The following is a 55699-nucleotide window of genomic DNA, read 5'->3' as shown; positions in this document are numbered from 1 at the left end:
GTTTGATGCCTTCGCCCACGGCGTCGACATCAACATGCAAGCACTGACCAAATACGTTGGCGGTCACAGTGATCTGCTACTGGGTACGGTTTCTGTCAATACGGAAGCGTTGAAAGAACAAGTCGGCGGTACCTTCAAGCAGCTGGGCCTTGCCGTTTCTCCGGACGATTGCAACTTGGCGCTACGCGGCCTGCAAACTCTGGCAATTCGTCTTGCACACCTAGAGAAATCAACGCTGGAAGTGGCGGAGTGGCTATCCACCCACCCTGCCGTGTCGCAAGTCTTCCACCCTGCATTCCCGTCTTGCCCGGGCCATGAGATCTGGAAACGTGATTTCACCGGTTCAAGCAGCGTGTTCTCTTTCTTGTTCAGCGACGACTACACCGCCGAGCAAGTGGAAGCCTTCATCGACACCCTTGAGATGTTCAAGATCGGCATGAGCTGGGGCGGCGTCACCAGTTTGGCGCTGGTGTACCCAAACATTGAACGTCCGGGCAAAGATTACGCGGGTCGCTTGGTGCGCCTGAACATCGGCCTTGAGCACACGCCAGAGCTGATTGCAGATTTGGATCGTGCGATGACGGCCATCCTGCGTTAATTCGCCGACGCGACAAATAAAAAACCAAAACCAGCAACACCAAGCGTCAAGCAAACAGATTAGCAAGGGGGATGCCGCCCCTCATTCGGCATCCCACTTGTGCAACGCACAACCTAATAAAAACAACATCATACAATGTGATACAAGGTAAAAGACAATGACAACACCAATGCGTGGTTTTACCCAACAAGAATTTGAACACCGTACCGAGCGTGCACAGAAAGTGATGCATGAGATGAAACTCGATGCGATGATTTTCACCACTGAACCGAACGTACGTTACTTCACCGGCTTCCTTTCACAGTTTTGGCACAGCCCAACTCGCCCTTGGTTCGTGATTGTACCCGCTGAAGGCAAACCGATTGCGGTCGTGCCTGAAATTGGCGCCAAGGGCATGGGTAACACCTGGCTGGATGACGTCATCACATGGCCAGCCCCTCGCCCAGAAGACGACGGTATCAGCTTGGTGGCTAACGTACTGAATACCCTGCCAAGCCGCCATGGCCGTGTCGGTGCCACACTGGGCATTGAATCGCACCTGCGTATGCCAGTGAACAACTACCTGAAACTCACCACCATGGTGAACAAAGAATTCGTTGATGTTGCCCTTGCGATGCACGGTCTGCGTCAAATCAAATCCCAAGCGGAAATCGCGAAAACCCGCGAAGTCTGCCGCATCACTAATATCGGTTTCAAGCGCATTCCTGAGTATGCCCGTGTCGGCATGACAGAGCGTGAAATTTGTAAGCAATTCGGCATGGACATGCTGCAAGCCGGTGCAGATGCCTGTCCATTCATCATCGCAGGGTCAGGTCCAGACGCGTACGACGACATCTTGATGGGGCCAACGGATCGTGTGATTGAACACGGTGACGTGCTACTGATTGATACCGGCGCCGTATGGGATGGGTACTTCTCTGATTTTGACCGCAACTGGGCCTTTGGCACCGCAAGCGAGCAAACCAAAGCCGCGTACCGCGCGACCTACGAAGCGACCACCAAAGGTTTTGAAGCAGCCCGTCCGGGTGCCACCACCACCGACATCTATAACGCGATGTGGAAAGTACTGGAAGCCAATGGCGCACTGGGTAATGACATCGGCCGTGTCGGCCACGGTCTAGGCATGGAACTGACTGAGCGTCCTTCTAACACCGCGACCGACAACACCGTATTGAAGCCGGGCATGGTCATGACGCTTGAGCCGGGCATGGTGTACGCACAAGGCAAAACCATGCTGCACGAAGAGAACATTGTGATCACCGAAGACGGTGCGGAATGGCTGTCTGAGCGTGCTGAACCTGAACTGATCATCATTAAATAACGTGAAAAAATGCCACCGCGTCTTCCCTCGCGCGGTGGCAAAAAAAGAATAACAACAAGGAAAGAAAGATGAACTTTGAACAATTTGATGCTTTTGAAGTAAAACTGGATTTTGAACCTGCCCCACGCCCTGAACGTACCCACATTGGTTTGGTGCAACTGGCGAACGACCACACCCTTGAAACTGATTGGTCTCACCTATTGCGTGAACAAGCCGCCCTATTCAGTACCCGTATTTTTAAAGAAAACGGCATGACACCGGAAGCATTAGATGCGGTTGCGGCCAGCATCAGCGACGGTGCGGTACTGGTCGGTGATGGCCTGCCAATGGATGTGATGGCGTTTGCCTGCACATCGGCATCGATTGTAATCGGTGAAGAGAAAGTGGCGACGCTGATGACCAAAGGCCGTGGTGACATTCCATCCACCAACCCATGGACAGCCGCCCAAGCCGCATTTAAGCACCTTGGTGCGAAACGCATCGCGGTCTTATCACCGTACCCAACGGATGTGAACTTCCCACTGCGCGCGCAACTGATTGATGCCGGTTTTGATGTGGTCGCCCTTGCCGCTTTCGGCATTCTTGATGACAACATCATCCACAAAGTTCCGCTGCAATCGTTCGAAGAAGGCATTGAGATCCTCCTGAAAGACAACGATGTCGACGTTATTTTCATGTCGTGCACCAGCTTGCGTGCCGTCGAGAAAATCCAGCATCTGGAAGACAAGTTCGGCGTGCCAATTGTATCAAGCAACTCGGCGTTATTCTGGCACTCCATGCACTTGTGCGGCAAAACAGCGGTTTGCCCAGGTTACGGAAAACTGCTTTCAGGCACTGACATCTAATTTCATTTAAAGGACGGATTCATCATGTTAGAAAAACAAAAAGGCTGGATAGCCGCCATCTTCATCGGTTTCTTATGGGGTACACCGTGGGTTGTGGGTACACCACTGATGGAAGTCATGGACTCCAAAATGCTGGTTTGGCTGCGCTATGTCGTGGCGTCAATTACCCTGTTCGTGATTTTGCAGGTTATGCGCAAGTCGATTGCCGCTGAAGGCTACAAAAAATTCAGCTACTCGTGGGATAACCGCGTCGATGTCGTCAAAACGTTCGCGTGTGGTTTTATCGGGCAAGCGTTGTTCAGTTACTTTGCTTTCTTGTCACTGGACTACATCACCGCGTCTGAAAACGGCGTGATCATGGGCCTGATCCCGATTCAAATTCTGGCCGTGGGTTTTGTGACCCGTGGTGAGCGTTTCACCCTTATGCAAGTGGGCGCAGCCTGTTTGGCGTTCGCCGGCGTGACCATGCTGGTTTACGATCCAGCGTTGAACTCTGATGGCTTTAGCATCGGTCATTTGATTGCCTTCATGAGTGCGTTTGCCTTTGCTTCAACGGCCTACACCCGTGCGGATTTGGCGAAGAAATACGGTTCTATTTCTACCATGTACCACCAGTTCATCTTTGCGGCAGTGGGCTTCACTTTCGTCGTGATGTTCTATGGTCTTGATTTCACCACAGCACTGGGCGCATTTACTGCACCATCACGTATCCTGAGCATCTTCATTCTGGGTGTGTTCATCTCGGGTATCAGCTACTTGATCTACATCTACGGCATCACCAAAGTCGGTGTAGACGGTACGGGTATGGCTCTGAACTTGATGCCACTTGCATCGTTCGTATTGGCCGCCGTTGTATTGTCTGAACCTGTGACGCTGTGGAAGTGTGCAGCTATCGCAATCGTTGTAGCAGCGTTAATGGTCTTCGTGAAAGCGACGGCAAACCGCAACAAAGCTGCAGCGGCGCAACAAGCGGTCAATGCCACTGTCGCGACTGACATGGCGAACTAATTTCTCCCTCTTCTATTAACAGAGCAAGGTCATCCCGTGATCTTGCTCTTTTTTTGCCTAAGTGAATGTGATGACGATGAATACGCAAACTATTAGCACCAAAGATATGATCGAATGGCGTCAATTCCTGCATACCACCCCAGAAATTGGCTTTGAAGAAACCGTCACCTCGGATTTTATTGCCGACAAATTGAACAGCTTTGGCATTGAGGTCCACCGTAATATCGGTAAAACCGGCATGGTCGGCATCTTAAAACGTGGCACGTCCGATCGCTCAATTGCCTTGCGTGCCGACTTTGATGCGATTCCCGTGCAAGAACAGAACACCTTTGGTTATGCCTCTCAACATGCAGGCATGATGCACGGCTGTGGTCACGATGGGCACGTCGCCATGCTGCTGGGTGCGGCATACCAACTGTCACAAGATACCGCGTTTGACGGCACGGTGTACTTTGTATTCCAACCCGCAGAAGAGCAAGGCACTGGCGCCAAAGCCATGATTGAAGATGGCCTGTTTACCCGCTGGAAGATGGATGCCATTTACGCCATGCACAACCTGCCGGGGCTGGACGTGGGCAGTTTCCTGATCAGCCCTAATTCGGTCATGGCCAGTGAAAATCATTTCAGCATTGAGATCCACGCAGCCGGTGGCCACGCCGCCATGCCACATTTGGGCAGCGACCCGGTACTGGTGGCCTGTAATGTGGTATCCACCCTGCAAGGCATCATCACCCGCAACTTGGATGCCATCCATGAACCCGCTGTGTTGTCGGTCACCGACATTAAAACCAATGGCGGTGCCAACGTGATCCCGACCGTGGTGACGTTGTCTGGCGATACCCGCTGTTTCTCTGATGACACCCAAGCCTACATCAAGCAAGCGATGGAACGCGTGGTCGCGGGGGTCACGGCAGCGGCTGGGCTGGACTACCGTTTTACGTTTGAAAACTGCGTGCTATCTACCGTCAACGACAGTGAAAAGTCAGACATCGCCGTGCGTGTGGCGAAGAAAGTCGTCGGCGACGCTAAGGTAAACGACAAGTGCAAACCCTTCTGTATCTCGGAAGATTTCTCGTTCATGCAACGTGAAATCCCAAGCAGCTACATTCTGGTCGGCAATGGCGCCACGGGCGAAAAAGGCGGTGTGCCTTTACACCTGCCGCATTACGACTTTAACGACGATCTCTTGATGATCGGCGTCGATTTCTGGGTGGAATTGGTGCGCGATCAGCTCGCGGGCTAACCCAAACGCAACATCTCATTGGTGGGACTTTTACTATCAGGCAGACGCTTCTCGTGGTCTGCCTCTCTGTGTACTGAGGGACGTAATATGATGTTATCCGGTAATGGCCTGGCGGTGGTTGCCTTCTTAGTGTGGGGCTTACTGCCGCTGTATTTTCAATACATTCCCAATGCGAATGTGCTCGAAATTCTCTCTATTCGTGTCCTGTTTTCGATCCCCTGTGTGTACTTTCTACTGAAAGCCTTACACATCCCAATGGGGAAAATATGGGCCGCCATGCGCAGCAAAAAAACCGTCTTACTGTGTTTTCTCGCTGGCATGTTTAACTTCCTGTCGCTGTACAGTTTCACGTGGGCGGTCACTCACGAGCAGGTGCTTGCCGCCAGCTTGGGGTATTTCATTAACCCGATTTTCTCCATTATTTTGGGCGTTCTGTTCCTCAAAGATAAGCTCTCCACTTATCAATCCATTGCCGTGGTCTTGTCAATTGCAGGCATTGGTTGCCAAGTGTATTACTACGGGGAATTGCCGTGGCTGTCGCTGATCATGGGCGGAGCGTTTGCGCTTTACGGCTTAATGAAGAAATTTGTCCACCTCGATGCGCTCAGTATCATGATGATCGAACTCATTACGATTCTGCCGATTGCGCTGTGCTTTTTGTTCGGCGATTTGTGGCAGCAAACATCGGTCTTCCAATCTGGCGACAGCAGCAAAATCATGCTGTATTTGCTTTCGGCACCGGTCACGTTAATTCCCTTGGTGCTCTTCTCGATGGCCGTGGAACGCACGAACTTAGTGATGATTGGTTTTATTCAATACATTGAACCGAGCATCCAGTTCTTGCTGGCGGTCATGGTGTTTGGCGAGGTGCTGCTACAAATCAAAGTGATGAGCTTTGGTTTGATCTGGCTTGGCTTGCTGTTGTGCATCATCGAAATGACCTTCAGGAAAAAACAGCCACCGATGGAAAAAGCATTGGGCTAAACCCTACTTTTCACTCACTGCCATCAGCCCGCTCTGCACAACATGGGCTGATGGCACCGTGTTATTACTCGGAATCCTGAGTAAATGGCACGACGAGATATTCATGGATCAGCACATCACCGGCGTCATTCACGGTCACACGCCACGTTTCATTCAGTAAAAAATCCACCGGCTCGCCACCCATCGGGGACGTTGAATGGGTTTGCGCTTGCAAGCGAATACGCATGGTCACGTCATACGTTGCGCGACGGTCAGCGAGAGAAATGGCTGCTGGCTGAACTTCCACTTGCTCAAGCTGATGCTGGCAATCCGATTTAAATAGGCTCAGCGCGATGGCATACCAATCACGGAAACCGTCATGCCCCTGAAACGTCCCTTCCGACATGCTGATCACCACATCGTCGGCTAAGAACGGCGTAAAAAAGCCACTCTCTTCACTCAAGCGGTCAAACGAACCAAACCAATGCGACACAAACTGACGGATATGACTTTCTGAACCGTCATTCACACTCTCTAGCACATGATTCATAATGTTTCCTTTGCTAACATGCTGTTTCTATTAATAGCGCTAGCATACATTGCCCGACTCGTTACGTTTAGCTGCTGTTCACTTAAATCATTATTAGGCAGAGCTTAACAATATACCTATACTGCCTCCCAGATACTGGGCGTTATCACGTCCCCGCTTTAACGGAGACCGTCTCATGAACGGCACCACCTATAACCAATTAACGATATTTCACGCCATTGTGCAGGCCGGTAGCCTCGCGCAAGCCGCTCGCCAATTAGAAATCACCCCCGCTTCGGTCAGTCAGGCACTGAAAGCGCTTGAAAAGCAACTCGGTTTACCGCTGTTTACCCGTTCCACCCGCCACATCGAACTGACGGAAGCGGGGCAACTCTTGCACGAACGAACGCTATCGTCTTTGTCGGCATTAAGCCTTGCCGTCGAGAGCATCAGCGATCTCAGCCACCAGCCGTCAGGTAAAGTACGCATCACCATGCCGCACTTTGTTTATCACTTGCTGATCAAGCCGGTCTATGTTGAATTTTGTCAGCGCTATCCGGCCATTGAACTGGAAATTTCCTTGTCGGATGCCACAGTCGACATCATGCGCGAAGGCTTTGATATGGGGATCCGATTTGGTGAGAAAGTGGAAGCTGGCATGGTGGCACATCCACTGACGCCTCCTATGGACAGAGCGCTGGCGGCCTCTCCGGCGTATGTGGCCCAGTTTGGTCAGCCACAAACGCCCGATGAGCTGAAACACCATCGCTTGGTTCAATATCGCTATATCACCTCAAACCAATTGGCACCGGTCGAAGTGATCCAAGACGGCACCACAATCACAGTGGAGATGGCACGCGCCTTGGTGGTCAACGACACCTACCTCGTGGTGGACGGCACATTAAATGGATTGGGGATAGGGCAATTAATGGGGCCGGTGTTTGAGCCTTACTTTGCATCAGGCGCATTGATCCCAGTGTTACCCGACTACTGGTCTTCCATCTCCGGCGTGCATGTGTATTTCCACCAGCACAGCCAAAAGGCCAAACGTGTGCGTGCATTTATTGATTTCTTACTGGAAAAGCGGGATGAAAAAAAGAGCCAGACCGCATGATCTGACTCTAAATGACTTGAGAGAATGTTATTTGTTTTTTGAGGTGTTGAGATACTAAATATTTACGCCGTACGGCCAGAGAACACCGCACGGCTTTTTAACTACGAATGATGGAATGATGATGAAAGATTACGCCTTAACCGGTGTACCCTGCCCGTTTTCGCTACGCTCTGCGGCCGCTTTATCAAAGCCATCATGCAAGTGATAGTAACGACGGTATACCAAGCCACTCACTGTCATCAAAATCGCTGGCAGGCCAACCATCATGAACTGTAGACCCATAATGGTACTGTCAGATTGCTCTACGTTTGGCACATAACCCACCACTGACAGACCCACACCCACGATGAAGCCACCGGCTGCGCCAGCAAATTTCACTAGCATGGTTTGCACAGAGAAAATCACACTTTCACTGCGACGACCGGTTTTATATTCCCCGTAGTCAACGACGTCTGCCAACATGACGGTTTGCAATGCGTTCGCAATACCCACACCGAACTTGATGGCCGCACCCGCTGCACCAATCAGCAACGCATTACCTGGGGCGATAACCCCCATCACCAACAGAATCACACAAGACAGCACCGGGAAACCGCTCGCCATCAGCCACAAGTATTTACGCGGCATTAAGGTCGCGATACGAGGGAACAAGAACACACCCGCCACTTCCGCAATACCCGCCACCATCATATACACCGGGAACAAATCGGCATTGCCCAATGCGTAAGAGAAGTAGTAAATCGCAAAGCCACCGACCAACAGGTTCGCAATCTGGAATGACAGCACAGTACCGATCAGTGCTTTTAGCTGGTCGTTCTGACCGATAATCACCAATACATCTTTAAAGCTGAATTTTTCCGCCGGTTTCGCATCGGCTGGCGCGGCTTTTTCTTTCACGTTACGGGCGATAAGGAACGCACTCATCACAAACAATACCGCAATCAGCATGGCGACATTGAAGAAGCCTTCACCTTGATCACCGTTCCCCAGTTTGCCGACAATGTGCAGGCCGTACGTACCGGTAATGAACCAAGCCAGACTGGCGAACAGACGCGGCCACACCACCAATTTTTCACGCTCCTGACGTGAGCTCGACAGCGCTGGGATCATTGACCAATAAGGGATATCCATAATGGTGTAGGTTAAGCCCCACAGGATGTACGCCGCCGCCGCGTAAATGTACAGCGCGGTGCCTTCAAACATGTGCGTACTGAACAAGCCCACCAACACGATGGCGTTAAGCAGCGTACCGATCACAATCCAAGGGCGGAACTTACCAAATTTTGTGCGGGTGTTATCCACCACCACACCCATCATCGGGTCAGTAATGGCATCAATAATACGAGCAGCAAGGAAGATGGTACCAACGAACGCGGCTGACAAACCCGCCACATCCGTGAAATAGAACATTAAGAAAATGTAGATAGGCGCACAGGCAAAGTCTTTGCCCAGCGCACCTAACCCGTACGATAACTTGGTTTGTAGCGTAATTTGATCAGACATATTCTATCCTTCCGGTCCGTTCCTGCTTTTCCCTCGCACGGGTTTGCAACACTGACCTTGTGTTTTTAATGGTTATGTCCAGTGTTGCTGCGTTCACCTAACGATCGCGCATTGCTGTCACTGCACCTTCAGTCCGATGACAAATGTACCCACTCTGCCACTTGGAATCTGTGATCCACTGCCTCTTTATGGAAACGTTTACAACCAGATCGATAAAGTGAGATCCAAAGCGCCATTTTTATACATCTGACGCATTAAATACGCGTATTTTCTGATTTTGACGACTATTAAGACGTAAAACAAGTTGAAAACGATTTCATAACTCACATTCCATTGCCGCGTATCACGTCGCCCTCTCCTTTCCTCATAGAACGTTATCCCCATAGAAGCACATAAAAAAAACCGCATGGGCTTAACACCAATGCGGCTGCAAAATGCAAACTTAGGATGAAAGAGAAAAATGGGCGTGTTTATCGCAATAAGCACGTAAATAATGAGGGGGCTATCAGTCAATCTTTTCGCATTTGATCAACATCGCGGTTTCCGCATCCAGAATCGGCATGGTTAAGCCGACAGATTCACACCAGTCACCGGTCAACTCACAGCCGGATTCTGTCCACGGCGGCTGATAATTCACGATATCATCGTAATTGCTTGGCTTATCCAGCACCGTAATGCGGTAAGTTGCTTGTGGATCTAACCCCGGGATACGCAAGTGACCGCTTAATGCATGGGTTGGCATGGCTAATTGCGCCACCAATACCACGGCTTCACTGAGGTCATTGGCAACCACAGCATGCACCTGATGGGCCTGATCATCGGTCGGCACTCGCCAGGTACGGCCACCGTGCAGCAGTGGACGCAGCATTTTGTGCAGCTTGATGTAATGCTCAAACCCTTGTTTTTCTTCCGCCGATTCTTTAACCGGATCCAGTTCAATGCCCATGTGCCCGCACAGTGCCGTTAAACCACGGAAGGCAATGCTGTGACGACGACGCGTGCTGTGACAATGGCTCGCCCCAATGTGGCTGCCCATCACTTCCGGCGGGAAAAAGTAGCTCATGCCGCGTTGAATAGTCTGGCGTTCCAACGCATCATTGTTGTCTGACGCCCAGAAACGATGAGTCCGTTTCAGCACTTCAAAATCAATACGACCACCGCCTGCCGCGCACGATTCAATCTCCACCTTCGGGTGCTTGGCGCGCACTTTATCGACCAATTGATAATAGCGTTGGGTTTGCTGATGCGCAGCCGCTTGGCCGAGGTGTCCTGGCTGCACCACTTCGCGGTTCATGTCCCACTTGATATAGGCAATGTTATACTGGCTCAGGAAATGATCCAGGCGTTCAAACAGAAAATTAAACGCTGCGTTATTTTGCAGATCAATCACATACTGATTTCGGCCCGTCGGCTGATCATAACCGTCAACGGCCAATAACCAATCGGGATGGGTACGGAATAAATCCGAATCTTTATTGATCATCTCGGGCTCAAACCACAAGCCAAACTCCATTCCCAGCGCATTCACGTGTGCCACCACAGGTGCTAAACCTTGTGGGTATTTTTCACGGTCCAAGAACCAATCACCCAGCCCGGCTTTGTCCCCGTTACGGCCTTTGAACCAGCCGTCATCAATGATGAAACGCTCGACACCCATGTCAGCCGCTTGGGTCGCCATCGCCATGATGTAGTCAGGATCATGGTCAAAGTAGATCCCTTCCCACGTATTCAGATGAATAGGACGCGGCTTCTGAGCAAATTCACGCGGCAAAATAGAACGACGCACGTGTGAGTGGAATTGGTGGCTCATGCCATTAAGGCCCTGATGGCTGTAACTGGCGTACAACCACGGCGTGGTCAGGCTTTCCCCCTGCTGCAGGCTCACTTCGCCCGGCAGGTAGATCACTTCCGCCTGCATCACACGACGACCGTCGGCTTTAACGTCTACGCGCAAACGGTGGTTACCACTCCACGCAAAATGGAAGCCCCACACATCACCCTGCATTTCATTGAAATGTGCCGTGCCGGCCACTAAAGCGGGGTAATGTTCATGCGAGGTACGGCCACGGCGGTTTTCCTGCTGGTAACCCCCTTGCGGCAGCGCTTGACGCTCGGTTTGAAATTCTTTGACCCAACGACCGTAAAAGGTCATCAACTCGTTCGCACGGGCAGGCAATGGCAAGGTATTCGCCAAACGGTTCACCTGATAAGCTCCGGCTTTCAGGTTAGTCAGCGTGTGGCGGGTTTTCACCACATCAAACGCATCCAAAAACAGTTCGGTGGTTAAACGCAGACCCGCTTTCGTATCTTCGCTGACAATCACGGTGCCTTCTTCCTGTGGGGTGATCTGGGTGATCACAAACACCGGCGCCCAGTCTTGTCCGTTTCGGTGCCCTTCCAGACCCGGACTGCTGAATACGCCACGCCCCAGTTCAGGGCTTAACGTCATCGCCACGTCGTTATCTAAACGGCCATACGGTACCGGACGTTGCAACGCTAAACGGCTGTTGTCTCTGTTGCCTTTTACGGGTAGCCCCCAATGCAAAATCTCGGCGAAATCCCCCATTTCAACCATCAATTGGGTGTGCGTTCCCACTAATTCAATCAGAGATTTTACCGTCATTTTGCTTTTCCTTGCATAACAGAGGGCCACGCGATGGGCCGTTAATTGATGCGTATCATAATTTAAAAAACGGCAATTACTGTGATTCACACCACACAAATGGGAACGTTTTCACCCAAGATGACCTAAATGCGCATTTTAAATACAACATTGGCGTAAAAACCGACAGCAACACCACTAAAACGCACATCAAGCACCCTACACATACCCATGAAGAATAAATAACGCTTTATAGAGGCCAGGAACATCAGAATAACGCGTTAAATTTCTCATCAAATCAGTAAAAATGCCACTCTCGTCATGAAAACGTTTCCATATTTATTTTACACTGCTGAAAAATGGCAGGGATATCTGGCGCTGTAAAGGCATGCCATGCATGTGCACCACATCCCCCTCTCACCGTATTCACACTGCAAATGAACAGAAGTAGACAACCATGACGGCATTTCTAAGCATTATTCAGCGACGCGACTGGGAAAACCCACAATCAGTGAATATTCACTGCTTAAAAGCACACAGCCCACTGGCGAGTTACCGCCAACCTGAACACGCCCGCGATGGCCGTCATGCCCAACGCCGCTCTCTTAACGGGCAATGGGCGTTCAAATTGTTTGATGCGCCAGAGCAGGTCAACGGTGCATTCATCGACCCGCACTTTGATGACAGCGCGTGGAATCGCATTACTGTACCGGCTAACTGGCAGTTACAGGGGTACGACAAACCGATTTACGCCAACGTGAAATACCCGTTTGACGTAAATCCGCCATTCGTGCCAGCAGACAACCCAACCGGTTGTTACCGCACGGAAATCACGCTAACCGACGCCGATCTGACTCAGACACAGCGCATCATTTTTGATGGCGTGAACTCAGCGTTTCACTTGTGGTGTAACGGCCAGTGGATCGGTTACAGCCAAGACAGCCGCTTACCGGCAGAGTTTGACCTGACGCCACACCTGAGCGTAGGCACCAACCGCTTGACCGTGATGGTGATCCGCTGGTGTGACGGCAGTTACTTGGAAGATCAGGACATGTGGTGGATGAGCGGCATTTTCCGCGATGTCACCCTGTTGAGCAAACCGCAGCATTGCATTGAAGATGTGTTCATCACACCAGATTTAGACGCCTGTTATCGTGACGGCTCCCTGTCGATTGTGACGCACCTGAATGCGCCAGATTCGTACCAAGTACAAGTGCAATTGTTTGACGGAGAAAACGCGGTCAGCGAGCCACGTATCGACCGCCCACACAACCGCCGCATTGACGAGCGTGGCACGTATGACGACGTGGTGTTCCAGACGCTACACATTCGTGAGCCGAACCAGTGGAGCGCCGAAACCCCGAACCTGTACCGCTTGGTCGTATCGCTGCTGGATACTGACGGCAACCACATCGAAAGCGAAGCCTACCCCGTCGGTTTCCGTAAAGTGGAAATCAAAGACGGTCAGCTGACGCTGAACGGCAAGCCGCTGTTGATCCGTGGGGTGAACCGTCACGAGCATCACCCAGAATTGGGTCATGTGATGACAGATGCCGATATGATCCGCGATATCTGCCTGATGAAGCAGTACAACTTCAATGCCGTGCGCACCGCCCACTACCCGAACCACCCACGTTGGTATGAACTGTGTGACCAATACGGCTTGTATGTATGCGATGAAGCCAATATTGAAACCCACGGCATGCAGCCAATGAACCGTCTGTCAGCCGATCCGCAGTGGGCACACGCTTACATGAGCCGCTACACCCAAATGGTGCTGCGTGATAAGAACCACCCGTCGATCATCATTTGGTCACTGGGTAATGAATCCGGCCACGGCAGCAACCACAATGCGATGTATGCGTGGTCAAAACAATTCGACCCATCCCGTCCGGTCCAGTACGAAGGCGGCGGCGCCAACAGCACAGCGACCGACATCATTGCGCCCATGTACGCCCGCGTAGACACTACGATTGACGATGAGGCCGTGCCAAAATGGCCAATCAAAAAATGGATTTCACTTCCTAACGAACACCGTCCGCTAATTTTGTGTGAATACGCCCACGCCATGGGTAACAGTCTGGGCAGTTTTGATCAGTACTGGAACGCATTCCGTGAGTTCCCACGTCTGCAAGGCGGCTTTATTTGGGACTGGGTTGACCAAGGCTTGAGCCAGAAGGATGCCAACGGCACGCATTACTGGGCCTACGGTGGTGACTTCGGCGATGAAATCAATGACCGCCAGTTCTGTATTAACGGCCTGGTCTTCCCGGATCGCACCCCGCACCCGACACTGGAAGAGGCCAAGTTCTGCCAGCGTATGATCACGGTCGCACTTGCTGAACACATTCAGGTATCGCCATCACAGGCCACCTGCGAGTTAACCGTGCGTAACGAGTATCTGTTCCGCGCGACCGATAACGAAATGCTGCATTGGTCGCTATTGGAAGATGGCGTGGTTATCCAAACCGGTCAGTGCCCGCTGGATATTGCCGCTGACAGTGTACAAACCCTGACTCTCAGCTTGGACTTCACATCGAAAGCCGATGCGCAGTACCACCTGAACACTGACATTCGCCTGATCACGGCAACTGCATGGGCAAACGCCGAACACTGCTGTGCCAGCGAACAGTTTGCGCTGCGTAACCACTCTGGCTTGGTGTTACCGACACTGAACACGCAAGCAGCACCGCAATTGCAGGTTGAGAACGACACCCTGACCGTCACCAGTGACGATGCCCGTCACCACTGGCAGTGGAACACCACCACAGGCCTGCTGACGCAATGGACAGTGGACGGCAACGCACAATGTGTCCGTGCCCCAGAAGATAACTTCTTCCGTGCGCCGCTGGATAACGACATCGGTGTGAGCGAAGTGGATAACGTCGATCCGAATGCTTGGGTGTGCCGTTGGGACATGGCCGGTATAGGCCGCTGGGAACGTCAATGCGTGCAGTGTGACAGCCAAACTCAACGTCAGGCCGTATTGGTCACCGCCATGTTTGCTTACCATTTTGGTGGCGAGATCCAAGCCATCACCACATGGAGCTACACCCTGCATAATGACGGCAAGATGGATATCGATGTGGATGTGAAACTGGCCGGTCACCTGCCGCCAATGCCACGCATCGGGATGGAAATGGTGCTGCCGCTAACAGCGAATGCGCATACACCATCAGATACACAGCAGCCGGAACATGAAGACTGCCTGATCACCTGGCAAGGTCTAGGCCCGTTTGAGAACTATCCTGACCGTCTGGCTGCAGCGCGCGTTGGCCGTTACACCCAACCGCTGAGCGCCATGCATACGCCATACATTTTCCCGACCGACAGTGGGCTACGTTGTGGTACGCAATGGCTGCAACTGGGCAACCTTGAAGCCTTCGGCCAGTTTATGTTTAACGTGAGTCGCTACAACCAGCAGCAACTGGCCGATGCCAAGCACACCAATGAACTGACAGCGGAAGACGTGGTGTATCTGCGCCTTGACCACCAGCACATGGGTGTAGGCGGCGATGACTCTTGGAGCCCAAGCGTGCATGCTGAATACCAATTGACGGACAAAGCCTATCAATACCGCGTCACCTTGGCACCCGCAGCCCGCTAATTCGCTAGGCGCTAGACATACAGTTATCTGACCGATAAACATCCCCAAGCTTCCTTCGCGGAGACTTGGGGATTTTTTCATCGCTTGCGCTTCACGCCTTTATCAAATGAATTAAAAACCATCAAAAATCACTTAAAACCTTGAAACCGTACACTTAACGCCCGTTTTCCGTTTGAGTTATCACGCTAACTATTGTTAGATGCAGGCTGTTACCAAAAACACATCAACCACGAGGGCCCTATGGCTACCATTAAAGACGTTGCGAAAGAAGCAGGGGTCTCCATCGCCACGACTTCCCGGGTGATCAACAATGCCCCGAACACCAGCCAGACAGCCATTGCCGCCGTACAAGCCGCGATGAAAAAGCTGGGCTATCGTCCGAATGCCAACGCCCGTGCGCTGGTGAGCAAGTCCTCCAACACCATTGGTGTGCTGGTCAATGATGTGTCCGCCCCTTTCTTCGGTACCATGGTCAAAGCCATTGATACCATCGCCAGTGAGCAGGAAAAGCAACTGCTGATCGGCAGCGGCTACCACGATGCCAACAAAGAACGTAATGCGATTAACTTGCTGATCAACAGCCGCTGTGAATCCTTGGTGGTACACAGTAAAGGCTTGAGTGATGACGAGTTGGCCGCGTTAGCCGAAGAAATTCCTGGTATGGTTATCATCAATCGCACTGTACCGGCCATTGCTGATCGCTGTATTGCCCTCGACAACCATCGCGGCGCATATCTGGCGACTGATTATTTGATCCGAAACGGCCACCGTGACATTGGCTATATCTGCTCTAGTCATGACATTGAAGATGCGCACGACCGCCTTGCCGGTTACCTTGACGCGCTGCGCGATAACGGCATTGAACCCAAAGATCACTACATTGAATACGGGGAGCCGGATGAGTACGGCGGCGAACAAGCCATGGTGAACCTGATTGCCAAAAACACTCCCATCACCGCAGTCGCCACCTATAACGATGACATGGCCGCTGGCTGTTTGGCCTTGCTACAAGAAAATGGCATTCGCATACCAGAAGAGATGTCGGTGATCGGATTTGATGATAGCCACATTGCCCGCTACATCTACCCGCGTCTCACCACCATTCGCTACCCCATCCAAGTGATGGCCAGTGAAGCGGTGAAGCTCTCGTTGATGCTGGCGAACAATGTGCCAGTTGAACGCGGCGAGCAAAAGCTGTTTATGCCAACACTGGTGCGCCGTGCCTCGGTTTGCCAACGGCAATAAGTGCGAATCGCGATATCAACGCATAAAAAAGAAAGCGCCGAATTCACGGCGCTTTCTTTTTGAAAACACATCACAGAGAAAAGACACGCCCGTCTATGAACATATTTTACATGGCAATATACGATGCATATCTCTGGTATTACCTTTCTATTCCCAACTAACCTTTACATTTAGTGCACCGCTTTCCCATTAGTAAAGTGATCCAACAATCCCTGCCTGACCGTGATCACCGGATCCGTATCCGAAAACACCCTTGTCATGCGTTTTCCGTCATGCATAAAGGTTGCCTCACAGTCCTGCCTGTATTTCACCTCTCCCCTGAAATGGTATTTTTCGGACTGACACGGACTAAACGTGACCTCCCTAATCTCTGTTTTAGGGTAAGGAGATGTCGCCTCTACCAAAGCTAACATAAACAAGCCGGCGACCCACTTGCTGCATCGTGGCAAACAGCGAGACAGCCACGCATCGATAGTGGGCGGTGAAGCCACCACCACGTAGCACACACTCACGAAATACAGGCCGTAAAACACCTTCATTGCCAACATGTACGCATCTGAATAGACGGTATGTAACATCGCAAACATCAAGGCTATTGGGAGCGGAAGTATCATGAACATCAAGGTACAGAAAACCCTGTCTTCCCGTATCGCACCAAACAACATCACCAGAAAACCACCGACACCAAACCAAAGCAGCACTAACAAAAACGGAGAAAACAGTATTGCCATGCCCCACCACACTGCCGTGTCCATGACTTGAATACCCAACCACATCAAGCACACACTCAGAACGCCATAACCCCATGGGAATACCCGCCGAATAGCCCGGTTTACAGCACGCGTGAGTTGCCCCAATCGCCCACGAATCGGCATTTTCATCAACAGACGTTGTTTCACATTACCTTGTACTTCGGGGTTGTCGGTTTCCAGTTCGTGTTTGCCTTGTTTGACTAAAGACGGCTGTTTTGTGCGATTCAATTGCGTTTGGCGAGATTTAGACTTCTTGCGACCTCGTGTCATGCCTTATCCTTGGTATGTGCTTCGTGCTTTCTGGATGCTTAATGTGAGCTTTGGGATTGAACAAATAGCGTATTAAAGACACCGCTGAGAAAAAAGGCACGAGAGCCGGATTAGTTTGCAGTGCATCGCATGTTATGCTTAAAAATCTGACACATAGAAATAAAGAGCCATGTCTGAGTATCATGGACTGGCCTGTTAGCCACTGTATTGTGGTAAAGGGGCTAGGATTCAAAAAGGGGAAAGCCTCACATTAAAAGTCTACCGCCATTTTGGGGAGGTTCTGTGGTTACAATGGAAAAAGAAAACGAACACCATTAACCTAAACAGCCCCCAACGAGGCCGTGATGAATGACAGCGCGGAACACCTTTTTCATTACCTCTGCTCGCAATATGACAAGATTTCAGAGGATTTTGAGTTGCGCCCTTTTCCTGAATTTTCTGAAACCATCCACCACCCGTTGGGGAACTGTTTCGTGCGTTGCCCGGTAGGAAGTCAGCGTTTCTCCATTGTGTCTGTTCACTTTGATCCATCAGTGAGAGGACAAGGTGTCTTCACCCAGTTTCTTGATTACGTCAGAAGTCATCCGCACCACTACCAAGGACTCGAAGTGGCGATCATTGAAAATAAGCACCTCGCCCATCGCCTGTTACATCGCGGATGGCAATACAAATCGCTGTTCAGCAAAGTCTTCTTTTCAAACAAACCCACCCTCATCAATGATTTTCGGTATGCCTAACATTCGCAATATTCACTATGACGAGAAGATATAACGACGGATAAATAGAAACACAGAAAAATGACCTATCCTTGCCAGTGACCCGATCTTGTCATCATCACCATCGAGGTAATCACAACAAAGAAAAACACGCAAAATGCAGAGACAAAAAAGCCCCCATCATTGAGAGCTTTTCTATGCCACCCTTTACACTACATCCTCATTTTAATGAAGATTGCGTGTGTAATGTCTTCGGCAAAATATACTGATTAACCCATTCAACAAACCACTTTGGGTACGCATCTGGCGTATAAAAGAAGGCAGAGGCCCATAAAACGACCATCACGGAACCCGATGGGATAGCCCACGCAATGCCGTCTGAGTACGAAGGAAGATGACTGGTGATTGCACCGCCCAACAACGCAATTCCCATCAGCAGGCCCAGCTTGTAGGTACGTGGAAAAATGATTAACAGCCCGGTAAAAATCTCCGTGCAACCGGTAAATGTAAACATGTGAATCATGCCGAACTGCGTGAACTTGGCGACCATGGGCGCGAGACCAATCACTTTACCCAAACCGCTCAACATCAAAGTCAACCCCGCAAGAATGGCAAGTATGCGTCCCACACGTTGCATTTTGGTCGGTAGGCCATGAATGTCACGAAACAGGCCGCACTTATACAGCGCGCCCCCTATCGCCATCGCCACGACATAGAAAGCCAAAATAGCCGCCGTTGCAGAGAGCGCTTCATTACCTTGAAACAGGTTAAATAAGTCCACGTTATCACTCCAGTATGTTTTTAGAATCAATGATGCAGAATGAAAAAATTAACCGCCGGGGATAAATGACCGATGGATAATTATTTTTTAATAGAACTCATTTTTATGCATTCAATGCACATTAACAACAACAGACTTTGGGACTTTTCGTTCCACATTTTGGAACCATAGATTTACATCAAAGAAAATATCGGTATAAATATACACAACAAATGTATTTTTATTATTCTAATAATGGCGAGAAAGATATCTCGCCGAGTTTTTCAGCACGAAGAATGTTTGCACAGCGCATTATGAAAATGTTCAGATATATAATCAATCATCAACCGCAGTCGATAAGGAATATATTGACGGTCTTGATACAACAGATAAATCGGCAAACTATATCGATGTGCCTGAGCAAATAATGGAACCAAATGCCCTTGTTGTACTGCTTGTGCTGCTTGTAAATCGGGTAACAACGCGATGCCCAAACCTTGAAGAGCAAAGGTAAGTGCCATATCCGGAGAATCAACCACCGTTGTATGTGCCGCAGACAGATCAACATAGCGTGACGGATTCTGAAAAGGCCAGCGTATCGCCCCTGCCTCTTTCAAACCACGAAAAATAATTCGATGATGGATAAGTGCCTCAGGACTGTCAGGATAACCAAACTCAGCAAGATAATCAGGACTCGCATAATAGTCAGCGGTGATCGTAGAGACTTGTTTGCCAATCAATGTACTGTCTTCTGGTTGATCCAATTGGAGAACTAAATCAAATCGACGTTTGGGAATAGTGCGTTCCACCACATCTTGCGCATAGATTTCCAGCTCAATGTGAGGGTATTTATCATAAAATTGTTTAATATGTTGAGTGAAACACTGCATTAATGGCGATAGACTTAATATGGTGATTTTTCCTTCTGCCATATTCTGATTTTCGGTAATGTCTTTTTCTAACGACTCAACATCTTTCAATATATCTTTACTTCGCGAATAAAACATCTCGCCAGTAGCCGTTAACTGAAAGCGGCGACTGCTGCGATTCAATAATTTGGCCCCCAGTACATCCTCCAGATCTTTTATATGGCGGCTCACGGTTGATTTCGGACAGCCCGTAAAATTAGCCGCTGCAGTTATACCACCTTTCTCAACAACCTGATGGAAAAGCTTCATATCTTCGTATTTCATCAGCCTCCGTTCATCCCTTTTTCACTGTTATGAGAGTCATAGTAAAATGAAAATGACGGCACATATGACCCCGTTGCTCAACCGCTATAAAGTATACCCAGCCAATAATACCTCATTCCTTTAGGTTCACATTAGATAATTGATGCTAAATAGCGGCAGGGTCTGCCTTGTGCTCATCGTCACCGACATCACACCAAGACAATTGCCCCGCCGTGATCCACCAGCCCGTGGGTAACATGCACTTCTTTTTGTTTCGACACGGCCACCGCCTCGATGCCCGGTTGCTGATTGATGTACTCAATCGCTTGTGTGATGGAAGGTAAGAAGCCTGCCGTACTCCAAATTTCCCCGTCCACGGAGTGCTGAGAGATGATCGTCAAACTCGCCATGTCGGTCTCAATCGGCATGCCGGTTTGCGCATCCAGCAAATGATGATAGCGCTGTCCGTTAGCGTGGAAAAAACGCTCATTAATGCCCGAGGTCACCATCGATATACCAGTTAATGGCACCACGCGCAGGATTTCACCGCGCGTCCCGAAAGGATCCTGAATGCCGACATTCCATGCCTGATTGTCGTTCTTCGGAGAATGGCCAATGGTTAATACGTTACCGCCTAGACTGATGAAGCCGTTTTCGACACCGGCAGCTATCAGGCGCTGTATCACCTGATCTGCAAAATAGCCTTTGGCAATCGCCCCCAAATCAATCTCCATCCCCGCTTGAGTGAGATAGACCGTGTGATGCTGCGCATCAAGAATGATGTTTTGCGGATCAACCAATGTGAGCTTTTCCGTGATCGTCGCGGCACTTGGCACGTGAGCGTCTTTAAAGCCAATGCGCCACGCTTTCACCAACGGGCCAATGGCGATATTGAACGGATTGCGCTGATCGGCGCTGTGCTGTTTAGCAAGGTGGATCAGGTTAAACAGATCCGGCGGAACCTTTACCGGGGCGATCCCCGCTTGCTGATTCACCCGCATCAATTCCGAGTCCGGCTGATTGACGGTAAAGCGCTGTGCATACTGGGCCAATTGCTGATAAGCCTGTTTGATCAACTGCTCACCATCCGGGTGATACACCACCAGATCAATGAAAGTGCCCATCATTTCAAACCGCGCGCGATAGTTGGTCATGTTCATGCTGTTGATTGTCCGGTTTTCAATACGAAAAAAGAGGGAAGCATGGCTCCCCTCTCTCACCTTTTCCTATTCAGAACGTTAGTTCATGACTCTTGTTCAAAACAGGAGCTATCACCGACATTAATGACACTCAGCGGCACTGTTACCAGCGATACGGCCGTAAGTGAAGATATCAATCAAGGCATTACCGCCCAGACGGTTACCGGCGTGGATACCGCCCGTTACTTCACCCGCTGCGTACAGACCTTGAATGATGTTGCCATCTTTGCCGATCACGCGCGCTTGGGTATCAATCTTCAAGCCGCCCATAGTGTGGTGAACCGAAGGCTGACGCGGTGTCGCGTAGAACGGTGCTTGATCCACTTTCAAACCAAATGCGCTCTTACGGAATTCCGGATCGTGGCCTTGGTCAACATAACCGTTGTACTGCTCGATAGTGTGCGTCAGTACATCTGCCGGCACGCCGATTTTCTCTGCTAAGGCTTCCAGCGTGTCTGCCTGAATGATGATGCCTTCTTTGATTTCTCGCTCAATGGTTTCATCGGAAGTATTCGCCGCTGTTTGACGGATCTTCTCATCGGCAATCATGTGGATCAGGCCGCCGTTATCAAAGAACGCGTCAGACAATACATCACGGCTACCGCATTCATCCACAAAGCGTTTGCCTTGCTGGTTCACGAACACAAAGTTCTCTGGCGGCACAATCAAGCCGGTCAGCAATGCGCCCGATTTCGGATCACCCACTGGCATTAGCTGCACAAAGCCCATCCCCACCAGTTCCGCACCGGCTTTTTCACCGATTTCGATACCGTCACCCACCAAGGCTGGCGAATTCGTGGTTTTGATGTCGTCCGCGATTTCTTTCCAGTACGTGTTGTACTTTTTGATCATCTGCGTATTGGCACCGAAGCCACCCGAGGCCATCACTACACCGTAATTCGCGCGCAACACCAGCTTGGTGCCGTTCGCTTGTACCGCGTTGATGCCGACCACTTTGCCATCTTCCACGATCAGGTCGGTCGCACGGGTATCGGTAATGATACGGCCATTCTGCTCTTTAATGCGCTGTTGCAGTTTGTCGACAAACTCAACGCCTTTCGGACGTTTTGGTTTGTGGGCACGACGCCACAGCGCACCGACCGGAATTTCCACCACGCTGCGATCAAAGTCGATGCCTTTTTCGCTCAACCAGTCGACCGATTCCATCGCACGGGATGTCAGTGTTTCCACCAAATCATACTGACCGTAAATTGACTCGCCATTCAGATCGGTACGCTTACCGCCCAAGTAGGTTTGAATGCGGTGCAGCTCGACAGAATCAAACAGGTACTGTTTGCCTGCCGCCATATCGGTGAAGTAATTGTCTAACTGAGATTTCAGTACATTGAAATCAGTGAGGTATTCACCCACAAACTCAGATACCGGCGTTTTCGCCAATTGCATCAGGGTTTCTTTTTCGCCCGCCAGTGCAGGGAAATCGTTTTGCCATTCCGGCTCCGCCGCGTTCACCCAGCCGCCAGTACGCACGGTATTACCGCCAATGGCAGGGAATTTTTCAAGCAGGATAACTGACTTGCCGTTGTCCAGCGCAGTCAGTGCCGCACTCAAACCGGCACCGCCGCCGCCCACCACGACAATGTCTACGGTCTCCTCAATGGTTTTCGATGACCATTCCACCGCTTCTTTGGCTTTGCAGCGCAAGGCTTCAGCGTTACCGCCCGCGAGATCCACCGCGTTCGACACGCCGTCAATCACCGCTTGACTGCTCACGGTCGCGCCCGAGATAACGTCAATGTTCAGGGTTTGCCCTTCAAGGATCTGCTGTGGAATACGCTCAAACGCAGGGTTGGCAATGCCGTCAGACTCTTTCGACGAATCGACAAAGATCTCCAGAATTTGATCGTCAGAGAACGTCACCGTCACCGGTAAATCCCCATTGTGACCACGACCATAAGCCGTGTACTCGCCAGCATTGAACTTGATTGGCACGTTTTGCAGTTCTTTAATGCGCTGGTGCTTCAAGGCTTCCGCCGCACTGTCGACAATCATGTAATCCATGATTTCCCACAATGGCGTTGGGATGTGCAAGGCATGTTGCTGAGCGATATCGGCAAACTCTGCGCAGGTTTCATCGCTCAGTGCTTTGGTCGCCCACGTTGGTTCAACCAAGTACCCTTTACCGACACTCACCATGTCGTAACCCTGTGCCAGCGCGTTTTCGGCGTCGGCACGTTGGGCAATGCCACCCACCCCGATCACCGGGACTTTGGCTACATTTTCAGATTGCAGTGTGCGGTATTTTTTGATCAACAACTCGGCATCTTCTGGCGTGACAATCGAGTTACGCGCCCAGCTGCCCATCGAGAAATGGAAGTAATCCAGACCGTGCGCGGCCAATTTATCCAGCAGGTACATGGTCTCATCAAAGCGAATACCTGGCTGTTCAATTTCTTCCGGAGAGAAACGGTAGCCGATGATAAAATCAGTCTTACCGTGCTCGCGAGCAACATCTTTGGTTTTGGCAAGAATCGCCAATGGGAAACGAGTGCGGCGTTCAATGTTTCCGCCCCATTTATCATGACGACGGTTAGAGTGTGGAGAGAAAAATTGCTGGATCAGATAAGTGTTGGCACCGTGAATTTCAACGCCATCAAAATCGGCCTCAATGGCACGGCGCACGGCCTGACCGAAGTGGTCGATCATCGCCTCGATCTGATCTTTGGTCATTTCCAGTGGGGTTTCAGCGTTATCACGCAATGCCGCAACGGGGCTGGCTGAAATCGGTTGATGACCACCGTTAAATTCCGGGTTCGCCATACGGCCCGCGTGGTAAATTTGCAAAATAGCTTTTGAGCCGTTGGCTTTGATCGCCCCAGCCAGTTGCTTCAATCCGGCCACTTTGCTGTCGGTATCAATACCTAATGCGCCAGGGAAAGCACGACCGTAATTTTCTACAAACGCACTTTCTACGATAATGGCACCGGCATCACCGGAACGCGCCGCGTAGTAGTTGACCATTTCTTGCGTCACACCACCGTCAAAAAACGCAGATTGAATCGTCATGGGTGCCATCACGATGCGGTTCTTTAACGTGACCCCTGATTGAAATACGATTTCATCGACTAACTGAGCCATCAAACTTTCCTTCTTACAGATTAATTCTCATAGAAAAATCATTGGCAATAAACACCCATGCCTTTTCTATAAGAACAACTACACATTCCGTCGATTACGCGTGACAACGCCATAGGATGTGAAATACATCCGTGCGAGATAGAACAATGAAAATAGCGTTATCCTTGCATGCGTTTTAAAATATCTCTCAAGATAAAAACACGCTTGATTAAATAACCCTGAAAATACTAATGGTTTGAGCGCATGAGTAAAATGAATCCTTTGCATTTTTTGTATGACAAAAATGCATTGATACTCAGTCTGGCTGCATTCCAGATACACATGGTAACCACCATGTTACGGATAACCCTTTAAAAAATCGGAAACGAATGACAATTAATCACTTTAAAAACATAAAGATGGACAAATATAGCATCGACAACACGTCGCTTGGTTCATGTTCTCCATTTAACAATTCCCTTGCTTTTCATCGCACTTTATCGCTTAGTGACGCATGTACCATAATGTGCACTGGCGCACGTTTTCCTTCTAACGAAAATTAATAATCCCATTCAGCGTAAAAATAAAACGTCAAAATAAAGCATGCTTTTGTGGCCTCTCACTCACTAAAAATAATGAAAAATAGATATATGAGAAATAATGCGTTCACTCACACCTTTTTATTTCATCAATATGTCCATCAATAACCCACATGGATTAAACAAAATGATCCATTTATTCCTTTACAAGGTTTCTTGGGGTATCACACACGGGCAGTAGCGCTTTCTTTCACATTCTCTGCCCTCAGCTCTTCCTCGATACTCGCTCCTCGCAAACTCGCCCCTCTCCCTCACTTTGATGATTTCAGTGTAAACGTTTACACCAATGTGACTACAATCACAGTCAGCGGAAATCGACCTTGTTACACTGCCCGCAAGTTAAGGATCCGCAGAGCGTGAAATCGATGTCGACTCTGCCATCACGATCTTTGTTATCTCGTTTCTGTTACCCAGATAAGGTGAGCGAACAGTGAAAGTATTAGTTACAGGCGGTATGGGTTACATCGGCAGTCACACTTGCGTACAGATGCTGGAAGCAGGCCTGGAGCCGATCATCGTTGATAACCTGTGCAACGCTAAGGCGGAAGTCCTCTCGCGTATCCACGCCCTGACGGATCGCACGCCGGTGTTTTATCACGGCGATATTCGTGATGAAGCCTTTCTTGATCAGGTATTTGCCGATCATGACATCAAAGCCGTTATCCACTTTGCGGGTCTGAAAGCGGTCGGTGAGTCGGTCGAGAAACCGCTGGAATACTACGACAACAACGTGAACGGCTCTTTGGTATTGGCGCGTTCAATGCGTAAAGCGGGCGTGAAAAGCTTGATTTTCAGCTCATCGGCCACGGTATACGGCGATCCTGAGATCGTGCCAATCACGGAAGATTCCCCGACTGGCGCAACCACGAACCCTTACGGCCGCAGCAAATACATGGTGGAAGCGTGCCTGTCTGATCTGTTCAATGCTGAAAATGACTGGAGCATTACCCTGCTGCGTTACTTCAACCCGGTTGGCGCACACCCGTCTGGCACTATGGGTGAAGATCCACAAGGGATCCCCAATAACCTGATGCCATTTATCGCGCAAGTGGCGGTCGGTCGTCGTGAAAAATTGTCCGTTTATGGAAACGATTACCCTACGCCGGATGGCACTGGTGTACGTGATTACATTCACGTGATGGACTTGGCTGACGGCCACATTGCGGCACTGAAAGCCGTGGGTGAAAAAGCGGGTCTGCACATTTACAACTTGGGCACCGGTAAAGGCTCTAGCGTGTTGGAAATGGTCGACGCTTTTGGTCAAGCCTGTGGCACCCCAGTACCGTATGAACTGTGCCCTCGTCGTCCGGGTGACATCGCTGAATGTTGGGCCAGCACCGACAAAGCCGAGCGCGATTTAGGCTGGAAAGCCACCCGCACAGTGGCAGAGATGACCGCCGATACATGGCGCTGGCAATCCACCAACCCGAACGGCTACTGATTCGTAAAACACAAAAGCAGCCACGCCAAAACGGCAACAGAAGACGTTTTATTTTGCGCACATTGAGAACACGATAATGGCAAACATTGAATTTAATCCCGTTGATCATCCGCACCGCCGTTACAACCCACTGACCGGTCAGTGGATCTTAGTTTCCCCACACCGTGCCAAGCGTCCTTGGAGCGGTCAGGATGAAAAACCGTCTACCGAGCAACTGCCAAGCTACGATGAGCAGTGCTTCCTGTGCCCAACCAACAAACGTATTTCCGGTGACGAAAACCCGGATTATCAGGGCACTTACGTATTCAGCAACGACTTTGCTGCCCTGATGGTGGATTCGCCAGAAGTGCCGCAGTCAAGCAACCCTCTGTTCAAAACGCAGGGTGTACGTGGCCTGAGCCGTGTCATTTGTTTCTCTCCGGATCACAGCAAAACGCTGCCAGAGCTGTCTGTGCCGCAGATCCGTGGTGTGGTCGACACCTGGAACGCGCAAATCGAAGAATTGGGTAAAGACTACATCTGGGTACAGGCATTCGAGAACAAAGGCGAAGCCATGGGCTGTTCACAGCCGCACCCACACGGTCAGATCTGGGCCAACAGCTTCCTGCCAAACGAGATTGAGCGCAAAGAACACAACCTGAAAGCGTACTACCAAGAGCATGGCCGCAACCTGTTGGTGGATTACGTGAACGCTGAGTTAGAAGACGGTTCGCGCACCGTAGTGGAAACCGAGCATTGGATTGCGGTAGTGCCTTACTGGGCAGCGTGGCCATTTGAAACCATGCTACTGCCAAAAACCCATGTGCGCCGCATGAACGAACTGACTGACGCACAGCGTGATGACTTGGCACTGGCGATTAAGAAGCTGACCAGCCGTTACGACAACCTGTTCCAGTGCGCGTTCCCGTACTCAATGGGCTGGCATTATGCACCGTTCTTTGAAGCGGGCACCGACATTGAACACTGGCAACTACACGCCCTGTTCTACCCGCCACTGCTACGCAGCGCATCTGTCCGCAAGTTCATGGTGGGCTACGAAATGCTGGCGGAATCTCAGCGTGATTTAACCGCCGAACAAGCAGCACAACGCCTGCGTGATGTAAGCGATGTGCACTACAAGACCGAAGCATAACGGTACGTAAAACATATCGCTAAACCGGCTTATTTTTTCCGTCGCGAGCGGGTACTCCCCCTTCTCGCTCGCGACAAACCCCTATTTGAAGACGAGAAACAACCATGACGAATGCACTTATCCAAAACGTAAAAACCGCTTTTGAGCAAGTTCTGGGTTATGCCCCAAGCCACATTATTCAGGCACCGGGCCGCGTGAACCTGATCGGTGAGCACACCGACTACAACGACGGTTTCGTGCTGCCTTGCGCCATCAACTACCAAACGGTTGTGGCAGCGAGCAAGCGTGAAGACAACATCGTACGCGTGGTGTCAGTCGATTACGGCAACGCGGTGGATGAGTTCGACCTGACCCAAGCCATCACTTTCCAAGAAGACAAGATGTGGGCGAACTACATTCGCGGCGTGGTGAAGTGCCTGCTAGCGCGTGGCTACCCGTTCACCGGTGCTGACATTTCTGTGAGCGGCAACGTGCCACAAGGTGCGGGCCTGAGCTCTTCGGCGGCACTGGAAGTGGTGATTGGTCAAACCTTCAAAACCCTGTACAACCTAGAGATCAGCCAAGCCGAAGTGGCGCTGAACGGTCAGCAAGCAGAAAACGAATTTGTCGGCTGTAACTGCGGCATCATGGATCAGATGATCTCTGCCGAAGGCCGTGAAAACCACGCGCTACTGTTGGATTGTCGCAGCCTGGAAACGCAAGCGGTTTCTATGCCGGAAGACATGGCGATTGTGATCATCAACTCCAACAAGAAACGTGGCTTGGTCGACAGTGAGTACAACACGCGTCGTACACAGTGTGAAGAAGCGGCTGGCATCTTTGGCGTGAAAGCCCTGCGTGATGTAACCATTGAAATGTTCAATGAGAAAGTCGACACGCTGGACCCACAAGTGGCTAAACGTGCACGCCACGTGATCACTGAAAACGACCGTACACTGGCGGCCGCTGACGCACTGCGTGCGAACGATCTGAAGCGCATGGGTGAGCTAATGGCTGAATCTCACGCGTCGATGCGTGATGACTTTGAAATTACGGTGTTTGAAGTCGACACATTGGTTGAGATCGTGAAGAACGAGATTGGCGAGCAAGGCGGCGTACGCATGACTGGCGGCGGCTTTGGCGGCTGTATCGTGGCGCTAGTTCCACCGACATTGGTTGATGACGTAAAAGCGGCGGTTGAAGCGCAATACGAAGCGGCGACTGGCCTGAAAGAATCCATCTACGTGTGTCAGGCCAAAGACGGCGCTGGCTTGGTAGAAATGCTGTAAGGCTCGGGATGCTTCCTAGATAAGTGACAAAGCTAAGCAACAAAACACCGCGCAGATGAAAGTTTTCGCGGTGTTTTTATGCTTGATAATGATAGCGACAAGAAATGATCGTGATATGAATGTCATCGACTGCATAAACCAAGCGATTTGATTCATCTATCCGACGAGACCAAAAGCCTGATAAATTTTCTTTTAATGCTTCTGGTTTACCAATGCCTTCAAAAGGTGAGCGCTTGGTGTCGACAATCAGCTTATTAATGCGCTTGAGCGTTTTCTTATCCTGTCCTTGCCAATATAAGTAATCTTCCCAAGCCGCATCCGTCCAAGCGAGCATTCTACTCATCGATAAGATCTCGTTCCGTTACCTTTCCTGCTTTGAACTGTTCAATGGATTTATTCAAATGCGCAGCATTGGCTGGAGATTTCAGTAAGTGGACGGTCTCCATTAGACTGTTGTAATAGTCCATTGACATAACAACAGCATCTTCAGCGTCTCTTCGAGTAATTACCGTACAATCAGCATCGTTGACGACACCATCCAATACCGATTTCAAACTATTTCTTGCTTCAGTAAAAGAAACAATACGCATCATTCACCCCGATTAAGTTGTACACGTTATTGTACAAGTTTAACGCATCAAACCAACCTGTACAAGATAACGAACAAGTCATCACTGATTGGATACCCACACCAAACCCATCACACATACGCCTGCTTCACAATCAGCTCCCGCAGCCACTTATGGCTTGGGTCGTTATCCAGTTGCTTGTTCCATATCAGGAACAAGCCACCGGGGGATAAATCTAACGGCAACGGCTTCAGTTCGATGTTTGGGTTGCCGGCAAATTCTTGCAGGCATTTGCTTGGGTAACTCAAAATCAGATCGCTGCTTTCACATAACCGCACAGCACTGGCAATGTTTGACATGTTCACCGCATAGTCGAGCGTGAGGCGTTGTTGATCCAAGACTTCATGCAATAACCAACGGGCGATCCCACCAGTCATTACTTGAATGTGGCGGTACTTTAAGTAGGTTTTCAGGTTCCATGCTTCTTGCAACGCGGGGTGGCCTTTTCGCATCACGCAGGCGGTGGTGTCTTGCAACAACTCGGCGTAACTGAGGGAATCCGGCAGGCTTTCGATGTGGGCGGTGGCGCGTTTGTCCCATTCAAAAATACCAATACCAAAATCCACTTCCCTTTTTTGTAGACGATGAATGCTCGCTTCATTCCAGTCGCGGTTTTCAATCGTGATATGCGGGGCGCACTCCAGCATGGTCGGGAAAAAGTGCTCAAACACCATGGAATAGGCGGTTTCAACCAAATCAAAGGTAAACAGGCGGTTGCTGTTGGCGGGGTCAAATTGTTCCGGTGCACTGAGTTGGTCAATGTGCAACAAAATCGCTTCTAGCTTGGGTTCCAGCGCCAAGGCTTTTGGGGTGGGTAATAAGCCTTTCGACTGGCGTTCAAACAGCGGGTCATCAAACACTTGACGCAATTTTGTCAGCTGTTTACTGACCGCAGACTGGGATAAATAGAGCTTACTGGCCGTGCGCTTTACGTTGCGTTCTTGCAGCAGTACGTACAAGCAAATCAGCAAATTCATGTCGTATTTGAGTAAGCGCGAAATCTCTATCATGATATTCCTGAGGGTAAACGCATGGGTGAAAAGAAGTCACTTCTTATCATATCACTATTGCGCTACATTCCGCCCCGTCGATTAACTGGGGGCGCTGATTTGCCCTCTATGATGCATGGATTGAAAGGTAATGACCGAATTTGAAAAGATGATGGCTGGCAATGACTTCGATGGTGGCGATGAAGGTATTAATGCGATTCGCGACAACGCGTCGCACTTGTTGCAGACGTTAAACCAGACCATTGATGACACCCAACGCAGCAAGCTGTTGCATGAGTTAATGGGCTGCATCCCGGCTTCGAGCATTGTCCGTTCGCCATTCCTGTGTGAGTTCGGTAAAACCATTTTTATTGGTGAAGGCACATTCATCAATATGAACGTGACCATGCTCGACGGCGCCAAAATAAGCATTGGCGATAATGTGTTAATTGGCCCGAACACCCAATTTTACACCGCCAGCCATTCGCTCAATCACTTAGAACGCCGCAACTGGGAGACGTATTGTCAGCCAATCACAGTGGAAGACGATGTGTGGATTGGTGGCAATGTGGTGATCAACCAAGGTGTGACGATCGGCGCACGTTCTGTGATTGCGGCCAACTCGGTGGTCAATGCAGATGTCCCGCCCGATTGCCTCTACGGCGGCACGCCGGCCAAATTGATCCGTCGTATTGACGAGAAATAATAAGACACACAAGCACACAAGCACACAGCGTCGTATGAATATGTACGCTGTGTGTTTGATACGGTGGAGAAGCACGAGAGCATCATTACGTCATTCCTGTCTCACTCTCACTGAGCGCGTGAAAAAATAGGCTTTCTCCCTCAATTCGATTAGCATTCGGCTTACTTTTATCGCCCCCTTTTTGAGTCTATTGCTATGCTCGCGTATTTGTCCGCTTTACCGGCCTATGTCTCCCTGTCTGCTGCGATCCTGTTTGAGGTGATCGCCACCAGTTTACTTCCTCGTACCCAATCTTTTACCTCACTGCCTTACACTGTCACGGTGCTGGGTTGCTACGGCTTGGCGTTCTTCTTATTGTCCGTCACGGTAAAGACACTTTCGATTGGCGTGGCCTATGCCATCTGGTGTGGCGTGGGGATTGTGCTGGTCGCCTCTGCTGGCTGGTTACTGCACGGGCAAAAACTGGATGTAGCGACCGTGATTGGTATGGCGCTGATCATTGCGGGAGTGATGGTCATTAATCTGTTTTCAGGGAATGGGCACTGATGACGACGATTGGTGTACGCTCAAAAACGGACTGCCGATACAACACCCGTCGCGCACAATATGAAACTGCAACAGGCCCGAAAGAATCTAGCTATATTTGCCAAGTCAAAGACGGCGTTGGCTTGGTAGAAATATTTTAAGGCAGACTCCCTTCCTCGATAAACGGCAAATAAAACATAGCGTAAACGAACAAGTACGCTGTGTTAGTTTACCGCTTACCTCCATCGCGTTCTGATGCTCTCGCCTAACAACACCTATATGACCCAATTTCATGACAAACCAATAAAATAAGGTCAAAAATGAGCTCAGACTGCCATTATGGGTCATGGATGAACCATGGAAACTAAAATAAAGCAAAATAGGCCACTTATGAAATTCGGTTGATTTACATGGGTTATATTTGAGCTTAAAATATCAATGACTATAAATATTAGCTCACAGATAACCTCGGCGAGGCTTTATGAAACCACATCTCGTGCAACTCAGACAAAATGCCAAACTGCTTGAAGCTCAATTGGAGGAGGTCTTAAACCAAATTGAGCAAGCAACAAAGCACCCGATCCCCTCTTATTCACTTTATAGCTCAGATGAATTGGTTGCTGATATGCGGGCACGTAAGAAAGCGATCTCATTGGAGGATCTCGAACTCCAAACAGATATATCCGCTTCCACACTCAAGCGAATGCTGAAAGATCCACGTAAAACATCCTTAGAAAACTTTCTCACAGTGGCCAATGAATTGGGGATGAAGATATGGATAGAAAAGTAAAAGTTATGCTTTATAACGAATTCTGTGGTGTGTTATCTCAAGATGATTCAGGCTTTACGTTTGAGTACGACCCTCAATACAAAGGGCGTAGTCTTTCTTTGAGTTTGCCTACGCACAAAAGTCCGTTTTTCAGTAAGCATTTGCATCCCTTCTTCCTGAGTCTTGCCCCGGAAGGATGGCTTAAAAAACGCTATTCCGAACTACAAAAAATTGATGAAAATGATGCGCTTGGCCTGTTACTTGCCAATGGTCAAGATTTGCTTGGCGCAGTACAGTTGATGAGGTTTGATAATGTATCCAAGTAATCGATGCCTGATTAGCTTAGCGCCTCTCAATGAAGCTAATCGACAACAAGGTGAGTACCGGAATGGTGAAATTGCAAAATTGCTGGGATCCCATACTTATAAAATGAGATTGCCATTCACGCGGGATGAGTTCATTACAGAGTTGCCGAAAAAGCAGCAAGGTATGAGCATTTCTGGCTATCAGCCTAAACTGTCACTGGCAATCAATGAGAACGGAAACCTTAATGTCGTTGATAACAAAGGAATATTCATTTTAAAGCCTTCGCCAGAAGAGTTTCCTGAGCTTGCGACCAACGAACATGCAACAATGAGCGTGATGAAATTTTTGGGATTTGAAACACCCGATTTTGGTCTTGTTCGCTTTAATGGTGATGATCCTGATAGTGAATTGGCATTTCTGATTCGACGCTATGACCGAACAAATAATGGCGATGATGCTATACATCAGGAGCAGCTTGATGCCGCAATGAACATCGCTGAGAAATATGGAAAAATTAAAGATGATGATGAGGGATATGTTAGCTATGAACAAGCCTGTCATTTTTTGATTGAGAATATCGACTCTAGCTTAAACTTCAAAAAAGAATTGTTTCGCCGCGTTTTAGTGGCCTACTTTCTCGGTAACAATGATTTTCATCTGCGAAACTTCGGAATACTCCATCCTCAAACATCTGCATCTATACTGGCTCCCGTTTATGATTTCGTCTCTGTTGCGCCATATTCTCACTATATTTCAAACGAAACGGCATTAGCATTACCACTCCTCGCCATAGAAGAAGGTGATAACGGTAACTGCAGTGGTCGTATTTCTCACTGTACCTATACGGGGTTTGATTTCATTACATTTGCTAAAAACATCAAACTAAGTGAAAAAATAGCAAAAAAAATGATTACCGATTTATGCGCTAAAAAAGACAAAATCCTAGACATTTATAGGAACAGTTTTATGCCAGAAGAAGATGTCGAAAAAGTCAGACAATGGATTGAAAGCCGGGTAAATTATCTGGGTTACATGGAGCATGTTGACATATAGTCTGAATGTAAAAAAGATTGGCTTTCATCACAAAGCCAATCCTTTTTCAAATGTTTTCAAGGAAGAGAGCTAACGTGCCAATTACTCGTAATCAGACGCGTAGGTTTCTTCGTAAGTGTGCGAGTAAAGTTCAAATAATGTGCCGAACGGGTCTTCTAGGTACACCATTTTCGCTGGTTTGCTGTCATCTTCTGGGTGATAACGCATGATGTCCATTCTGACTTTACCGCCGTATTGTTTTACACGCTCAATGGTGGCTTCAAAGTCATCACTTTGTAGCGAAAAGTGGAACAAACCAATGCGAGAGAAATCAACACGGTGGCGTTCTTGGTGATCAACCATCTCAAACATTTCAAAGCCAACACCATCCTTCGTCACAAGGTGGGCAATATTGAAGCCTTTAAAGCCTTCACCAAAAACTTCGATACACATACGGCCAATGGCAGTTTCACGCTCTTCAACAACAGGCGTGTTGTCCATAACAATGCGTAGACCAAGTGCTTTAGTATAAAATTCAACGGCTTTAGTCATATCGCTGACCATAATACCAATGTGGCTCATTTTCATCATACTGCTCCAGATTCGCTCTATTTGGTTTCGTGTCAGGGGCATTCCCTGTGTCGATGAGGAGAGTATAGGCACGCGTGGCCATTATTTGAAATTATCGAAAATTATCAAAACAATAAAATTATTTTATTACCTTGCATTATTCACCGAGCAATCAATACCGGACTTTCGGCTGACGATGACAGTGTAAACCTGAGAGATCACAGCCATCACACACACCGAGAACACAATGCGAGCCCACAACACCATGGTGATATCTGCGCCAATCAGCAGTACCAATGCGGTATCTTCCAGCACACTGTGCAGTAAATTCAATAAGAGTACAGTGATAAAAGCATCTTTCGCCGTCAGGTTGCCTTTCTTAGTTTCATTGATGATCAACCCGCCCCCGTAAGACAAGCCCAAGGTAATACCAATCACGGCTAAGTGCGCGGCGTCTTTACTCACCTTGAGTACCTTCAACAGCGGCATCATGAGCCATGTCATGAGTCGTTCGATGTTCAATAGCTTCAACACTCGAATGAAGGTAATGAGCGCTGCGATCACCAGGAAAATACTGATGAGGTTTTGTCCTTGACCAATAGCCCAATCCATATAGTTGTCAGAAACCGGTGCTTTATTCTGCCAAAGGACGGTCGCGGGGTGTTGACCGGTACCAGAAAAGGAAAAATACACATGTTGGAGCCACGCAAACATCAATCCGCCACCCACTCTTAACAGCACAATGAGCCAAAGCGGGACGCCCGCTTTTTTAGAAATCATGCCTTCAAGGAGCAGCCCATGGCTTAACAGTAACAAGCTACTGAGCACGGTCACTTGAGCAACCGTTAATGACACATCAGTATTGATCAAGACCAAAATGCCGGCGTAAAGATTAGTCAACATCGTCGTCGCCCACACCAACGCCATGGAACTCGGCAGCCCGAGCGTCCCCATAACAGGCTCTAACCACTCACCCAGTACCGTAACCACACCCAGTTCATCGGCGATTTTGATCAAAACGAGAATTGGTATCATTATCTTAAATAAAGAATACGTCGTCGCGAAAACATCACTGATTAACTGCCTGATTTCTTTTGTTATTCTATGCATGACCGCGCTCCTTATCTGCCGTATTCTGCTGTGCTATGATAAGTCTATCGAGGTTAATAATATTTCGTAAATTACATAAAAAGCAGTTTGAGATTTCTTTTTTAGTTATTTTTTTGATGTGATATTACAATCCTAGGGCATTCAAGAAATTATGGATATCGACCGTATAGATCGCAACATTCTCATGCTTTTACAAAAGAACAACCGGATCCCAAATGTTGATCTCGCCGAAGAAGTGGGACTCTCACCACCCGCCTGCCTTAAGCGGGTTAAACGACTGCGGGAGGGCGGCGCCATCATTGGGGATGTGTCTCTCGTGAATCCAGAACTCGCCGGCAATATCATTACCTTTGTGGTATCCATCGAAATGGACAGCGATAGAGGGGACGTTTACCGCAATTTCCGCACGTCGATCCTAAAATACCCGGTCGTGACGCAGTGTTATCAAATTTCAGGGAGTTATGATTTTTTACTGATCGTAAGGGTCCGTGATATTCCTGAATACGAGCGTTTCATCGAAGGCTCATTGCGTAACGATTTGAACATCCGAAAATTTCACACCTCTATCTCTCTACGCACGGTGAAATTTTCTACCGAAGTCGATTTAACATCGTCAGATTCAGCCTAAACCACGCCCTTTCTAACAAACAGGCAGAAAAAAGGGCGCGTGCTAAGCACGCGCCCTTTTATAATCATGTTGCGAGAGCGACAGCAGCGATTAGGCGTTATCGCCCTGCACTCGCATGAAACCGTCTAGCACCGCGACGGTGTTATAACCCAGATCGTCAACAGCATAACCGCCTTCAAACACGAACAGAGTCGGCAGATCCAGCGTGCCCAACTGACGACCAATCTCGGCGTAATCAGTACGGTTGAGCTTAAAGAAGCTGATGGGATCGTGTTCGTACGTGTCCATCCCTAGCGAGATCACCAAGGCATCAGCGCCGAACGCACGGATTTTATCCAACGCGGTCGCCAGAGCAGGGCCGTACAGTGACCAATCGGTGATATTTTGCGGCAACGGCAAGTTCAGGTTGAAGCCTTCACCTTTGCCTTCACCGATCTCATCATCAAAACCGATGTAGTGCGGGTAATCGTAGTCTGGATCGCCATGGATCGAGACAAACAGCACATCATCACGCTCGTAGAAAATGCTCTGAGTACCGTTACCGTGGTGGTAATCGATATCCAAAATCGCCACTTTCTCTTTGCCCTGACGGCGCAGTGACTCGGCTGCAATCGCGGCGTTGTTGATGTAGCAGTAACCGCCCATCAAATCAGGCGCAGCGTGGTGACCCGGTGGACGACACAGGGCAAACGCCGCTTTCTCGCCATTCACCAGTAGATCAGCACCGGTCAGTGCACATTCCATCGCGGCGTGGATCGCTTCAAAACTGGTTTTGGTGATCGCAGCGGTCATGTCAAAGCTGTAGAAGCCCAACTTGCCTTCAATGTCTTTCGGAATACGGTGGCGCAAGTGACGCGGGCTCACGAAACAGTACGGTGATGCATCATGCTCGTCGCCGTAACGTGCTTCCCATTCAGACCATGCTGACTGCAAGAACGTAACGTAGTCTGGCGTGTGTACCCACGTCATCGGCTCAATGCCGTAGGCGCTGGGTTCAACAACGCTAAAACCACCGTGCTGATGAATGGCATTCAATACCATGTCAGCACGCTCAGGCTTTTCAAAACACGCAGTCGGCTCACCCGACAGGAACTCGTATTTCACGCGGTGTAGGCGTTGTTTGTCGGTGTAAATAACCTGCATTATTTTTTCAACTCCATCCAGAAACGCTCGTACATGCCCACGGCATCGCCCACGCTACCCAAGAACTGGCCTTTTTGTTTCACGTCTGCTGGCGGGAAGATGATTTCGCTGTCACGAATGCTCGCAGGCAGATGCTTCAATGCTTGCAGGTTAGGCGCGGCATAGCCGATTTCTTTAACCAAGGTGGCTTGGTTTTCTGGCTCCATCAAGAAGTTGATGAACGCATACGCCGCCGCTTTATTTTCCGCTTGGCTTGGGATCACGATGTTATCCATCCAGAAGATCGCGCCTTCGGTTGGATACACGTATTGGATCGCCGGGTTTTCTTGCTGGGCACGGTATGCGGTACCGTTCCACTGCATACCCACGTTCACTTCACCAGTGATCAACGGCACATGCGGGGCATCAGAGTTAAACACGGTCACGCCGGGTTTCAATGTTAGCAAACGATCAAACGCTTGCTGCAGTTCTGCCTGATTTTGTGAGTTCACACTGTGACCGTTAATGATCAGCGCCATGCCCATCACATCACGGACATCGTCAGTCAACAACAGTTGACCAGCAAACTCGGGGTTCCATAAATCTTTCCAGCTCGTCAGCTTACTCGCATCGATCAGATCCGAGTTATAGCCCATCGCCGTACTGCCCCACATGTAAGGCAAGGAATAATGGTTCTGGGGATCAAAGTCTTGATTCAGGATGGTGGTATCAAGGTCATTAAAGGCGTCGATCTGGCTTTTATCCAGCTTATGCAGCAAACCATCGTTAGCCAATTTAGACACGTAGTACGTCGAAGGTACCACGATGTCATAGCCTTTACCGCCCAGCAATTTCAGCTTGGCGTACATGGTTTCATTACTTTCAAAGGTCGCGTAGTTAACCTTAATACCCGTTTCTTTAGTGAAATCTTCAATCAATGATTGAGGCAGGTATTCAGACCAGTTGTAGACATTCAGCGAGGCCGCAGACGCAGGCACAGAGACAAGACCCATCAGGGTTAAAGCAGCAAAAGTTTTTTTCATTTATGTATCGTCAACTAACATATATATCAATAATTATTACGCGATATTGCGCGGCTGCATTACATAGCACTGTGTGATGCAAATCAAGCGCAAAGTAAACGATCACTTGACCTGAAACAGATCTTATCAACAGTTGCACAAAAAAAGCACTACGATAAAAATAATCAATGAAAACAATCAAAAACGCACATCATCGTCGCCGGCATCTGTCCCATAGTTACAGTATGCACCTCAATGAAAGGTAGGCGGCACAATGAATGCACACTGTCACTTTGAAAAAATTGATAAGACCACGTTTTTGGGCGCACTCTTTCTTATTTTTATCGTCATACTGCCCATCATTATCTGGCCCGCAGAAGCAACGTATTGGATCAATATTGCAAAAGAGATGATGACCAATACCCTTGGTGTGATCTATTTAGCGTTTGGTTTAATCGCTCTATTATTTATGGTGTATATCTATTTTAATGCGATTGGCCAAATTAAATTGGGCGATGCTAATGACCCACCTGAATACTCATCCATGTCGTGGGCGTCGATGCTGTTTTGTGGAGGGATCGGGGCCAGCATCCTCTATTGGGGCATGATTGAGTGGGTCTTTTATTATCAATCACCGCCTTTTGGTGCGCAACCGGGTAGCGCTGAAGCGATACAGTGGGCAACAGCGTACGGTATTTTTCACTGGGGGCCGATTGCGTGGTCAATTTACCTGATCCCAGGTATCCCGATCGCGTATTTCTTCTATGTCCGCAAACAACCAGTGCTTAAAGTATCGATGGCCCTCAAGCCCGTTCTAGGGGAAGCCAAAGCGGGGGGGAATCTCGGCAAATGCATCGATATTCTGTTTATCTTTGGCTTGATCGGCGGAGCCGCGACGACCCTTGGTCTTGCCGCACCGATGATCAATACCGGGCTGAATCACCTGTTTAATCTACCCATTACACCGATGAGTGAAATCGGCGTATTACTGTTATGCACCCTGCTGTTTTCCTATTCCTCGTATAAAGGCATGGATAAGGGCATCAAGGTGCTGAGTAATATTAATTTCTGGATGGCAATGGGGTTACTGCTGTTTATCTTACTGGCGGGGCCGACCCTGTTTATTATTGAAACCGGCTTTGAGGCCATGGGCACCCTGCTGTCCAACTTCTTTAAAATGGCAACATGGCTGGATGCCGTCGGCGGCTTTGAGCCGTTTAATGATTCCCGCTTCCCACAAAACTGGACCATTTTTTATTGGGCGTGGTGGTTGGTGTTTGCCCCAAGCATGGGGTTGTTCATTGCCCGTATTTCCCGCGGGCGTACCATCAAACAGATGATCGCAGGCTCCATTATTTATGGATCACTCGGCTGTGCGCTGCACTTTATCATCATGGGAAACTATGGCCTGTCGTTGCAACTCTCTGGCCAGCTCGATGTCATTGAAACCATTAACTTGCGTGGGGCTAACGAGGCTATTTTTGCGATTCTCGCGCAGTTACCGTTGGGGGAGATTGTCACTGCCGTGTTTGTGTTGCTGTGCATTTTTTTCACCGCCACAACTTTTGACTCTATCGCCTTCATTCTTGCGGCAGTGGTACAAAATGATGTGTCTGAAGATCCGATGCGCTGGAATCGACTCTTTTGGGCATTTATGCTCTCATTCCTGCCCTCTGTTCTGCTGTTTATCGGCGATCTTAATACGCTACAAACCGCGGCCATCATTGGCGGCACCCCCTTGCTGGTCATTGCCAGTATGTTGATGCTATCGGGATTTCGCGCCGCCACGGCCGATTTATGCCTACAAGAAAGCTATTGCGAGGATGTCATTAATATCGCGCAACTGCCTGAGTTTGATCCGTGGTCGATAGAAGGTAAAGCGCAGGCTGACTTTGAGCGGCTAAAAACAGAAGCCATTGAAGCCTCACAACTTGAACGTGACAGCTTGGATACCTTGTGGGAGGCGAGAAACCAGTCTCGCCAATGCCTCGCAATCGCCCCCAAGGCCAATCATTCACACTGTGAATGCCAAACCACGTTACAGCAATGCTCACAACAGTGGCGATTTGCCTACCAACGAAAATTGGATGCCTCGCTGGCAGTCAAGGCGGCACGACGACGCTTTGATACCATTTTAAAAGACAAGCACCAGCAAGATATAACGATCCAACATTGAGTGCCCATTACAATAAGGGGGAAAGCAGTAGCGTTTATTTATCATGCGTGCTTTCCTTATCATCATAATGCGAAATCACTTGGGTGGTTTCATATATTTTGCGATTCAATAGTTCGCTTTTCGCCGCTTAGCGGTCGGCATCAACAGCATCGTCTATCGATTCTTTCATATCACCACTGAACGGATTTAAAATGCTGTTTAGGATGTCACTAAAAATCATCGGGGCGGCGGGAATAGCAAGCAGGGTATTGAGCAAAAGATAATGCAGGGATTCGTTTTGCCATGCCAGCGCAATGGTCCACATACAAAACGGAATGCCCAATATAAAAAACCATTGTTTCTTCGTCATCGTTGCTTCTCCTTAAGCGTGATGAAATCAGCCATGTCAGGCCATACTACGAACGAGACCAACACATGGGCACAAAACGGATCCCACTCATCTCCGCTTCATCCCCTGTTGCCTCAAAGCCTTGTGAAGCATAAAACGCCACCGCATTCACGGATGCCCGTAGACGTACCGAAGGCACCTGTGAATGCCCCAGCAGATGCTGCAACAGGGCTTTACCCCATCCGTGTCCTTGCGCCGCCATATCAACAAACAGATGCGTAATGTACTCACCGTCACGGAGTGCCCCAAAACCGATAACCTTACCCTGCACTTCCATTTTCACGGTATAAAACGCCGTTGGATCAAACACCGTTTCCACATCCGGCAGCACTTTACGGGCAAACGTCTGTCGGCCTACATCAGAAAAATGGGGGAAAATAGCGGCTTCTGATACTTTTTCGACTAACTCAACCACCTGGGGTAAATCATCCCGCGTCACTGTAGTAATACGCATTTTCGCCTCCCTTTATCTATGCGTGCATTTTCTTATGCATTCACAATAAACGGATCCCCCAGGCTTTTGCAATGTATGCCGTCAGGCCAAAGCTCACAACAGAGACCAAGCAGCAAATGAGCAGGGTCAGCCAGAAGGAATAGCGATTTAACAGGTAGGGAAACAGCAGAAACATCGGCAAGGTCGGTACCACATACCAGAAGGTGTAAAAGGCGTGATTAGACAGTTTTTCCTGCCCTTGGCCTTCGATGTACATCCATACCAATGCCAGAATAGTCACTGTCGGTAATGCCGCCACCAGCGCCCCCAGTTTGTCGCTGCGCTTAGCCACTTCAGAAATGATCACCACAATAGCGGCTGTTGTTAAATACTTAAACGCTATCCACCACATGATAGAGACTCCTTATCTTCTATACGCAGGCAGCTCGAACAACACATCGCGAAATGCGATTACATCGAACATTGAGTATCTACCGGATCGGGTTAAACCGCCAACGCAAACACTTGAAGCCAATTCAAAATTTCTTGCTCGCGTAACAATAAAGCAGACTATTACTGCCAGTGACGCTTGAAAACGCACTTTTTCTCATCGCAATACTAGCGCGATGTTTTCACAATCGTGATTAGCTATTGAATAACTTCACAAATCACTTCACATTGCTGAGTAAAGATGAAAAAGACGCTCCTATTACTGGCCACATTATTCCCCCCTTCGATCTTTGCACAGGGAGATGACTGCACTGTTTTTACCAATAAAGAGGACATGGTGACACTGGCAAAAGACATTGTTGGTGCCCCCATCACGATAGAGAATAAACGGTTATATTCGCTCATTGAAGGTGAGCTCTTTTTCGCCTACACCGATGACTGTGGCTTAGGGCGTGAAGGTATGTTGTTGCTGCCAAGGCCGTATTATTCGGACGAAGAGAAAATCAAAAAAGCGCAATGGATGCTAAAAGCATTTTATGGTGAGAATACCGCTTTGCTAAAGCGTGTCATTGCCATCACCCCACAAGGACAAGTGTCCATTCTGGATGAAAATGAACAGTCCCAGCATGTCTTTACATTTTCCCGCCATGCACCGGACGACTATAGAACAGGATTATTTTCAGAGAGTATTACCTACACATGGATCCCACCAGAAGAATATTAGCACCCACTGAAATCTACGTCTTACATCGCATCAACCATAGGATAGAACACCCACATGTCCTGCGGGATCCCACTGGTATTCGCTTGCATTTCGAGCAGCAATAGGCCGTTTGACACATAACGGCCTAACAGATCCTCCGCGAGGATCATGCCATCCTGATAACACACGTTGCGAAAGACTTGTGCTTCAACAACTTGCCCCGCCTCTTGATACTGACGCTGTACCGTTAAATACGGTAATACCCCATTCACAGAAAGGTGAATTTCAGCCCCGCCGATCTCGGTGTAATAGGTATGATTAACATCCTGTTTATTCGTAAATGTCGCGCTCAGCTTTTCAATCAATTTGGCACGTGTTGGATCAGACGGCTCTTTCACGGGAGTAAAGTCATCCACGCTGATAATTTCGGTGCCAGATAAGACGAGTGACGGCAACGGGTTAGATAAGGTTGATTGTGCGAACTCAGCCCCTTGGCAGACTATCGGAGTGTCATCTGCAATCGTTGACAAGGCAACGAACAGCAGTGAGAAACACGCTATTTGACGATAACGTACAGGGGTCATTTGTCGCATCATTCCTTTCCTTATGGTATGCCGCCATCACACGCGAGGGGACACTCAAAATACAGAGTAATCGCAGTGGAACTCATTTATTAAATGCGATGCATAACTGTATATCAAAACATGGTATTTCGCTAGGATTTGACTCCTTTCATCATTCCGATATCGTCTGCATTTCTCATCATTTATCGTGCAACGATGATAATCACAGCCAGGACGCCGAAACGATGCTTATACGCCCTCTTTTTATTGCTACGAGTCTCTTTTTCAGCGCGATGTTGAATGCAACGCCTATCCCTGCCAACTTGCAGCTTGATTGGATGCAAACCCACTACACTGTGATTGACCACCACTTAGCAACGGCATCAAAAGACGACATTATTCCGGAAATAACGACACTGATAGCGATATGGAAAAAACGCGATGGCGCAGTCTCAGGGGAAGTATCCCCTTTGTTGATCACGGCATTAACGCACCATACTGAAGTCACACTGACAATGCTTGCCTCTTCGCCAGTAGAATATGAAAAGTGGTTAGGAGAACTAGAAGGTATCGTCTTCACAGATTTGAGTGGCGATCAGTTTGAGCAGCTTACCGTCATGAAACAATCACTGACACACGCGTTAACCGCGTATGTGAATCCCCCCTTAACCCGATCACAAACAGCATTGGCGACCCAACTATTAGCAAGAATAGAAACGATCTCGGTCAGTCAGGTGGATTAATGAGCATAGCGACCTCTATCATCTACGCCAGCGCGCAAACACACGCACGATGCCATGATTAACCCACATCATAATAACGATACCGAACCACCAGACTTCATCTTGTACGTATCCCATGCCCGTCGGGCCAATTGACCAGCCAGTAAGCCACTCTACACTGCCACTGATCAGCAATAGCACGATGTACAGCGGCAGATAAAACGGTGCAATGGCCCATTGCAGTGGCACCATACTGATTTGATCGGTATGCAACAGAAAACTCAAGTACGTCTGCACACCCGCAATCACTGTCATGCCTAGCCAATACCTCCCGCGCCACCGAGGGAGCGCCTTTTTCTCATCCTTTGTCATCGCCCCTCTCCACGGTCATGTCATTAACCAACGTTTTTCTTGCTAACTGGCCACGTGCGTTGGGGGCCCCCACATCCAGCCAGCCGTGCTTACGGTAAAATGTGCGAGCTGGGATATTGGCCGGGGCATACCGCAACAAAGCGTACCGGCAACCATGCCGATGAAAGTTTTCAAAGATGTACGCCAGCAATAGTTTACCTAATCCTTGATTGCGATAAGGCGCTGTCAGATACACCAAATTGATATAGCCGAACCGCTCACCGTTCTCATCATCAAGATCCCCTTTAAATTCGAGCTGCCCGACAAGCTCGTCCTCAATCACAACATGAAAAAAACCCGCTGTTTCATTGTCGGCTAGCCGTTCAAACCACGCATTTGTTTCCTTCGGGTCGAATCCTTCAAGATGGCCATAACTGACGGCATACGCGTCTTTCCTGAATGCCAAACAGCGCTCAAGCTGCTGTTTAAGATCGACGGGGATAAATTCCATTTCGATACGCATTTTCCCTACTCTCCTTATTTCTCCATTTCACTTATATTGCTGATTTTATAATGCCTAAAGACAATGGTGGGGGGGGATATATCACGCAGACTGGGCTTGGCTATACCACGGCGGAGGCGAGCGTTTAGTCCATTTGGCAAAAGCAGACTTATCCCCGAGATAAAACCGGCGGTAAGCCGTGATCGGATCGCCGTCGACTTTATATTCATCCGGCATGGCTTGGGCAAACGGCGTCAAACCGTGCGATGGAAACCGGCAGTCTGCAATCTCAGCCAATACGGCGATAGATTTATGATCTCCCTGTTTGTTATAGCGGTATTTGTATTCATCGTTTAGCGCCAAAGCAAGATCACGCAACCAAAGAAAATTATCGTAAGAGGCTTCCACCCACAGCACACAGGGGTGTTTAGGATGGGTCGATTTGTACGGGGTCTCAAACCCTTTTTTATTCAATGCAGTACAAAGTAACTGTACGCTTTCCAAAATCATTTTAACGACATGTTGGTCGCAATGCGCTTGCGCGCAGGTTTGAATGTCATCATCCAGAATAAAAATGTTCATCGCGTTGCTTCCTCGTTAAGTCTCTCACTGTAGAGGCTTATACGCAGCAGACACTCGTTGCGATGACTGGCGACCAAACTGCTTAATGGCACTTATCTTGATACACGTGATCTATTTGTGCGCCCGTTGCACCCACATTTCACGTCCAACAAACACCACGGCACCCAGCATGCCCGTACTGAAACACAGCGTATGTAGCCACGATATGGATATCAAACCATATAAAGGGTTTGCTGCACTGAACGGGGCAAACGGTGACACATCCACATGCATGATGCTATCAAGCAATACATGGCTGAAGGTCCCAATATAGGCACTGATGAACGCGGTTTTCCAGCGAATAGGCAAATACCGTCGCCACTTAATCAGTATCAATCCCCATGTACTGAGGTATTTCCCGGTTACGGCAGCGAACAAGCCAAGTATTAACGCGCCCAGCAACGTATGGGAAATACCGTGTAAATCCCCTTCTTGGGTCAAAATCACAACGAGTGGCTGAATGTCCATCACGATCTGAGACCAACCAAAGACGGTTAACGAAAAAGCCGTGCCGGCAGCCGCTTTTACGATCAATGCTGGCCCCATGTGGATCGGTGTAAATGGCATATCATTTCCTTTGTGTCCTGAATGTCGCAGGCATTGAGCCTAGGTGGCGCACAACATCTGTGTAAATTATCAATATCAACTCACCGACACGCCTCACGTTAATGACATAAAAAAGCCCTAAAAAAAGACCCAGCGATAAACGCTGGGTCTTAGGTTATGTAATCCGATTATTCACACTTACATTACTGTACCGAGGTGGTACGGCTTGCGCGCTCGCCAGAAGCAGTACGGAGCAACACGTTACCCGCGACAGCCGGTGGGTTCGCTGCATCAAAGACCTGCCAACTGGTGCCATTATCTTGCGAGTATTCAATCGCGAGACCGGGGAATGCTGAGTTAGCATGCAGTACGCCGTCAACGACTTTGGCACCTGGTACCGGTAGGTTGAAATCAATGCCTTCAACTTCTAAGTCAGCAAACACATGCTGACCCAACAAGTTAGCAAAGCGGTTGTAATCGGCATCACGTGCTGCGTCATCCGCAGGCTTCGCCTGTGCATCGTTCGCTTCCCATGCCGCGGTATGCCATGCACGCTCTGCCATTGCGATAATACGCGGGAACACCATACCTTCAAACTGCTCGCTGGTACGTACGGTTTCTGCCCACAATGAGCTTTGCAAACCCGCCACATTTTCAGGACGCTCTAGCTTCTTCACACCTGCAGAAGCGACCACTTCTTCTTTGGTGATCGGCGCACCGGCGCGGGTGAAGTCAGCATTGGCAAACACGTCATCCGGCATGTAGCTGAAGGTTTTACGCGTATCGGTGTAACGCGGTGCCCAGTAGTAGCCACGCTCGTTCGGATCCGGCTCATACGGGTGGTCAAAGTAGAAGTGTGTCGCGTGGTTATAAATCACCTTGAAGCCATTGTTGGCCATGTTATAGGCGCGGTCAGCAACCCCCCACTCCCAAATATTCTGCCAGGCGTTACCAGTAACGGCGGCATTAGCCATGTTCGCACGCGGGTACACTTTACCGTTGTGCATCAAGCCATCTTCCCAGCCACCCAGGTTCAAACCGTGGTTTGCCGTAATGGCCGCCACACGCTCAACAAAGTACTGGCTAAGTTGGTCTGGCGAAGTGATCCCTTTGTCATTGTTGGCAAAGAACGCATCACACGCCGGTGAGTTTTTCCATGCTCCTGCGACTTCATCGCCACCAAAATGGAAGGTTTTCAGGGGTTGAACGCCTTGGTGCAGCGCCGCTAATTCACCGACAACCTGATCAACAAAGCTAAAGGTTGATTCCATACACACGTTCATGGCGTTGTCGGTAAACAACTGAACTGACAGGTAATCTGACTTGTCTTCAAAGTCAGTCAATAGGAACTCTTCCGCTTCTGCTTGCTTACCCGCGTCCATCAAACGGTGGTAACGGGCTTCCATCGCTTTCACGGCTGCATGGGCATGGCCCGGCATGTCGAGCTCTGGGATCACTTCGATATTACGCTCAGCCGCGTAGGTCAAAATTTCACGGTACTCTTGCGCGGTATAGAATCCGTCAGAATCGGCGGTGCCATCTGGGCCCGCGCCCAAGAAAGGCAGCAAACACGTGCGCTCTTCCGGATCGTGACAACGGCGTGAGCCCACTTCTGTTAATTCAGGCAGTGAGGCCATTTCGATACGCCAGCCTTCATCATCTGCCAAACGCAAGTGCAGTTTATTCAGCTTAAAGCGCGCCATTTGATCCAGCAGACGTAGAACGGTTTCTCTGTCACGGAAGTTACGAGATGCGTCTAGCGAGAACCCACGGTATTCAAAACGCGGTGCATCGGTAATTTGTACCGCAGGCACGTTACCGTTATCCACCAATTGCAGCAGCGACTGTACAGCATAGAACGCACCGGCAGCATCAACCGCCGCGATTTTGATGTTGCCCTGTGCCGCATCCACCGTCAGTTTGTATGCGTCCGCCCAGACTGAACGGCTGTTCAGCGAAACTTGACCCCAGCCCACTTTGATCACTTTGGCTGACGTTGGAGACCACGGTGCCACGGTCAGACCCAGTTGCTCACCTAAATAAGCGGCTTCTTCTTCATAACCCGCGTCATAGACGATCACCCAATCTGCATCTAACGCCACAGCGCCTTCGCCGACCGTCATTTGTGTCGGCGCAGGCACAACACCTACCACATCCTCGATTTTCGATAGCGAGGCATTGCGTTCAAAACGCTGCTCAGCCGTAAACGGGTCGTATGCATCCGTCAGGCTGGGTGCATCGTAACGTTTCCACTGTTTCGCATCCGCAAAGTCAGCCACAAACGGCAATTCAGCTTCCGGTAACACAGGCACTTTGCCATCAATGCTATTGCTAGTACTCTTGATCAGAGCGGATACCGCAAGGCCTTCGTGCTCAGACACAAAATACCAGTTTGGCATGACGTCTGATTTGGCCACCTGCCAGTTTGCGCCATCAAACTCGACGTCCAATGCTTGGCCAGCCGGTAGACCGGCAAAGGCAGCGGTTGGCTCAAGTTTAAAGATGTCACCATTCACATGGGTGATCGTAAACTGATCACTAAACACGGTAGGGACTTCACGAATATGACTGAACCAAATAGACCAACCCGTAGCCGGCAATGCTGTGGCACCTTGGTTGTTCAGTGAGATTTTTGCACGGAAGGTACGCCACTCGTCCTGAGTGTTATCCATCACGGTGTATGTCAAGTCGACATCATTACCAAACTGGTTAAGTGCCTGTTGTGGCAAGGCAAATACCGATGATGAGCACAGTGCGCCGACCGCCAGCGCAAGGGCTGTTGTTTTCCATTTCATTGCGTTCCCCTTTATTTTATAAACTAAAATAAAGGTAAAGCAGAGACGGCCTACAGGGAATATCTTTAGTCATTCCCATTAGAGTGGCGGGCTATATTGGAATTGAATACACCAAATAAGGGAATGACAGTTTTAACAATTGCAGGTTGTTTATTAACCGATCACAGTTTATTTCGAGTGTAAAATTAAATCACTCACGGAATAGAGGTCAACCCAAAGAGGATGCCCCCTCTCTTAGCGCATGGGTGCGCGACGATAGCACGCAGCAGAGCACATACTCACACCGCATTATCACACTGCAGAGCGATACCGTCGCACTGTACGTTATTACGCCTCCGCTGCGTACGCGATAAACGGCGTAAGATCCATGCCTTCAGCCTCACACACGGTTTGAATGGTAGGAAGCGTACACAAGCGTTGTAAATAAGCGGCTAAATGCGGGAACGTCAGCGGCGAGCGCTTCACCGGTAAACACCACTCCGCCAACATAAACAAGAAGTAGTCACAGGCACTGAGGTCTTGCCCAAGCAAATATGGTTGCTGCGCCAATTGATCATTGATCACCGACAGCGCCTCACCGATGCGATCATCTTGTGCCGCCACCACACTGGGGATCCCGCTTTCATCGTTCGTATGGCGATGTGGGTAATAACGCACCATAAGCTCGGCTTGCAGGGTGTTATTTAAATAGGCGAGCCATTGAAAGAACAATGGCCGTGTGGGGTGGCCAAGTGGCGGGATCAGACCAAACTCAGGATGGGATTCACACAAGTGAATACAAATAGCAGCACTTTCAAAAATGGGCTGATCGTTCACGACCAAAGTAGGAATACGCCCAGCAGGATTCAATCGTAGGTAATCCGGTGACTTCTGCCCATTGGCTTTTTTGTCGACCAGAATCAGATCATAAGGCTGCTGCATGTGGTGCAACAAAAAATGCGGGGCCAAGCTGGCATTATTCGGGTAGTAATACAATTGATACACGGTTCATTCCTTGCCCAGAGTCGTTATGGTGTTCGTTACCAGAAGACAGTATCCATAATGACAAGGAGGCAGGCAATGAACCTATGAGTAAAAGACGGACAATTACGAATTATTGGGTTTTACCGCTGCTCCCCTTCAATTTCGTGTCAGCATTTATGCATTATTTTCAGTACAAAACGAAAGACCTTGCTCGAAAAATTGCGGGGCGTTCACCATGTCAAACACCTCTCGCAGTTCCGCTTCAACCACATGAAAACTCAGCGCATCTTTTCCTTCGATCCCCGCAAACAATCGGGCTTTGCTGTCGTCATCCAAGATTAAATTAAACAGCAGTATGCCATTGTCTTCAGAGCCAATACCTGAGCACATAAATGTCTCTGAATACTGTGTATCACCTCGACCCGATTCGACAACACAATTGAGATCGTGGCGGGTAAAAGCTTCATTTTCATAACCACCAAATACAATAGAGAGTGAACTTAAGCATTGGTTCGGTTTTTTATCAAACACCAGTTGTAATGATGAGCCTTCTATCGAATTATTATTCAAAATAGTCAGCATGTCATTGCCTTGAAATTGCATATTATTTGAATGCCAACCGTCAGCTTTGCTAACATCGGCATACGCACTCCAAGAGGCGCAAAGAAGCAATAATAGACTGAGTGTTTTTTTCATTTTCAATTCCTTTGAAAAGTATTGCTCATATCCACAATACCAAAACAAATAGCACTATCTATAAATATAGAAATCAATTCAATAAATAACAAAATAAACATATGGTGTTCCGGTAAAAGAACCCCAGAGAAAAAGGTGCTATTGATATAAAGATGTTGAATGCAGTTTTGCAGCACATACACTTTATTGAATGTATTATCAGTATCTATGGCTATCACGACCTATGCAACGCGTTGATCTTGGAAAGCAAATGTGGTTCTAAAAAATATCCATGAAAAAAGAGTGAAAAGTGTTTTATTTCAATCTAGACCGCATAACCGATTTTTTCCTATTGCATTGATCGGCAGTGTTCAAAGGCGTTGCCTATCCCCTGAAAAACGACGTCACCATCAAACCTCAATCACCTTTAAGGTCGTGATCGGCAACTCCCCTTTGAACTGTACATGGGGCACCTTATGAAAGGTCATCGGGTGTTGGTTCGATGTTTTACATGCGGCATAGTAATCCAACACCTCTTGCCTGAGCTCACCCAGCCCCTGCAACTTGTGGGGGGCAAATCGTGTAAATTCCTCGTCGTTCGCATCAATGCACGACGAAATGGTAGATGAATAGTGAAAGATCACGCTATTTTCTGATGTCAATCCACACGTCTCAGGGCATATTTCAAACCACTTGGTACGACTGTCATAATACAGCCCTCTCGATTCCAACGCTGACTTGATTTGCGATGGGTGTACCGGTGTCATATGAATCACATCATTCCACAGACAATTCAGATAAGGGATAACTTTTTTCTTAAGCTCAAGTCGATGTAAATATTTCCAATTATTTTCATCAAACAATGCTTTCTCTATATGCTCTAATTTATTCAACGGCATTAACGAGTCATATTTCAGTATTTTTGGCACACGATGGTATAACTTCATGATCTCGATCCTTGATTTACATTCAAATATCAGCCTAAATTCCGCAATATATCCATACACAAAAGAGAAGCGCAAAATTAAAAGCCTGCGATGTCACTCGCAGGCTTATTTAAAATAATAACCAAAAAGTGAAACTTAATCGATCAAATCTGACCGTAGTAAGCTTGGGTATAAATGGCTTTGACACTTTCTGGCGATGGTGCGCCTGGGTTGGTCAAGGTGCAAGGATCATTGAACGCATTGTCACTCATGCGATCCAACACAGCAAGAAAAGCGTCTTCCGTGATCGTCACTTCATCAATATCTTTAAACGCGACAGGGATATTCAATTGATGGTTGAGGGTCAAAATCGCATCTTCCAACGAGGCAATACCTAAGTAGTGCTCCATCTCGGCGTATTTATCCGTAAACTGCTTGTTGTATTTCACAATGTACGGCAACAAAATCGCATTGGCCAAACCATGGGTGACTCCAAATTCCCCGCCAATTTTGTGGGCTAAAGAGTGCACTAAGCCAAGCGACACATTGGAAAATGCCATGCCCGCCAGGGTTGAAGCATTGTGCATGTTGTCACGCCCAACCATATCGTCGCCGTTTTCATACACCGTGGCGAGGTTTTCAAACACCAACTTCGTTGATCGCATCGCCAGCGGATCCGAATAATCATTCGCGGCAATAGAAACAAACGCTTCCAGTGCATGTGCCATCACATCCATGCCAGTATTCGCGGTAATATGGGCAGGCATTTTTGCCGGTAACGCAGGGTCGATAATCGCAATGTCTGGCACGATATGTTCAGACACAATCGGGTATTTCACATGCGCTTTCAGATCGGTGATCACAGAGAACGCCGTAATTTCTGATGCCGTCCCGCTGGTAGAAGGGATCGCGATAAACTTGGCTTTATTGCGAAGCGCAGGCATAGCGCCAACAGGCAAAATATCGTCCAGTGTCAGTTCAGGATGCTCATAGAAGCACCACATGATTTTTGCCGCATCCAATGCAGAACCACCGCCAATCGCCACAATCCAATCCGGCTCAAATTCCTGCATGAGTTGCGCGCCCTTTTCGACGGTCTCAACCGAAGGGTTGGGCTCTACACCATCAAATACGCGAGATTCAATATCGGCTTGGCTTAACATCGCTTGTACTTGATCAATAAAACCAAAGCGCTTCATCGAACTGCCACCCGTGACGATCACGGCTCGGCGGCCTTGAATATTGGCCAATTCCTGTAACGCACCTTCACCAAAGGCGATGTTGTTGGGGATTTTAAACTTATTCATAAAACACTCCAAAAGTTAATAATAAATTAGGTATAACTGTGAAAGCGTTATTCGATATTAATGAGCGCCTTTTCGTTTGTGTTTTTATCCAGCGGCTATCCAATGGTCATCAATACCTTTTAATTCGGTCGAGGTTAGCAATCTATAAAAAGACGCATCAAATAGAAACGTCACAGACAACTTTTCTCTGTGTAAATCGCATCAAATCACAAAATACCCATAACTAATGTGAGTGATTACCGCTAATGTGTTTTATCCGTCATAAGAACCCCAAAATCGCCATGTTCGTTAGATCACGAATGTAATTCTCTGCATCATGCGCAGGTGTAATGTGTTATTACGCACTGCGTACACACGCCTTGCCGACAACGATCTCTAATGACCAATCATGATGGCCTTTCTTTCTAGTTGACGCTGCTGTCAGTCCAAGCCCGAGCGTTTTGCAATTTCAGTTTCAAAACCATCGATACTTTTTTGATTTTTCTTCAGCCAGTATTGCTCTATCCCCTCTTTTCCTTGCTTTTCTGACCATTTAGCCAAATCATCACGGTCACCCTCAAAGGAAAAATATGGGACGGACATTCCGCATGATGACTGAACCAAATCGATATCTAAAACAAAGATTTGTCTAGCTGAAACACTGGCCGGAAACAGGGATGAGTGCACCTCCCATCCTTCGTCTTTAGAATATAATACTTTTGCCTCCCCATACGCGCGAAGGATTAACGGAGAACCCTCAAATGCACAGAACATCACTGTCATTCGTGGGTTTTGAATAACATGTGAAGCTGACTCATTACCACTTCCTGTTAGGTTCAACCACGCTATTTGCTTCGAGTTAATGACTCTTAAAGAATCCCCACCTTTGGGTGACAGGTTCACCCGACCACACTCAGCAGCCGTCCCAACAAAATAGATTTTTTGCTTTTCGATAAACGCGATATGTTTATCTGATAACGTTGAAAATTGTTTGCCCAAAGCGATTACCCTCCGTGTTGATTTTCCAGAAAAGGCATAACGAATGAGTTAGGCGCCTTCTCATCCGGTGCGACCAAACTTGATATGTAGCGCATAATAAATTTAGCGAGGCAACACCTTAATTATTATCTCTTCGCTGGATTTTAACTTTATATCTATTTATAAATAAACACCCAACCAAACCTATCAAACCACTTATTACAAAAACAGCGATGACATACTGAGTCATACTATCAACCACTCGTGTTAACGGCATTCGAATTATTATTTCAGCAAAAGCCGCTGTTATAAGACCAATATAACTGTAACACATGCAATCAAAATGATTATTTAACCAATTTGTATGATGACGACCAAATATAGGAAGATACAAACCCACTAATACGGTCGGCAAACTCATAAGGATAAATAGGTGAAAAAATCCCATACCATTAAATAAGTTGGTAATTGGGATTGCTGATAAATTCAATAAGATCATTGAGATCCCGTAAACATATCCTATTTTCTTATGAAAAAGCGTCCCTTTAGTATTACGTAAAACAATAAACCCTGAAATAAATGCAATTAAGGCACATAGGCTATGTATTGCACCTAGCGGACTTTGATAGAAAAAATCCATTTAAGTTTTACACCTCAGACAGATACATGCAAACCTCACGAACTCGACCTTGCATGCGATTTATCTCATTGCCGACGTATTTTGCACCCAGCTTTTCAATGACTGACCTTGAGCGCTCGTTTTCAACAAGATGCATTACTTGCAATGTTGTTAATCCGTAATGTTCCTTTGAAAAGGAAATCAGAGCTTTAGATGCCTCTGTTGCGTATCCGTTACCCCAGAAAGAAACACCTAACCAGTAACCAAGAACACCCAAACCATTATCTAGTTTCGGGAAACTGATAGCGCCAATTAGCTCAAAACTCTCTTTTAGCACAATGGCAAAAACAACGCCTTTCCCACTCAAAAATAACGCTTCATGAGTGCCAATCCAACTTTCAGCATCTGATACGGCATAAGGGTGAGGAATGTTTGCCGTCATTTCTGCGATAACTTCATCACCTGCTAATTCTGCAACACGCTCTGCGTCATTAGGAGAAAACGGCCTCAATAATAATCGATTACTTTCAATTGACTGTTGCATAACATCCTTATTCATATAACGAATGACATGGACTCCCATTCAAACCAGATCGCACAATTTACCCTATAAAGAAGCGTCGAGCTTGTTCAACACTCGGGATTGAGTTTTGGCTCCGCAACACCATTATTTTTATTTGTTATAAGAGCAAACTTTGCCGAGTCACCCAAGCGATTAATAAGCCCACTAGGAGGTTCGACAAAGAAAAAATAGTCAAACCCATATACAGCACTAACATGTACTTTTTTCTCATTCTTTTTGTAGATTCGCCAACCAGAAATACCTTCATTCTCAGCCAGCATGTTATCCAACAAGTTTCTCCCCATATGTTTTAATATAATTTGAATACTTTCGTTAGTTAGAGCCCACATATTTTGACGGCGAATACTTGGTTCTCTATTGTACGTTACAATAATTTCCGCATTTTCTGAACCTAAACTAAACGGCTGAAGTTGCTCAAGTAAACTATGTTGATATTTTATCGCAACATCGTTTTCTTTAATTTCAATATCAAAACTAAAGCGATCGCACCCGACTACTCGAGCATACTCTAACAACCACTTAGATTGCTTGTACGTCAAATCATCATCAGAAATGTTAAGAATAAGCATACTTCCCCTTAATATAACACCCGCTTAAGCTTCCCCGAATACAAAGTGGGTTTTGTGTTATTGTTTGAGCGCAGCAAATCAACACGAAAACGGATCAAATCCAGCGTCACACTGGAAGCAATTGTTATGTTCAATTTTGATCTCGGTCTTCTTTTTTGGATGCGACATATTTCATAGCATTTTCACTACCAAGATAAGCTGATTCTGAAAACAAAGAATTGGCAACGTGCACATCTTTATTCACACCTTGACCGTAATAATACATGAGGGCTAAGTAGTACTTAATTTCTGCTAAAGCAGCTGAAACAAGTTCATCACCTATTTCAGTATTTTCATACTTCGCAAGCACATCAAAAGCTGCACGAAATTCGCCAGAATTGTACAATCTAGAGCCTTTACCTAGATCTGAACTTAAAAGAAAAAGACGATAAGTATTTTTTAAAATACCTAGTTTTAAAAATATTCGACAAATCAACAATA

At 48.3% G+C, this 55699-nt stretch carries 55 protein-coding genes and 1 pseudogene; 23 read left to right on the top strand and 33 right to left on the bottom strand.

Annotated elements, in window-relative coordinates:
• From L4C36_RS15455 to rarD, 6 genes are all read left to right on the top strand, one after another.
• Positions 1 to 598, top strand: a 598-nt coding sequence (locus L4C36_RS15455; RefSeq protein WP_428478701.1) for a PLP-dependent transferase, incomplete at its 5' end; no start/stop codon positions are given.
• A 157-nt stretch (positions 599 to 755) separates the two neighbouring features.
• A complete protein-coding gene (locus L4C36_RS15450) occupies positions 756 to 1919 on the top strand; it encodes a M24 family metallopeptidase (protein ID WP_428478700.1) in 1164 nt (387 codons plus the stop codon).
• 68 nt (positions 1920 to 1987) lie between these two features.
• The gene (locus L4C36_RS15445) at positions 1988 to 2764 is read left to right on the top strand and encodes a maleate cis-trans isomerase family protein (RefSeq protein ID WP_428478699.1); all 777 of its coding nucleotides are present in this window, start codon (positions 1988 to 1990) and stop codon (positions 2762 to 2764) included.
• A 24-nt stretch (positions 2765 to 2788) separates the two neighbouring features.
• Entirely contained in the window at positions 2789 to 3772 is a 984-nt protein-coding gene (locus L4C36_RS15440) for a DMT family transporter (RefSeq protein ID WP_428478698.1), read from the top strand.
• 76 nt (positions 3773 to 3848) lie between these two features.
• A complete protein-coding gene (locus L4C36_RS15435) occupies positions 3849 to 5015 on the top strand; it encodes a M20 aminoacylase family protein (RefSeq protein WP_428478697.1) in 1167 nt (388 codons plus the stop codon).
• An 87-nt stretch (positions 5016 to 5102) separates the two neighbouring features.
• Positions 5103 to 5999: an EamA family transporter RarD gene (gene rarD / locus L4C36_RS15430; protein ID WP_428478696.1), complete on the top strand. Its 897-nt coding sequence runs from the start codon at positions 5103 to 5105 to the stop codon at positions 5997 to 5999.
• Positions 6000 to 6063: 64 nt separating this feature from the next.
• On the opposite strand, the gene L4C36_RS15425 is transcribed toward rarD, so the two are convergent.
• Positions 6064 to 6528, bottom strand: coding sequence for a nuclear transport factor 2 family protein (locus L4C36_RS15425; RefSeq protein ID WP_428478695.1), 465 nt, complete (start codon positions 6526 to 6528; stop codon positions 6064 to 6066).
• A gap of 175 nt (positions 6529 to 6703) precedes the next feature.
• Here L4C36_RS15425 and L4C36_RS15420 point away from each other — a divergent pair, with 175 nt between their 5' ends.
• Entirely contained in the window at positions 6704 to 7621 is a 918-nt protein-coding gene (locus L4C36_RS15420) for a LysR family transcriptional regulator (RefSeq protein WP_428478694.1), read from the top strand.
• 129 nt (positions 7622 to 7750) lie between these two features.
• Here the strand turns inward: L4C36_RS15420 and melB are convergent, their stop codons facing one another.
• Together melB and L4C36_RS15410 are read right to left on the bottom strand one after the other, a co-directional pair.
• Positions 7751 to 9124 carry a melibiose:sodium transporter MelB gene (gene melB / locus L4C36_RS15415; protein ID WP_428478693.1) on the bottom strand — a complete coding sequence of 458 codons (1374 nt, stop codon included), beginning with the start codon at positions 9122 to 9124 and terminating at the stop codon, positions 7751 to 7753.
• Positions 9125 to 9629: 505 nt separating this feature from the next.
• On the bottom strand, positions 9630 to 11747 hold the full coding sequence (locus L4C36_RS15410) for an alpha-galactosidase (protein WP_428478692.1): 2118 nt from the start codon (positions 11745 to 11747) through the stop codon (positions 9630 to 9632).
• 436 nt (positions 11748 to 12183) lie between these two features.
• Here L4C36_RS15410 and L4C36_RS15405 point away from each other — a divergent pair, with 436 nt between their 5' ends.
• Both L4C36_RS15405 and L4C36_RS15400 read left to right on the top strand, forming a co-directional pair.
• Positions 12184 to 15333 carry a beta-galactosidase gene (locus tag L4C36_RS15405; RefSeq protein WP_428478691.1) on the top strand — a complete coding sequence of 1050 codons (3150 nt, stop codon included), beginning with the start codon at positions 12184 to 12186 and terminating at the stop codon, positions 15331 to 15333.
• A 240-nt stretch (positions 15334 to 15573) separates the two neighbouring features.
• Entirely contained in the window at positions 15574 to 16578 is a 1005-nt protein-coding gene (locus L4C36_RS15400) for a substrate-binding domain-containing protein (protein ID WP_428478690.1), read from the top strand.
• 170 nt (positions 16579 to 16748) lie between these two features.
• Here the strand turns inward: L4C36_RS15400 and L4C36_RS15395 are convergent, their stop codons facing one another.
• On the bottom strand, positions 16749 to 17600 hold the full coding sequence (locus L4C36_RS15395) for a hypothetical protein (protein ID WP_428478689.1): 852 nt from the start codon (positions 17598 to 17600) through the stop codon (positions 16749 to 16751).
• A 344-nt stretch (positions 17601 to 17944) separates the two neighbouring features.
• On the opposite strand from L4C36_RS15395, the gene L4C36_RS15390 reads away from it, so the two are divergent.
• Entirely contained in the window at positions 17945 to 18337 is a 393-nt protein-coding gene (locus L4C36_RS15390) for a hypothetical protein (protein WP_428478688.1), read from the top strand.
• A gap of 199 nt (positions 18338 to 18536) precedes the next feature.
• Here the strand turns inward: L4C36_RS15390 and L4C36_RS15385 are convergent, their stop codons facing one another.
• The 4 genes from L4C36_RS15385 to L4C36_RS15370 form a co-directional block, all read right to left on the bottom strand.
• A complete protein-coding gene (locus L4C36_RS15385; protein WP_428478687.1) occupies positions 18537 to 19097 on the bottom strand; it encodes a hypothetical protein in 561 nt (186 codons plus the stop codon).
• 263 nt (positions 19098 to 19360) lie between these two features.
• Complete coding sequence (locus L4C36_RS15380) at positions 19361 to 20269, bottom strand: LysR family transcriptional regulator (protein WP_428478686.1); 909 nt, start codon at positions 20267 to 20269, stop codon at positions 19361 to 19363.
• A 188-nt stretch (positions 20270 to 20457) separates the two neighbouring features.
• On the bottom strand, positions 20458 to 21402 hold the full coding sequence (locus L4C36_RS15375) for an FAD:protein FMN transferase (RefSeq protein ID WP_428478685.1): 945 nt from the start codon (positions 21400 to 21402) through the stop codon (positions 20458 to 20460).
• 126 nt (positions 21403 to 21528) lie between these two features.
• Positions 21529 to 24543, bottom strand: coding sequence for a flavocytochrome c (locus tag L4C36_RS15370; protein ID WP_428478684.1), 3015 nt, complete (start codon positions 24541 to 24543; stop codon positions 21529 to 21531).
• A gap of 1008 nt (positions 24544 to 25551) precedes the next feature.
• Here L4C36_RS15370 and galE point away from each other — a divergent pair.
• From galE to galK, 3 genes are all read left to right on the top strand, one after another.
• Complete coding sequence (galE, locus tag L4C36_RS15365; protein ID WP_428478683.1) at positions 25552 to 26562, top strand: UDP-glucose 4-epimerase GalE; 1011 nt, start codon at positions 25552 to 25554, stop codon at positions 26560 to 26562.
• Between the two features lie 76 nt (positions 26563 to 26638).
• Positions 26639 to 27694 (top strand): UDP-glucose--hexose-1-phosphate uridylyltransferase, encoded by a 1056-nt coding sequence (locus L4C36_RS15360; RefSeq protein ID WP_428478682.1) that lies wholly within the window; start codon positions 26639 to 26641, stop codon positions 27692 to 27694.
• A gap of 104 nt (positions 27695 to 27798) precedes the next feature.
• Positions 27799 to 28962: a galactokinase gene (gene galK, locus L4C36_RS15355; protein ID WP_428478681.1), complete on the top strand. Its 1164-nt coding sequence runs from the start codon at positions 27799 to 27801 to the stop codon at positions 28960 to 28962.
• Between the two features lie 76 nt (positions 28963 to 29038).
• On the opposite strand, the gene L4C36_RS15350 is transcribed toward galK, so the two are convergent.
• The 3 genes from L4C36_RS15350 to L4C36_RS15340 form a co-directional block, all read right to left on the bottom strand.
• The gene (locus L4C36_RS15350; RefSeq protein ID WP_428478680.1) at positions 29039 to 29305 is read right to left on the bottom strand and encodes a Txe/YoeB family addiction module toxin; all 267 of its coding nucleotides are present in this window, start codon (positions 29303 to 29305) and stop codon (positions 29039 to 29041) included.
• Positions 29298 to 29552, bottom strand: coding sequence for a type II toxin-antitoxin system Phd/YefM family antitoxin (locus tag L4C36_RS15345; protein ID WP_428478703.1), 255 nt, complete (start codon positions 29550 to 29552; stop codon positions 29298 to 29300). Before L4C36_RS15345 ends, L4C36_RS15350 begins: the two co-directional genes overlap by 8 nt.
• 110 nt (positions 29553 to 29662) lie before the next feature.
• Positions 29663 to 30601: a LysR substrate-binding domain-containing protein gene (locus L4C36_RS15340; protein WP_428478679.1), complete on the bottom strand. Its 939-nt coding sequence runs from the start codon at positions 30599 to 30601 to the stop codon at positions 29663 to 29665.
• A 130-nt stretch (positions 30602 to 30731) separates the two neighbouring features.
• On the opposite strand from L4C36_RS15340, the gene L4C36_RS15335 reads away from it, so the two are divergent.
• From L4C36_RS15335 to L4C36_RS15310, 6 genes are all read left to right on the top strand, one after another.
• Positions 30732 to 31286 carry a sugar O-acetyltransferase gene (locus L4C36_RS15335; protein WP_428478678.1) on the top strand — a complete coding sequence of 185 codons (555 nt, stop codon included), beginning with the start codon at positions 30732 to 30734 and terminating at the stop codon, positions 31284 to 31286.
• Positions 31287 to 31481: 195 nt separating this feature from the next.
• On the top strand, positions 31482 to 31832 hold the full coding sequence (locus tag L4C36_RS15330) for a DMT family transporter (RefSeq protein ID WP_428478677.1): 351 nt from the start codon (positions 31482 to 31484) through the stop codon (positions 31830 to 31832).
• A complete protein-coding gene (locus tag L4C36_RS15325; protein ID WP_428478676.1) occupies positions 31832 to 31972 on the top strand; it encodes a hypothetical protein in 141 nt (46 codons plus the stop codon). Before L4C36_RS15330 ends, L4C36_RS15325 begins: the two co-directional genes overlap by 1 nt.
• 320 nt (positions 31973 to 32292) lie before the next feature.
• On the top strand, positions 32293 to 32601 hold the full coding sequence (locus L4C36_RS15320; RefSeq protein ID WP_428478675.1) for a helix-turn-helix domain-containing protein: 309 nt from the start codon (positions 32293 to 32295) through the stop codon (positions 32599 to 32601).
• Positions 32586 to 32906, top strand: coding sequence for a HipA N-terminal domain-containing protein (locus tag L4C36_RS15315; RefSeq protein WP_428478674.1), 321 nt, complete (start codon positions 32586 to 32588; stop codon positions 32904 to 32906). Before L4C36_RS15320 ends, L4C36_RS15315 begins: the two co-directional genes overlap by 16 nt.
• Complete coding sequence (locus L4C36_RS15310) at positions 32893 to 33939, top strand: type II toxin-antitoxin system HipA family toxin (RefSeq protein WP_428478673.1); 1047 nt, start codon at positions 32893 to 32895, stop codon at positions 33937 to 33939. The genes L4C36_RS15315 and L4C36_RS15310 overlap by 14 nt, the downstream gene beginning before the upstream one ends.
• A gap of 81 nt (positions 33940 to 34020) precedes the next feature.
• Here L4C36_RS15310 and L4C36_RS15305 read toward each other — a convergent pair whose 3' ends face one another.
• On the bottom strand, positions 34021 to 34506 hold the full coding sequence (locus tag L4C36_RS15305; protein ID WP_428478702.1) for a VOC family protein: 486 nt from the start codon (positions 34504 to 34506) through the stop codon (positions 34021 to 34023).
• Between the two features lie 129 nt (positions 34507 to 34635).
• Entirely contained in the window at positions 34636 to 35598 is a 963-nt protein-coding gene (locus tag L4C36_RS15300; protein ID WP_428478672.1) for a hypothetical protein, read from the bottom strand.
• Between the two features lie 151 nt (positions 35599 to 35749).
• Here L4C36_RS15300 and L4C36_RS15295 point away from each other — a divergent pair, with 151 nt between their 5' ends.
• Entirely contained in the window at positions 35750 to 36226 is a 477-nt protein-coding gene (locus L4C36_RS15295; protein WP_428478671.1) for an Lrp/AsnC family transcriptional regulator, read from the top strand.
• A gap of 90 nt (positions 36227 to 36316) precedes the next feature.
• Here the strand turns inward: L4C36_RS15295 and L4C36_RS15290 are convergent, their stop codons facing one another.
• Both L4C36_RS15290 and L4C36_RS15285 read right to left on the bottom strand, forming a co-directional pair.
• Positions 36317 to 37369 carry a histone deacetylase family protein gene (locus L4C36_RS15290; RefSeq protein ID WP_428478670.1) on the bottom strand — a complete coding sequence of 351 codons (1053 nt, stop codon included), beginning with the start codon at positions 37367 to 37369 and terminating at the stop codon, positions 36317 to 36319.
• On the bottom strand, positions 37369 to 38391 hold the full coding sequence (locus L4C36_RS15285) for an ABC transporter substrate-binding protein (RefSeq protein WP_428478669.1): 1023 nt from the start codon (positions 38389 to 38391) through the stop codon (positions 37369 to 37371). Before L4C36_RS15285 ends, L4C36_RS15290 begins: the two co-directional genes overlap by 1 nt.
• A gap of 253 nt (positions 38392 to 38644) precedes the next feature.
• On the opposite strand from L4C36_RS15285, the gene L4C36_RS15280 reads away from it, so the two are divergent.
• On the top strand, positions 38645 to 40546 hold the full coding sequence (locus L4C36_RS15280; RefSeq protein ID WP_428478668.1) for a BCCT family transporter: 1902 nt from the start codon (positions 38645 to 38647) through the stop codon (positions 40544 to 40546).
• Between the two features lie 127 nt (positions 40547 to 40673).
• Here the strand turns inward: L4C36_RS15280 and L4C36_RS15275 are convergent, their stop codons facing one another.
• Genes L4C36_RS15275 through L4C36_RS15265 form a run of 3 tightly spaced genes read right to left on the bottom strand, consistent with a single transcriptional unit; the run spans position 40674 to position 41779 of the window.
• Entirely contained in the window at positions 40674 to 40895 is a 222-nt protein-coding gene (locus tag L4C36_RS15275) for a hypothetical protein (protein ID WP_428478667.1), read from the bottom strand.
• Between the two features lie 46 nt (positions 40896 to 40941).
• The gene (locus L4C36_RS15270) at positions 40942 to 41388 is read right to left on the bottom strand and encodes a GNAT family N-acetyltransferase (RefSeq protein WP_428478666.1); all 447 of its coding nucleotides are present in this window, start codon (positions 41386 to 41388) and stop codon (positions 40942 to 40944) included.
• A 40-nt stretch (positions 41389 to 41428) separates the two neighbouring features.
• Positions 41429 to 41779 (bottom strand): DUF3147 family protein, encoded by a 351-nt coding sequence (locus L4C36_RS15265; protein WP_428478665.1) that lies wholly within the window; start codon positions 41777 to 41779, stop codon positions 41429 to 41431.
• A 279-nt stretch (positions 41780 to 42058) separates the two neighbouring features.
• Between L4C36_RS15265 and L4C36_RS15260 the strand changes: the two genes are divergently transcribed.
• Complete coding sequence (locus L4C36_RS15260; RefSeq protein ID WP_428478664.1) at positions 42059 to 42541, top strand: hypothetical protein; 483 nt, start codon at positions 42059 to 42061, stop codon at positions 42539 to 42541.
• A 20-nt stretch (positions 42542 to 42561) separates the two neighbouring features.
• On the opposite strand, the gene L4C36_RS15255 is transcribed toward L4C36_RS15260, so the two are convergent.
• Positions 42562 to 43116, bottom strand: coding sequence for a hypothetical protein (locus L4C36_RS15255; RefSeq protein ID WP_428478663.1), 555 nt, complete (start codon positions 43114 to 43116; stop codon positions 42562 to 42564).
• A gap of 212 nt (positions 43117 to 43328) precedes the next feature.
• On the opposite strand from L4C36_RS15255, the gene L4C36_RS15250 reads away from it, so the two are divergent.
• Positions 43329 to 43826, top strand: coding sequence for a hypothetical protein (locus L4C36_RS15250; protein WP_428478662.1), 498 nt, complete (start codon positions 43329 to 43331; stop codon positions 43824 to 43826).
• Between the two features lie 18 nt (positions 43827 to 43844).
• Here L4C36_RS15250 and L4C36_RS15245 read toward each other — a convergent pair whose 3' ends face one another.
• The 14 genes and pseudogenes from L4C36_RS15245 to L4C36_RS15180 form a co-directional block, all read right to left on the bottom strand.
• Positions 43845 to 44120 carry a hypothetical protein gene (locus tag L4C36_RS15245; RefSeq protein WP_428478661.1) on the bottom strand — a complete coding sequence of 92 codons (276 nt, stop codon included), beginning with the start codon at positions 44118 to 44120 and terminating at the stop codon, positions 43845 to 43847.
• Positions 44121 to 44163: 43 nt separating this feature from the next.
• Entirely contained in the window at positions 44164 to 44679 is a 516-nt protein-coding gene (locus L4C36_RS15240) for a GNAT family N-acetyltransferase (protein WP_428478660.1), read from the bottom strand.
• An 81-nt stretch (positions 44680 to 44760) separates the two neighbouring features.
• Complete coding sequence (locus tag L4C36_RS15235) at positions 44761 to 45240, bottom strand: pyrimidine dimer DNA glycosylase/endonuclease V (protein ID WP_428478659.1); 480 nt, start codon at positions 45238 to 45240, stop codon at positions 44761 to 44763.
• A 111-nt stretch (positions 45241 to 45351) separates the two neighbouring features.
• Positions 45352 to 45846 (bottom strand): metal-dependent hydrolase, encoded by a 495-nt coding sequence (locus tag L4C36_RS15230; protein ID WP_428478658.1) that lies wholly within the window; start codon positions 45844 to 45846, stop codon positions 45352 to 45354.
• Positions 45847 to 46028: 182 nt separating this feature from the next.
• Positions 46029 to 48620 carry a family 20 glycosylhydrolase gene (locus L4C36_RS15225; RefSeq protein ID WP_428478657.1) on the bottom strand — a complete coding sequence of 864 codons (2592 nt, stop codon included), beginning with the start codon at positions 48618 to 48620 and terminating at the stop codon, positions 46029 to 46031.
• Positions 48621 to 48947: 327 nt separating this feature from the next.
• On the bottom strand, positions 48948 to 49604 hold the full coding sequence (locus L4C36_RS15220) for a glutathione S-transferase family protein (RefSeq protein WP_428478656.1): 657 nt from the start codon (positions 49602 to 49604) through the stop codon (positions 48948 to 48950).
• A 153-nt stretch (positions 49605 to 49757) separates the two neighbouring features.
• Positions 49758 to 50279 (bottom strand): hypothetical protein, encoded by a 522-nt coding sequence (locus L4C36_RS15215; protein ID WP_428478655.1) that lies wholly within the window; start codon positions 50277 to 50279, stop codon positions 49758 to 49760.
• 389 nt (positions 50280 to 50668) lie between these two features.
• Positions 50669 to 51205 carry a hypothetical protein gene (locus L4C36_RS15210; RefSeq protein ID WP_428478654.1) on the bottom strand — a complete coding sequence of 179 codons (537 nt, stop codon included), beginning with the start codon at positions 51203 to 51205 and terminating at the stop codon, positions 50669 to 50671.
• Positions 51206 to 51348: 143 nt separating this feature from the next.
• Positions 51349 to 52491 (bottom strand): iron-containing alcohol dehydrogenase, encoded by a 1143-nt coding sequence (locus L4C36_RS15205; RefSeq protein WP_428478653.1) that lies wholly within the window; start codon positions 52489 to 52491, stop codon positions 51349 to 51351.
• 420 nt (positions 52492 to 52911) lie between these two features.
• Positions 52912 to 53469, bottom strand: a complete 558-nt coding sequence (locus L4C36_RS15200) for a pyridoxamine 5'-phosphate oxidase family protein (protein ID WP_428478652.1) — start codon at positions 53467 to 53469, stop codon at positions 52912 to 52914.
• 118 nt (positions 53470 to 53587) lie between these two features.
• Positions 53588 to 54088 carry a DUF2306 domain-containing protein gene (locus L4C36_RS15195; protein ID WP_428478651.1) on the bottom strand — a complete coding sequence of 167 codons (501 nt, stop codon included), beginning with the start codon at positions 54086 to 54088 and terminating at the stop codon, positions 53588 to 53590.
• A 7-nt stretch (positions 54089 to 54095) separates the two neighbouring features.
• A complete protein-coding gene (locus L4C36_RS15190; protein WP_428478650.1) occupies positions 54096 to 54611 on the bottom strand; it encodes a GNAT family N-acetyltransferase in 516 nt (171 codons plus the stop codon).
• A gap of 86 nt (positions 54612 to 54697) precedes the next feature.
• Positions 54698 to 55219 (bottom strand): hypothetical protein, encoded by a 522-nt coding sequence (locus L4C36_RS15185; protein ID WP_428478649.1) that lies wholly within the window; start codon positions 55217 to 55219, stop codon positions 54698 to 54700.
• Positions 55220 to 55349: 130 nt separating this feature from the next.
• Positions 55350 to 55699 (bottom strand): annotated as a pseudogene (locus L4C36_RS15180) (hypothetical protein); the annotation flags it as partial.

The organism is Photobacterium japonica (assembly GCF_050337005.1).
GTDB lineage: Bacteria > Pseudomonadota > Gammaproteobacteria > Enterobacterales > Vibrionaceae > Photobacterium > Photobacterium japonica.
The sequence above is the reverse complement of the archived record's forward strand: the minus strand, read 5'-3'. Positions and strand labels throughout refer to the sequence as shown.

Excerpts from the sequence above, each read along its gene's own strand:
- L4C36_RS15450 (WP_428478700.1), top strand. The coding sequence starts at position 756 with ATGACAACACCAATGCGTGGTTTTACCCAACAAGAATTTGAACACCGT.
- L4C36_RS15445 (WP_428478699.1), top strand. The coding sequence starts at position 1,988 with ATGAACTTTGAACAATTTGATGCTTTTGAAGTAAAACTGGATTTTGAA.
- L4C36_RS15440 (WP_428478698.1), top strand. The coding sequence starts at position 2,789 with ATGTTAGAAAAACAAAAAGGCTGGATAGCCGCCATCTTCATCGGTTTC.
- L4C36_RS15435 (WP_428478697.1), top strand. The coding sequence starts at position 3,849 with ATGAATACGCAAACTATTAGCACCAAAGATATGATCGAATGGCGTCAA.
- rarD (WP_428478696.1), top strand. The coding sequence starts at position 5,103 with ATGATGTTATCCGGTAATGGCCTGGCGGTGGTTGCCTTCTTAGTGTGG.
- L4C36_RS15425 (WP_428478695.1), bottom strand. The coding sequence starts at position 6,528 with ATGAATCATGTGCTAGAGAGTGTGAATGACGGTTCAGAAAGTCATATC.
- L4C36_RS15420 (WP_428478694.1), top strand. The coding sequence starts at position 6,704 with ATGAACGGCACCACCTATAACCAATTAACGATATTTCACGCCATTGTG.
- melB (WP_428478693.1), bottom strand. The coding sequence starts at position 9,124 with ATGTCTGATCAAATTACGCTACAAACCAAGTTATCGTACGGGTTAGGT.
- L4C36_RS15410 (WP_428478692.1), bottom strand. The coding sequence starts at position 11,747 with ATGACGGTAAAATCTCTGATTGAATTAGTGGGAACGCACACCCAATTG.
- L4C36_RS15405 (WP_428478691.1), top strand. The coding sequence starts at position 12,184 with ATGACGGCATTTCTAAGCATTATTCAGCGACGCGACTGGGAAAACCCA.
- L4C36_RS15400 (WP_428478690.1), top strand. The coding sequence starts at position 15,574 with ATGGCTACCATTAAAGACGTTGCGAAAGAAGCAGGGGTCTCCATCGCC.
- L4C36_RS15395 (WP_428478689.1), bottom strand. The coding sequence starts at position 17,600 with ATGACACGAGGTCGCAAGAAGTCTAAATCTCGCCAAACGCAATTGAAT.
- L4C36_RS15390 (WP_428478688.1), top strand. The coding sequence starts at position 17,945 with ATGAATGACAGCGCGGAACACCTTTTTCATTACCTCTGCTCGCAATAT.
- L4C36_RS15380 (WP_428478686.1), bottom strand. The coding sequence starts at position 20,269 with ATGAAATACGAAGATATGAAGCTTTTCCATCAGGTTGTTGAGAAAGGT.
- L4C36_RS15375 (WP_428478685.1), bottom strand. The coding sequence starts at position 21,402 with ATGACCAACTATCGCGCGCGGTTTGAAATGATGGGCACTTTCATTGAT.
- L4C36_RS15370 (WP_428478684.1), bottom strand. The coding sequence starts at position 24,543 with ATGGCTCAGTTAGTCGATGAAATCGTATTTCAATCAGGGGTCACGTTA.
- L4C36_RS15360 (WP_428478682.1), top strand. The coding sequence starts at position 26,639 with ATGGCAAACATTGAATTTAATCCCGTTGATCATCCGCACCGCCGTTAC.
- galK (WP_428478681.1), top strand. The coding sequence starts at position 27,799 with ATGACGAATGCACTTATCCAAAACGTAAAAACCGCTTTTGAGCAAGTT.
- L4C36_RS15350 (WP_428478680.1), bottom strand. The coding sequence starts at position 29,305 with ATGAGTAGAATGCTCGCTTGGACGGATGCGGCTTGGGAAGATTACTTA.
- L4C36_RS15345 (WP_428478703.1), bottom strand. The coding sequence starts at position 29,552 with ATGCGTATTGTTTCTTTTACTGAAGCAAGAAATAGTTTGAAATCGGTA.
- L4C36_RS15340 (WP_428478679.1), bottom strand. The coding sequence starts at position 30,601 with ATGATAGAGATTTCGCGCTTACTCAAATACGACATGAATTTGCTGATT.
- L4C36_RS15335 (WP_428478678.1), top strand. The coding sequence starts at position 30,732 with ATGACCGAATTTGAAAAGATGATGGCTGGCAATGACTTCGATGGTGGC.
- L4C36_RS15330 (WP_428478677.1), top strand. The coding sequence starts at position 31,482 with ATGCTCGCGTATTTGTCCGCTTTACCGGCCTATGTCTCCCTGTCTGCT.
- L4C36_RS15325 (WP_428478676.1), top strand. The coding sequence starts at position 31,832 with ATGACGACGATTGGTGTACGCTCAAAAACGGACTGCCGATACAACACC.
- L4C36_RS15320 (WP_428478675.1), top strand. The coding sequence starts at position 32,293 with ATGAAACCACATCTCGTGCAACTCAGACAAAATGCCAAACTGCTTGAA.
- L4C36_RS15315 (WP_428478674.1), top strand. The coding sequence starts at position 32,586 with ATGGATAGAAAAGTAAAAGTTATGCTTTATAACGAATTCTGTGGTGTG.
- L4C36_RS15310 (WP_428478673.1), top strand. The coding sequence starts at position 32,893 with ATGTATCCAAGTAATCGATGCCTGATTAGCTTAGCGCCTCTCAATGAA.
- L4C36_RS15305 (WP_428478702.1), bottom strand. The coding sequence starts at position 34,506 with ATGAAAATGAGCCACATTGGTATTATGGTCAGCGATATGACTAAAGCC.
- L4C36_RS15300 (WP_428478672.1), bottom strand. The coding sequence starts at position 35,598 with ATGCATAGAATAACAAAAGAAATCAGGCAGTTAATCAGTGATGTTTTC.
- L4C36_RS15295 (WP_428478671.1), top strand. The coding sequence starts at position 35,750 with ATGGATATCGACCGTATAGATCGCAACATTCTCATGCTTTTACAAAAG.
- L4C36_RS15290 (WP_428478670.1), bottom strand. The coding sequence starts at position 37,369 with ATGCAGGTTATTTACACCGACAAACAACGCCTACACCGCGTGAAATAC.
- L4C36_RS15285 (WP_428478669.1), bottom strand. The coding sequence starts at position 38,391 with ATGAAAAAAACTTTTGCTGCTTTAACCCTGATGGGTCTTGTCTCTGTG.
- L4C36_RS15280 (WP_428478668.1), top strand. The coding sequence starts at position 38,645 with ATGAATGCACACTGTCACTTTGAAAAAATTGATAAGACCACGTTTTTG.
- L4C36_RS15275 (WP_428478667.1), bottom strand. The coding sequence starts at position 40,895 with ATGACGAAGAAACAATGGTTTTTTATATTGGGCATTCCGTTTTGTATG.
- L4C36_RS15270 (WP_428478666.1), bottom strand. The coding sequence starts at position 41,388 with ATGCGTATTACTACAGTGACGCGGGATGATTTACCCCAGGTGGTTGAG.
- L4C36_RS15265 (WP_428478665.1), bottom strand. The coding sequence starts at position 41,779 with ATGTGGTGGATAGCGTTTAAGTATTTAACAACAGCCGCTATTGTGGTG.
- L4C36_RS15260 (WP_428478664.1), top strand. The coding sequence starts at position 42,059 with ATGAAAAAGACGCTCCTATTACTGGCCACATTATTCCCCCCTTCGATC.
- L4C36_RS15255 (WP_428478663.1), bottom strand. The coding sequence starts at position 43,116 with ATGATGCGACAAATGACCCCTGTACGTTATCGTCAAATAGCGTGTTTC.
- L4C36_RS15250 (WP_428478662.1), top strand. The coding sequence starts at position 43,329 with ATGCTTATACGCCCTCTTTTTATTGCTACGAGTCTCTTTTTCAGCGCG.
- L4C36_RS15245 (WP_428478661.1), bottom strand. The coding sequence starts at position 44,120 with ATGACAGTGATTGCGGGTGTGCAGACGTACTTGAGTTTTCTGTTGCAT.
- L4C36_RS15240 (WP_428478660.1), bottom strand. The coding sequence starts at position 44,679 with ATGCGTATCGAAATGGAATTTATCCCCGTCGATCTTAAACAGCAGCTT.
- L4C36_RS15235 (WP_428478659.1), bottom strand. The coding sequence starts at position 45,240 with ATGAACATTTTTATTCTGGATGATGACATTCAAACCTGCGCGCAAGCG.
- L4C36_RS15230 (WP_428478658.1), bottom strand. The coding sequence starts at position 45,846 with ATGCCATTTACACCGATCCACATGGGGCCAGCATTGATCGTAAAAGCG.
- L4C36_RS15225 (WP_428478657.1), bottom strand. The coding sequence starts at position 48,620 with ATGAAATGGAAAACAACAGCCCTTGCGCTGGCGGTCGGCGCACTGTGC.
- L4C36_RS15215 (WP_428478655.1), bottom strand. The coding sequence starts at position 50,279 with ATGAAAAAAACACTCAGTCTATTATTGCTTCTTTGCGCCTCTTGGAGT.
- L4C36_RS15210 (WP_428478654.1), bottom strand. The coding sequence starts at position 51,205 with ATGAAGTTATACCATCGTGTGCCAAAAATACTGAAATATGACTCGTTA.
- L4C36_RS15205 (WP_428478653.1), bottom strand. The coding sequence starts at position 52,491 with ATGAATAAGTTTAAAATCCCCAACAACATCGCCTTTGGTGAAGGTGCG.
- L4C36_RS15195 (WP_428478651.1), bottom strand. The coding sequence starts at position 54,088 with ATGGATTTTTTCTATCAAAGTCCGCTAGGTGCAATACATAGCCTATGT.
- L4C36_RS15190 (WP_428478650.1), bottom strand. The coding sequence starts at position 54,611 with ATGCAACAGTCAATTGAAAGTAATCGATTATTATTGAGGCCGTTTTCT.
- L4C36_RS15185 (WP_428478649.1), bottom strand. The coding sequence starts at position 55,219 with ATGCTTATTCTTAACATTTCTGATGATGATTTGACGTACAAGCAATCT.